The 57671-nt window shown below is 39.6% G+C and carries 51 protein-coding genes and 3 pseudogenes (1 of these 54 running past the window's edge); 23 read left to right on the forward strand and 31 right to left on the reverse strand.

Features of this window, described 5'->3' with window-relative positions; genetic code table 11:
* Nucleotides 1–1846: outer membrane protein (locus IC572_RS01110; protein WP_187854782.1), on the forward strand; the 1846-nt coding region annotated here is incomplete at its 5' end.
* Between the two features lie 213 nt (nucleotides 1847–2059).
* A complete protein-coding gene (locus tag IC572_RS01115) occupies nucleotides 2060–2893 on the forward strand; it encodes a sulfite exporter TauE/SafE family protein (RefSeq protein ID WP_187854783.1) in 834 nt (277 codons plus the stop codon).
* A gap of 306 nt (nucleotides 2894–3199) precedes the next feature.
* Here IC572_RS01115 and msrB read toward each other — a convergent pair whose 3' ends face one another.
* From msrB to IC572_RS01145, 6 genes are all read right to left on the reverse strand, one after another.
* Nucleotides 3200–4279 (reverse strand): peptide-methionine (R)-S-oxide reductase MsrB, encoded by a 1080-nt coding sequence (msrB, locus tag IC572_RS01120; protein ID WP_187854784.1) that lies wholly within the window; start codon nucleotides 4277–4279, stop codon nucleotides 3200–3202.
* Nucleotides 4280–4402: 123 nt separating this feature from the next.
* The gene (gene radA, locus IC572_RS01125; RefSeq protein ID WP_187854785.1) at nucleotides 4403–5749 is read right to left on the reverse strand and encodes a DNA repair protein RadA; all 1347 of its coding nucleotides are present in this window, start codon (nucleotides 5747–5749) and stop codon (nucleotides 4403–4405) included.
* A gap of 111 nt (nucleotides 5750–5860) precedes the next feature.
* Nucleotides 5861–6094 (reverse strand): ribbon-helix-helix domain-containing protein, encoded by a 234-nt coding sequence (locus IC572_RS01130; protein WP_000415824.1) that lies wholly within the window; start codon nucleotides 6092–6094, stop codon nucleotides 5861–5863.
* 160 nt (nucleotides 6095–6254) lie between these two features.
* On the reverse strand, nucleotides 6255–7235 hold the full coding sequence (locus IC572_RS01135) for an iron-sulfur cluster assembly scaffold protein (RefSeq protein WP_108264277.1): 981 nt from the start codon (nucleotides 7233–7235) through the stop codon (nucleotides 6255–6257).
* 21 nt (nucleotides 7236–7256) lie between these two features.
* The gene (locus IC572_RS01140; protein ID WP_000941671.1) at nucleotides 7257–8420 is read right to left on the reverse strand and encodes a NifS family cysteine desulfurase; all 1164 of its coding nucleotides are present in this window, start codon (nucleotides 8418–8420) and stop codon (nucleotides 7257–7259) included.
* 170 nt (nucleotides 8421–8590) lie between these two features.
* A complete protein-coding gene (locus IC572_RS01145) occupies nucleotides 8591–9052 on the reverse strand; it encodes a helix-turn-helix domain-containing protein (RefSeq protein ID WP_187854786.1) in 462 nt (153 codons plus the stop codon).
* Between the two features lie 65 nt (nucleotides 9053–9117).
* Here IC572_RS01145 and IC572_RS01150 point away from each other — a divergent pair.
* Nucleotides 9118–9749: pseudogene (locus tag IC572_RS01150) on the forward strand (YbhB/YbcL family Raf kinase inhibitor-like protein).
* Between the two features lie 181 nt (nucleotides 9750–9930).
* Here IC572_RS01150 and dxr read toward each other — a convergent pair.
* The 3 genes from dxr to IC572_RS01165 are packed head-to-tail and all read right to left on the reverse strand — an operon-like array spanning nucleotide 9931 to nucleotide 13503.
* Entirely contained in the window at nucleotides 9931–11031 is a 1101-nt protein-coding gene (gene dxr, locus IC572_RS01155; RefSeq protein WP_187854788.1) for a 1-deoxy-D-xylulose-5-phosphate reductoisomerase, read from the reverse strand.
* A complete protein-coding gene (locus tag IC572_RS01160) occupies nucleotides 11032–11832 on the reverse strand; it encodes a phosphatidate cytidylyltransferase (RefSeq protein ID WP_187854789.1) in 801 nt (266 codons plus the stop codon).
* Between the two features lie 12 nt (nucleotides 11833–11844).
* The gene (locus IC572_RS01165; RefSeq protein ID WP_187854790.1) at nucleotides 11845–13503 is read right to left on the reverse strand and encodes an SLC13 family permease; all 1659 of its coding nucleotides are present in this window, start codon (nucleotides 13501–13503) and stop codon (nucleotides 11845–11847) included.
* A gap of 95 nt (nucleotides 13504–13598) precedes the next feature.
* Here IC572_RS01165 and mnmG point away from each other — a divergent pair, with 95 nt between their 5' ends.
* The 3 genes from mnmG (at nucleotide 13599) to hcpA (ending at nucleotide 17852) form a co-directional block, all read left to right on the forward strand.
* Entirely contained in the window at nucleotides 13599–15464 is a 1866-nt protein-coding gene (gene mnmG / locus IC572_RS01170; protein ID WP_187854791.1) for a tRNA uridine-5-carboxymethylaminomethyl(34) synthesis enzyme MnmG, read from the forward strand.
* Nucleotides 15465–15474: 10 nt separating this feature from the next.
* Nucleotides 15475–16641, forward strand: a complete 1167-nt coding sequence (dapE, locus tag IC572_RS01175; RefSeq protein WP_187854792.1) for a succinyl-diaminopimelate desuccinylase — start codon at nucleotides 15475–15477, stop codon at nucleotides 16639–16641.
* 458 nt (nucleotides 16642–17099) lie between these two features.
* A complete protein-coding gene (hcpA, locus tag IC572_RS01180; protein ID WP_187854793.1) occupies nucleotides 17100–17852 on the forward strand; it encodes a Sel1-like repeat protein HcpA in 753 nt (250 codons plus the stop codon).
* A 191-nt stretch (nucleotides 17853–18043) separates the two neighbouring features.
* Here the strand turns inward: hcpA and htpG are convergent, their stop codons facing one another.
* Together htpG and IC572_RS01190 are read right to left on the reverse strand one after the other, a co-directional pair.
* The gene (gene htpG / locus IC572_RS01185) at nucleotides 18044–19909 is read right to left on the reverse strand and encodes a molecular chaperone HtpG (protein WP_187854794.1); all 1866 of its coding nucleotides are present in this window, start codon (nucleotides 19907–19909) and stop codon (nucleotides 18044–18046) included.
* Nucleotides 19910–20012: 103 nt separating this feature from the next.
* Nucleotides 20013–21366, reverse strand: a pseudogene (locus tag IC572_RS01190) (outer membrane family protein).
* 156 nt (nucleotides 21367–21522) lie between these two features.
* On the opposite strand from IC572_RS01190, the gene IC572_RS07705 reads away from it, so the two are divergent.
* Nucleotides 21523–21636 carry a glycosyltransferase family 8 protein gene (locus IC572_RS07705; RefSeq protein WP_232263303.1) on the forward strand — a complete coding sequence of 38 codons (114 nt, stop codon included), beginning with the start codon at nucleotides 21523–21525 and terminating at the stop codon, nucleotides 21634–21636.
* Between the two features lie 26 nt (nucleotides 21637–21662).
* Nucleotides 21663–22748, forward strand: a complete 1086-nt coding sequence (locus tag IC572_RS01195; RefSeq protein ID WP_332246563.1) for a glycosyltransferase family 8 protein — start codon at nucleotides 21663–21665, stop codon at nucleotides 22746–22748.
* Between the two features lie 14 nt (nucleotides 22749–22762).
* On the opposite strand, the gene IC572_RS01200 is transcribed toward IC572_RS01195, so the two are convergent.
* A complete protein-coding gene (locus IC572_RS01200; protein ID WP_187854795.1) occupies nucleotides 22763–24001 on the reverse strand; it encodes an Mrp/NBP35 family ATP-binding protein in 1239 nt (412 codons plus the stop codon).
* Here IC572_RS01200 and IC572_RS01205 point away from each other — a divergent pair.
* Both IC572_RS01205 and IC572_RS01210 read left to right on the forward strand, forming a co-directional pair.
* Nucleotides 23966–27157: pseudogene (locus IC572_RS01205) on the forward strand (AAA family ATPase). The gene IC572_RS01200 and the pseudogene IC572_RS01205 sit on opposite strands and share 36 nt — an antisense overlap.
* Nucleotides 27157–27540 carry a hypothetical protein gene (locus IC572_RS01210; protein ID WP_000473909.1) on the forward strand — a complete coding sequence of 128 codons (384 nt, stop codon included), beginning with the start codon at nucleotides 27157–27159 and terminating at the stop codon, nucleotides 27538–27540. Before IC572_RS01205 ends, IC572_RS01210 begins: the two are co-directional and overlap by 1 nt.
* Nucleotides 27541–27828: 288 nt before the next feature.
* Here the strand turns inward: IC572_RS01210 and IC572_RS01215 are convergent, their stop codons facing one another.
* From IC572_RS01215 to IC572_RS01260, 10 genes are all read right to left on the reverse strand, one after another.
* Nucleotides 27829–28131: a hypothetical protein gene (locus IC572_RS01215; protein WP_128013646.1), complete on the reverse strand. Its 303-nt coding sequence runs from the start codon at nucleotides 28129–28131 to the stop codon at nucleotides 27829–27831.
* A 20-nt stretch (nucleotides 28132–28151) separates the two neighbouring features.
* Complete coding sequence (gene fabH / locus IC572_RS01220) at nucleotides 28152–29144, reverse strand: ketoacyl-ACP synthase III (RefSeq protein WP_100984872.1); 993 nt, start codon at nucleotides 29142–29144, stop codon at nucleotides 28152–28154.
* A gap of 24 nt (nucleotides 29145–29168) precedes the next feature.
* Nucleotides 29169–30188, reverse strand: a complete 1020-nt coding sequence (gene plsX, locus IC572_RS01225; RefSeq protein WP_001874891.1) for a phosphate acyltransferase PlsX — start codon at nucleotides 30186–30188, stop codon at nucleotides 29169–29171.
* A 77-nt stretch (nucleotides 30189–30265) separates the two neighbouring features.
* Entirely contained in the window at nucleotides 30266–30412 is a 147-nt protein-coding gene (gene rpmF / locus IC572_RS01230; RefSeq protein ID WP_000290431.1) for a 50S ribosomal protein L32, read from the reverse strand.
* A 15-nt stretch (nucleotides 30413–30427) separates the two neighbouring features.
* Complete coding sequence (locus IC572_RS01235) at nucleotides 30428–30784, reverse strand: DUF177 domain-containing protein (protein ID WP_187854796.1); 357 nt, start codon at nucleotides 30782–30784, stop codon at nucleotides 30428–30430.
* A gap of 24 nt (nucleotides 30785–30808) precedes the next feature.
* Nucleotides 30809–31222, reverse strand: coding sequence for a nucleoside-diphosphate kinase (gene ndk / locus IC572_RS01240; protein WP_127976938.1), 414 nt, complete (start codon nucleotides 31220–31222; stop codon nucleotides 30809–30811).
* A gap of 66 nt (nucleotides 31223–31288) precedes the next feature.
* Nucleotides 31289–32446, reverse strand: coding sequence for a methionine adenosyltransferase (gene metK / locus IC572_RS01245; RefSeq protein WP_000655158.1), 1158 nt, complete (start codon nucleotides 32444–32446; stop codon nucleotides 31289–31291).
* 64 nt (nucleotides 32447–32510) lie between these two features.
* Nucleotides 32511–33521, reverse strand: a complete 1011-nt coding sequence (gene lpxD / locus IC572_RS01250; protein WP_187854797.1) for a UDP-3-O-(3-hydroxymyristoyl)glucosamine N-acyltransferase — start codon at nucleotides 33519–33521, stop codon at nucleotides 32511–32513.
* Entirely contained in the window at nucleotides 33521–34354 is an 834-nt protein-coding gene (gene fabI, locus IC572_RS01255) for an enoyl-ACP reductase FabI (protein WP_187854798.1), read from the reverse strand. The genes lpxD and fabI overlap by 1 nt, the downstream gene beginning before the upstream one ends.
* Before the next feature lie 9 nt (nucleotides 34355–34363).
* Nucleotides 34364–35068, reverse strand: a complete 705-nt coding sequence (locus IC572_RS01260) for a triose-phosphate isomerase (protein WP_187854799.1) — start codon at nucleotides 35066–35068, stop codon at nucleotides 34364–34366.
* Nucleotides 35069–35283: 215 nt separating this feature from the next.
* Here IC572_RS01260 and IC572_RS01265 point away from each other — a divergent pair, with 215 nt between their 5' ends.
* From IC572_RS01265 to clsC, 4 genes are read left to right on the forward strand one after another with little or no spacing between them, the layout of a single operon-like run.
* Nucleotides 35284–36051: a fumarate reductase cytochrome b subunit gene (locus tag IC572_RS01265; protein ID WP_120930856.1), complete on the forward strand. Its 768-nt coding sequence runs from the start codon at nucleotides 35284–35286 to the stop codon at nucleotides 36049–36051.
* A gap of 9 nt (nucleotides 36052–36060) precedes the next feature.
* Entirely contained in the window at nucleotides 36061–38205 is a 2145-nt protein-coding gene (locus tag IC572_RS01270; protein WP_187854800.1) for a fumarate reductase flavoprotein subunit, read from the forward strand.
* The gene (locus IC572_RS01275) at nucleotides 38198–38935 is read left to right on the forward strand and encodes a fumarate reductase iron-sulfur subunit (protein ID WP_001282428.1); all 738 of its coding nucleotides are present in this window, start codon (nucleotides 38198–38200) and stop codon (nucleotides 38933–38935) included. Before IC572_RS01270 ends, IC572_RS01275 begins: the two co-directional genes overlap by 8 nt.
* Nucleotides 38936–38951: 16 nt before the next feature.
* Entirely contained in the window at nucleotides 38952–40460 is a 1509-nt protein-coding gene (gene clsC, locus IC572_RS01280; RefSeq protein WP_187854801.1) for a cardiolipin synthase ClsC, read from the forward strand.
* Between the two features lie 5 nt (nucleotides 40461–40465).
* Here the strand turns inward: clsC and IC572_RS01285 are convergent, their stop codons facing one another.
* A complete protein-coding gene (locus tag IC572_RS01285) occupies nucleotides 40466–40999 on the reverse strand; it encodes a TIGR00645 family protein (RefSeq protein WP_042633275.1) in 534 nt (177 codons plus the stop codon).
* A gap of 163 nt (nucleotides 41000–41162) precedes the next feature.
* On the opposite strand from IC572_RS01285, the gene IC572_RS01290 reads away from it, so the two are divergent.
* Nucleotides 41163–42860 (forward strand): DUF262 domain-containing protein, encoded by a 1698-nt coding sequence (locus IC572_RS01290; protein WP_187854802.1) that lies wholly within the window; start codon nucleotides 41163–41165, stop codon nucleotides 42858–42860.
* 499 nt (nucleotides 42861–43359) lie between these two features.
* Here the strand turns inward: IC572_RS01290 and IC572_RS01295 are convergent, their stop codons facing one another.
* The 5 genes from IC572_RS01295 to IC572_RS01315 are packed head-to-tail and all read right to left on the reverse strand — an operon-like array spanning nucleotide 43360 to nucleotide 48213.
* Complete coding sequence (locus tag IC572_RS01295; RefSeq protein ID WP_187854803.1) at nucleotides 43360–44163, reverse strand: SPOR domain-containing protein; 804 nt, start codon at nucleotides 44161–44163, stop codon at nucleotides 43360–43362.
* A gap of 21 nt (nucleotides 44164–44184) precedes the next feature.
* A complete protein-coding gene (locus tag IC572_RS01300) occupies nucleotides 44185–44727 on the reverse strand; it encodes a DUF1882 domain-containing protein (RefSeq protein WP_000138104.1) in 543 nt (180 codons plus the stop codon).
* Between the two features lie 10 nt (nucleotides 44728–44737).
* Nucleotides 44738–45988, reverse strand: a complete 1251-nt coding sequence (locus IC572_RS01305; protein ID WP_187854804.1) for a serine hydroxymethyltransferase — start codon at nucleotides 45986–45988, stop codon at nucleotides 44738–44740.
* Nucleotides 45988–47493 carry a lysine--tRNA ligase gene (gene lysS / locus IC572_RS01310; RefSeq protein ID WP_187854805.1) on the reverse strand — a complete coding sequence of 502 codons (1506 nt, stop codon included), beginning with the start codon at nucleotides 47491–47493 and terminating at the stop codon, nucleotides 45988–45990. The genes IC572_RS01305 and lysS overlap by 1 nt, the downstream gene beginning before the upstream one ends.
* A 9-nt stretch (nucleotides 47494–47502) precedes the next feature.
* Nucleotides 47503–48213, reverse strand: coding sequence for a CvpA family protein (locus IC572_RS01315; protein WP_025449870.1), 711 nt, complete (start codon nucleotides 48211–48213; stop codon nucleotides 47503–47505).
* Between the two features lie 230 nt (nucleotides 48214–48443).
* Between IC572_RS01315 and IC572_RS01320 the strand changes: the two genes are divergently transcribed.
* The 3 genes from IC572_RS01320 to pseI are packed head-to-tail and all read left to right on the forward strand — an operon-like array spanning nucleotide 48444 to nucleotide 51390.
* A complete protein-coding gene (locus IC572_RS01320) occupies nucleotides 48444–49715 on the forward strand; it encodes an apolipoprotein N-acyltransferase (protein ID WP_187854806.1) in 1272 nt (423 codons plus the stop codon).
* Nucleotides 49716–49717: 2 nt separating this feature from the next.
* Nucleotides 49718–50359 (forward strand): ABC transporter ATP-binding protein, encoded by a 642-nt coding sequence (locus IC572_RS01325; RefSeq protein ID WP_187854807.1) that lies wholly within the window; start codon nucleotides 49718–49720, stop codon nucleotides 50357–50359.
* A gap of 2 nt (nucleotides 50360–50361) precedes the next feature.
* Nucleotides 50362–51390 carry a pseudaminic acid synthase gene (pseI, locus tag IC572_RS01330; protein ID WP_187854808.1) on the forward strand — a complete coding sequence of 343 codons (1029 nt, stop codon included), beginning with the start codon at nucleotides 50362–50364 and terminating at the stop codon, nucleotides 51388–51390.
* A gap of 529 nt (nucleotides 51391–51919) precedes the next feature.
* Here pseI and efp read toward each other — a convergent pair.
* From efp to cbf2, 3 genes are read right to left on the reverse strand one after another with little or no spacing between them, the layout of a single operon-like run.
* Nucleotides 51920–52483 carry an elongation factor P gene (efp, locus tag IC572_RS01335; RefSeq protein ID WP_000974267.1) on the reverse strand — a complete coding sequence of 188 codons (564 nt, stop codon included), beginning with the start codon at nucleotides 52481–52483 and terminating at the stop codon, nucleotides 51920–51922.
* Between the two features lie 21 nt (nucleotides 52484–52504).
* Nucleotides 52505–53428, reverse strand: a complete 924-nt coding sequence (locus IC572_RS01340) for a class II fructose-bisphosphate aldolase (protein ID WP_000960449.1) — start codon at nucleotides 53426–53428, stop codon at nucleotides 52505–52507.
* 16 nt (nucleotides 53429–53444) lie between these two features.
* A complete protein-coding gene (gene cbf2, locus IC572_RS01345) occupies nucleotides 53445–54344 on the reverse strand; it encodes a peptidylprolyl isomerase CBF2 (protein WP_000739405.1) in 900 nt (299 codons plus the stop codon).
* 147 nt (nucleotides 54345–54491) lie between these two features.
* On the opposite strand from cbf2, the gene IC572_RS07710 reads away from it, so the two are divergent.
* The 5 genes from IC572_RS07710 to prfB all read left to right on the forward strand — a co-directional run.
* Nucleotides 54492–54710 (forward strand): hypothetical protein, encoded by a 219-nt coding sequence (locus IC572_RS07710; RefSeq protein ID WP_001978235.1) that lies wholly within the window; start codon nucleotides 54492–54494, stop codon nucleotides 54708–54710.
* Nucleotides 54711–54812: 102 nt separating this feature from the next.
* A complete protein-coding gene (locus IC572_RS01350; protein ID WP_187854809.1) occupies nucleotides 54813–55541 on the forward strand; it encodes an EI24 domain-containing protein in 729 nt (242 codons plus the stop codon).
* On the forward strand, nucleotides 55535–56302 hold the full coding sequence (gene fliR, locus IC572_RS01355) for a flagellar biosynthetic protein FliR (protein ID WP_187854810.1): 768 nt from the start codon (nucleotides 55535–55537) through the stop codon (nucleotides 56300–56302). Before IC572_RS01350 ends, fliR begins: the two co-directional genes overlap by 7 nt.
* A gap of 9 nt (nucleotides 56303–56311) precedes the next feature.
* Nucleotides 56312–57487: a molybdopterin molybdotransferase MoeA gene (locus IC572_RS01360; protein WP_187854811.1), complete on the forward strand. Its 1176-nt coding sequence runs from the start codon at nucleotides 56312–56314 to the stop codon at nucleotides 57485–57487.
* Nucleotides 57488–57547: 60 nt separating this feature from the next.
* Nucleotides 57548–57671, forward strand: the 5' portion of a protein-coding gene (prfB, locus tag IC572_RS01365; RefSeq protein WP_187854812.1) for a peptide chain release factor 2. Its footprint extends 968 nt past the window's final position; only the first 124 of its 1092 coding nucleotides appear in the window; the start codon lies at nucleotides 57548–57550; its stop codon lies beyond the right edge, outside the window.

Below are 57671 nucleotides of genomic sequence, written 5' to 3' on the forward strand. Positions count from 1 at the left end.
CACGGGTGCGATTGACAATCTAAGCTCAAGCGCCATTAACCTCACTAGCGCTACCACCACTTCCCCCGCCTATCAAGCTGTGGCTTTAGCACTCAATGCCGCTGTGGGCATGTGGCAAGTCATAGCCCTTTTTATTGGCTGTGGCCCTGGCCCTACCAATAATCAAAGCTATCAATCGTTTGGTAACACACCAGCCCTTAATGGGACAACCACCACTTGCAATCAAGCGTATGGGACAGGCCCTAATGGCATTCTATCCATTGACGAATACCAAAAACTCAACCAAGCTTATCAAATTATCCAAACCGCTTTAAACCAAAACCAAGGAGGCGGAATGCCTGCCTTGAATGACACCACCAAAACAGGGGTAGTCAACATACAACAAACCAATTATAGAACCACTGCACAAAACAATATCATAGAGCATTATTATACAGAGAATGGGAAAGAGATCCCAACCTCTTATTCAGGCGGAGCATCATTCTCGCCTACAATACAATTGAAATACAACAATAACGCTGAATACCTTTTGCAACAAGCCGCCACTATCATGCAAGTCCTTATCACTCAAAACCCCCATGTGCAAACGAGCAATGGCGGTAAAGCGTGGGGGTTGAGTTCTACGCCTGGGAATGTAGTGGATATTTTTGGCCCTTCTTTTAACGCTATTAACGAAATGATCAAAAACGCTCAAACAGCCCTAGCAAAAACCCAACAGCTTAACGCTAATGAAAACGCCCAAATCACGCAACCCAACAATTTCAACCCCTACACTTCTAAAAATAAGCAATTCGCTCAAGAAATGCTCAATAGAGCTGAAGCTCAAGCAGAGATTTTAAATTTAGCCCAACAAGTTGCTAATAATTTCCACAGCATTCAAGGGCCTATTCAAGGAGATTTGGAACAATGTAAAGCAGGATCGGCTGGCGTGATCACTAATAACACTTGGGGTTCAGGTTGCGCGTTTGTGAAAGAAACTCTCAATTCTTTAGAGCAACACACCGCTTATTACGGCAACCAAGTCAATCAAGATAGGGCTTTAGCTCAAACCATTTTGAATTTTAAAGAAGCCCTTAGCACTTTAGGGAACGATTCAAAAGCGATCAATACTGGTATCTCTCACTTGCCTAACGCTAAGTCTCTTCAAAACATGACGCATTCCACTCAAAACCCTAATTCCCCAGAAGGTTTGCTCACTTATTCTTTGGATACCAACAAATACAACCAACTCCAAACCATCACGCAAGAATTAGGCAAAAACCCCTTTAGGCGCATCGGCGTGATTGACTATCAAAACAATAACGGTGCGATGAACGGGATCGGCGTGCAAGTGGGCTATAAGCAATTCTTTGGCAAAAAAAGGAATTGGGGGTTAAGGTATTATGGTTTCTTTGATTATAACCATGCGTTCATCAAATCCAACTTTTTCAACTCCGCTTCTGATGTGTGGACTTATGGGGTGGGAATGGATGCGCTTTATAACTTCATCAACGATAAAAACACCAACTTTTTAGGCAAAAATAACAAGCTTTCTGTGGGGCTTTTTGGTGGCTTTGCATTAGCTGGGACTTCATGGCTTAATTCCCAACAAGTGAATTTGACCATGATGAATGGCATTTATAACGCTAATGTCAGCGCTTCTAACTTCCAATTTTTGTTTGATTTAGGCTTGAGAATGAACCTCGCTAGGCCTAAGAAAAAAGACAGCGATCATGCCGCTCAGCATGGCATTGAACTAGGCTTTAAAATCCCTACGATCAACACCAACTATTATTCTTTCATGGGTGCAAAACTAGAATACAGAAGGCTCTATAGCGTGTATCTCAATTATGTGTTTGCGTATTGAAAACCCTCTTTAAAAAGGGGGCTTGTTTAAAAACGCTTGAAGGCCTTTTTAAAATTAATCAAGTAAAGAGAGCTTGGATAATCTCTTACAACCGCTCTCAAGCGATAAAATTAAAGCAATCAAAACCCTATTTTTGCAATCATTAAAGAAAAATTTTTAAAGATTATCACTCTTTTTTGATAAAGTAATAATTTAGAATTTAGGGAGTTTTTTATGGAAGAATCAACAGCGTTTATTTTGGCTCTTGTGGGGCTATTCACCGGCATCACCGCCGGGTTTTTTGGTATTGGTGGGGGGGAGATTGTCGTCCCTAGCGCGATTTTTGCCCATTTTAGTTATAGCCATGCGGTGGGTATTTCGCTCATGCAAATGCTTTTTTCTTCAGTGGTCGGCTCTATCATCAATTACAAAAAGGGCTTATTGGATTTGAGAGAAGGCTCATTTGCCGCACTTGGAGGTCTAATGGGGGCGATTTTAGGGAGCTTTATCTTAAAGATCATTAACGATAAAATTTTAATGAGCGTGTTTGTGGTGGTGGTGTGCTACACCTTTATCAAATACGCTTTTTCTAGCAACAAGAAACCCGAGCATTTTGAAGAAATGCATTTTGATTTGCATGCGAATAACAAAACGCCCGAAAAAAAGCGCCCAATCCCTTTTGTGTCTATGGACAGAACGCATGGGGTTTTGATGCTCGCCGGTTTTGTTACCGGCATCTTTTCTATCCCGCTAGGCATGGGCGGGGGGATTTTAATGGTGCCGTTTTTGGGCTATTTTTTGAAATACGATTCTAAAAAAATCGTGCCTTTGGGGCTATTTTTTGTAGTGTTCGCTTCTTTATCTGGAGTCGTCTCTCTTTATAACGGAAAGGTTCTTGATGATATAAGCGTTCAAGCCGGGGTGATTACTGGTATTGGAGCGTTTTTAGGGGTGGGCATTGGCATCAAGCTCATTGCTTTGGCTAATGAAAAGGTGCATAAAATCTTATTGCTCCTCATTTATGCTTTAAGCATTTTAGCGACTTTACACAAGCTCATTATGGGGTAAATCTAAAAACGCTCAAGGGCATTTTTAAAGATGAAACAGCAAAGGAGCTTGATTTAATCAAAGGATAGCTTTTTAAAAAAGTTTTAATTATCCCTATTTAATGAAAACAGAGCCAAAAAATACATTTTTTAAATCATTTCTTTTAAGAAATAAAAGCCATTTTATAGGGGTTGTTTTTTGAATAAGAATAGTTAAAAAACAATCAGTTAGGGCTGATTTTAGCGTTTTTTAAAATAACCCATAAGACAACCCAAACCGCTTAAACCCCCTATTTTAACCCCCCTTAGGGGGCTTAGTCATTACCTCTTAATGCGTTTTTTTATCTTGGATGTATTTTTTCAATTCACCCTTTTTGATATAAGGGATAAACTCGCCATAGCCCTCTTTTTCCATGTCTTTTAAGGGGATAAACCTTAAAGCCGCGCTATTGATACAATACCTTAAGCCCCCTAATTCTTTGGGCCCATCGTTAAACACATGCCCTAAATGCGCCTTACCAATACGGCTCAATACTTCAATGCGTTTCCTATTAAGGCTCTCATCGTCTTCGTATTTCACCACATCTTTATTGATGGGCTTAGAAAAGCTTGGCCACCCGCAACCAGAGTCGTATTTATCCGCTGAAGAAAATAACGGCTCGCCTGTGGTAATATCCACATAAATGCCCTCTTCTTCTTTGTTGTAATACTCGTTTTCAAAGGGTTTCTCAGTGTGTTTGTTTTGAGTCACCTCATACTGGAGTTTGGTGAGTTTTTTCTTTAAAACTTCATCGCTTGGTTTGGTGTATTTATCGTCATCCACAATCACTTCATCCGCCTTTTTCAAATCAATATGGCAATAACCACCAGGGTGTTTTTTCAAATAATCTTGGTGGTATTCTTCAGCCCTCACATAATTTTTTAACGGCTCTACCTCAATGGCGATTTTGCCTTTCACTTCTTTCTGTAACGCTTTTAAGGCGTGATCTATCACTTCTTTATCCTCGCTATTGACATAATAAATCCCTGTGCGATACTGCCTGCCCACATCATTACCCTGCTTGTTCACGCTCACCGGATCAATCACCTTAAAATAATAGCGTAGCAACTTGTCCAAACTGATCTTTTTAGGATCATAGATCACCTTAACGCTTTCAGCATGATCGCTTTCATGCAATTTTTCATAATTCGTGCTTGAAGTCTTGCCGTTAGCGTAACCAGAGCTTGCGTCTATGACGCCATAAATCCTCTCCATATACGCCTCTAACCCCCAAAAGCACCCCCCAGCCAAGTAAATCACTCTTTCATCGGTTTTAGGGTGTTTAGCCCCCATGTTTTCATTCGCTTGCATGATCGCTCCTATTAGTATAAAAAGATAAAAAATTTTCAAGTAAGATAATACCTTCATTAAATAACCTTTGTTTTAATTTTAATGGTGTCCGCCATTATAACTAAAAAAGATGGTAATTGTTCTTTAAATTGAGTTTAAATTTCAATAAGGCGTTGTTCTATTAGGTAACAAAAGTTAAAATCACATCCATTCAACAATCTTGCCTACCGCATTGGCTTCATAGCATTTGATAGAGGTTTTTTGACTGGGTTTTTTGGGCAAAATGGCTTTTAAAAAGCCGTAATTTTCCATTTCTTTCAATCTGGCGTTCAAATTAGGGGCTTCTAAAATCCTGCCATTCAAACTCACTTCGCCCAAAAACGCCGTTTTATTGTCAATTTTTCTGTTTTTAAAGCTTGAAAGGATACTGGCAATGACCGCTAAATCGCAAGCCGGCTCGCTAATTTTGATGCCTCCGCTCACATTAATGAACACATCATGGCGGTTTAAAGGGATTTCTAGCTTTTTTTCTAATAAAGCGATGAGCATGTTAAGGCGGTTAGTGTCAAACCCGTTTGCTAATCGTTTGGGTGTTCCAAAACTGCACTCGCTCACCAACGCCTGAATCTCTAAAATCAACGCTCTTGAGCCTTCTAAAGTGATGGTAATCGCACTCCCTTCCATAGGCTCTTCTTTAGAAAAAAACAAGCTTGAAGCTTCTTTAGCGCTCACCAAACCCTGCTCTTTCATTTCAAACAAGCCGATTTCACTCGTAGGGCCAAAGCGGTTTTTAAAACTCCTTAAAATCCTTAATTCCCTACTGGGATCGCCCTCAAAATACAGCACGCTATCCACCATATGCTCTAGCACTCTAGGCCCTGCGATGCTCCCTTCTTTAGTGATATGACCGATGATAAAAATAGCAATATCTCTTGTTTTGGCCAAACGCATGAGCTCAAAAGTGATCTCTCGCACTTGCGAAATAGAGCCGGGCGCTGAAGAAATCTCTGGCGAATAAAGCGTTTGAATGGAATCAATCACGCAAGCAAAATAATTTTCGCTTTCTATATTCGCCTTAATCACAGGCCAATTGATTTCATTGAGCAAATACAATTCTTTTTCTATGCAATCCAACCTAGTGGCGCGCATTTTAATCTGGCTCAAGCTCTCTTCCCCGCTCACATACAAAACCTTTTGCTGGTTTTTGGCTAAGCCAGAAGCCACTTTTAAAAGCAGAGTGGATTTCCCCACCCCAGGACTCCCCCCCACCAAATACAGCCCCCCTTTAGCGATCCCCCCACCTAAAACAATATCCAATTCGCTTTGAGTGGAAGAAAACTTAATCACTTCTTCATGCTCAATTGCAGCGATAGAAACGCTTTTTTGTGCTTGTGGGATCGGTTTTTTAAGCGCGTTTAAAACTTCCTTTTGAGCTTGGTTCAATTCTATAAAACTCTCCCATGCGTTGCATTGAACGCACTTGCCTAGCCACTTAGGGCTTGTAAAACCGCAATGCTGACACTCAAATAAAGAAGTTTTTTTAGCCAAAATACCACTCTTTTTTAAAATCACACAGCTAAAGACCAGATAAAAACGGGGTTTTGGTTTTGTTCTATAGCAAAACTCGTAAAGCTACACTAAAAACAAGTTAAAAAGTTATCAAGCGCCATTTTGCTCTATTTTTCTTAAAGCCTTCAAAATGTAGCGTTTGATATAAGATCCCACGCTTTCTTCTTCTTCGTTAGCCATTTTCTCTAGTTTTTGGTATTGCTCATCAGAAAAATACAAGCTCACAGCGCGAGTTTTTTTATTAGCGTCTGCTTTTGGTTTGCGTCCTAGTTTATTTTTAGTTCCCCTTAAGTGAGTTTCATCTGTGTTTTCTGTCTTTTCCATCAAGTTCCTTCAATCATCATCGCAAATCGCTTCAAAATAGCATATTAGCATAAAAGTAGCGTATAATGAATAATGTCGCAAGCGCTAATCATTCCTCATTTTGAGTTTATTAGTGCTTCGCTCAAAAAAGGCTTTCACCCCCTAAAAATATCAAAACAAATCAAATCGGTAACACCCTGATACTGCGATCCAATAATTCCTGCAAAGCGTTTTCAATGGCAAATAAAGTCCCGGTAGTCGCGCTCATGCACCCATCGCATGCCCCCATGTAGCGGATATACACATCAATGTAATCATCGCTTTCTTTAATGTCTAAAATCTCTAAATCCCCCCCATCCATCATAAGCATAGCACGGATATTTTCATCAATGACTTTATCCACGGCTTTAATCTTTTGAACCATAGTCATTTCCCTGAAAGCCAATTCCCCATTTTGGGATTTGTTAGCGGTGGCTTTAAGTTTTTCAGCTTCCATTTCTTCGCGCACTTCTTTAAGAATATCCACCAGGTAATAATCCCTTTTTTCATGCCCACCCGGTCTCACACAGCTTTTACAAAAAGCACCGGCTTTGGTGTAATTAGTGATTTCTTCAACGCTTTTTAAATCATTGAGCTTAATCACTTCTTTAATCGTGCCTAAACTCACCCTAGCGCACTCGCACACAATAATTTCTTCTTCAAAATCTTCAGCGTTTTTCCCCAAATACATGCCGGCAGCTTTTTTGATCACATCATACGCCATCACCGAGCAGTGCATTTTTTGCCCAGGGACAGCCGGCGTGTCCGGATCGTCTCTTAAGCCTCTTTCCACGTCTAAATTCGTGATTTTTACCGCATCTTGGACTCTTTTATTCAAACACAACTCTACCATCATGTCTGAGCTTGCGATCGCTGTCCCGCAACCAAAACTTTTAAATTTCGCGTCAACAATCGTATCCGTGCCTTCATCTACAAGCCAATACAACCTCACCGCATCACCGCATGCCTCTGCGCCATAATCCGCCACAATGAGCTTAGCGTTTTTGGCTTTAGCCTGCTCTTCGGTGATGACCCCTAAATGCGTGGGGTTATCCATGCGCCTTTGAACTTCTTTAGAATACGCATCCCAGAGAACCGAACCCACTAAATCATGTTTTGCCATTTTGATTCCTTTATATTCTTTTTAATAAGAGCTTGAAATATTTCTCAATCTTACAGCCGCTTGAGAGAAAACTTCAATCGTTTTATCAATTTCAGCTTCCGTGTTAAAACGGCTCAATGAAAGCCTGATAGCGGTATGAGCTAATTCCTTGCTCGCTCCAATCGCTACCATCACCGGATTAGCCTCTAAATCCTCACTCGCGCACGCGCTCCCTGTGGAAGCGGCGATATTAGAGCGGTTTAAATCCCACAGCATGGCCTCTCCTTCAATCCCTCTCACGCTGACTAAAGTCGTGTTAGGCACACGATGGATTCGATCCCCCACCACCATCACATCAGGGATTTTCAAAAGCGCTTCTTCTAATTTGTCGCGCAATTTCCCTACCACTTCTTTTTCATAGTCTAAATGCTCTACGGCTAATCTCATCGCTTCGCCCATGCCCACAATATAAGGCACATTCAAAGTCCCGCTGCGCCTGCCATTCATATGCTCCCCGCCATGAAAAAGAGGGGTCAATCCCACCCCACTTCTAATATACAACCCCCCAATGCCTTTAGGCCCATGAAACTTGTGTGCGCTAAAAGAAAGGAAATCCGCATTCGCTTTCAACACATCTACAGGGATTTTACCAATCGCTTGCACGGCATCGGTATGGAACAACACGCCCTTTTCTTTACAGATAGCCCCAATTTCTTCAATAGGGAAAATGAGACCGGTTTCATTATTCGCCCACATCACGCTCACTAGAGCGGTTTTTTCTGTGATCGCTTCTTTGACTTGCTCTGCGGTGATACTCCCATGCTCATTAATAGGCAAGTAAGTAACCTCCACCCCCAAGCTTTCTAAAAAATTACAAGTGGATCGCACCGCCGGATGCTCTGCAACCGTGGTTATAATATGGTTTTTGCCTTTTTTCAAGCATTCATCAAAATACACGCCCTTTAAAACCCAATTATTGCTTTCTGTTGCGCAAGAAGTGATGATCACATCGTCTATATCCCTAGCGTTAATGCCTTTATAGAGCTTATCTAGCGCTTCTGCAATGGCTGGGTGGGTTTCTGTGCCAAACTGGTGTAACGAGCTAGGGTTCCCGTAATGATCCCTTAAAAAAGGATCCATGATTTCTTTGACTTTAGGGTCAATCCTAGTCGTAGCGTTATTGTCTAAATAAATTCGTTGTAACAAAGTCAATATTCTCCTCAAAAATTTTACATAGATTTCTTATCTAAGTCTAAATTATGATTAAATACAAGATATTTTCTTAATTTTAACTTAAAATAAGATGAATTTTTGAAAACATTTTGAGAAATGCGAACACCCTCATTAAAAACTAAAAATAGCACTCATAAACCCGCTTAAGGTTTTTTAAGGGGTCTCCCACGCCTGTCTTTTAAAGCGTCTATCCCCCCTTGTTGGTAACGCTTCTCCCACACATAGAGTTTTTGCAATTGTTTCGCTACTTCTTTTTTAGTGGGCTTAATGCCCCTAAGGTTATAAAGAGCGGTAATGATAATGGGCTTTGGGACATTAAACCTTTGGATAAATTCCAAACAATCTTTTTTGAGCTGGGAGTCTTGCTTGTTTTTGGTAATATCCACATGGCTTAAATATTGCAACACATAAAGGCGTTTTTCTTCATCTTCTTGTGCGATTTCTGGGGCTAACTCCATCCCTTGACTAACGCCTTTAAAAAACTTATTTGAAGCCTCTTGGGCGGGATAAACGCTCAAATAAGTTTCTAACAACGAAATCACTTTTTTTTGCTGTTCCAATAGTGCGTCTATTTTGGCGCTCAAACGATTTATTCTACTTTCCATGCGTTCAATGGTAACTAGTAAAAATAAATAACTATTTAATCATTAAAAATGATTATTCTAATACCATGCTCCAAATTAAGATGTATTTTTATGATCATGCTACAATAAGAAAACGCAAAACGATTTCAAAGAAAAAGGGCTTAAAATGAAAACTTTTGAAGTAATGATTCAAACCGATTCAGAAGGGTATTTGGACGCTAAATTTGGCGGTAACGCTCCTAAAGCGTTTCTCAATTCAAACGGCTTACCCACTTATTCGCCTAAAATCTCATGGCAAAAAGTAGAAGGCGCTCAAAGCTATGCGTTAGAACTCATCGATCATGACGCTCAAAAAGTGTGCGGCATGCCGTTTGTCCATTGGGTCGTGGGCAATATTGCTCATAATGTTTTAGAAGAAAACGCCTCCATGATGGATAAAAGGATTACTCAAGGGGTCAATTCGCTCACTCAAGGCTTTATCCGTTCTCCTCTTAATGAAAGCGAAAAACAACGCTCCAATCTCAATAACAGCGTCTATATCGGCCCCATGCCCCCTAATGGCGATCACCATTACTTAATTCAAGTGTATGCCCTAGACATTCCTAAACTCGCCTTAAAAGCCCCTTTTTTCTTAGGCGATTTGCATGATAAAATGCGCAACCATATCATCGCCATAGGGAGAAAGGAATTTTTATACAAGCAGTTTGTAAGGAAATAGGCTATAAGCTTGTAGGTTTAGTTCAATGAACTTGTTTAACCTTAATATTCTTTCATTTTTTTAAAAAGTGGGGTTTTATGCAACCCTAACGAGATGGATTATAACGCTAAAAATTAGAGCTAAAAGCACCAAAAGCTGATTTAAACACGCATCAGCTCCTTATCAAACCATTCATTCAACACTACCTATAATTTTTAAAACGATCCCTAACTTCTTTGTCTAATTCTAGCACTTCATCTAAATTAGAGAGCTTGAAAGATTTTTTAGCATACAATTCTAAGGCTTGAGAAATGATTTGAATAAAGCCACCAAAAGCGATTTCTTGATTCAAAAACTTCTCCATCGCCACTTCATTGCTCGCGTTCAGCACCACGCCAAGCTCGGGATTTTCCAACAACAAGTCTTTATAACGCCACAAAGTGTAGCGCTCCACGCTAATGGGTTCGAATTTAATCGCGCTTAAAGCGTATAAATCTAAGGGCTTGATGGAAGCGTTCAACGAAGCGAATTTGGGGTTAATAGCATAGCTTATGGGTAGTTTCATGTCCGCGCTCGCTAAATGCGCGATGACAGAGTTGTCTTCAAACTCCACCAAAGCATGCACGATAGAACTTCTTTCAATCAGCGCATCAATCTTTAAAGACGCGCCAAAAAGCCAGTAGGTTTCTAAAATTTCAAAAAGCTTATTGACCATGCTCGCTGAATCAATGGTGATTTTAGATCCCATGCTCCAATTAGGGTGCTTGAGCGCGTTTTGCGCGTTTTGAGTAGCGATAAGTTCTAAAGGCGTGTCCCTAAAAGCCCCCCCACTCGCGCTAATGATTAAAGATTTAGGCTTTAAAGTCTTGTTTTGCAACAACGCCCACAAACCAAAATGCTCGCTATCAATAGGCGTGATTTGTGAAATGTCTAATAAATGCCCCGCGCTCACTAAGCTCTCTTTATTCGCTAGGGCTAGTTTTTTGTTCCTTTGTAAGCTTTTAAAGCTCGCTTTCAATCCTGCCACGCCCACAATGGCGTTAAGGACTAAATTGGAAACGCACTCTTCTATCATCGCATCAATGCCCTCTAGCCCTACAAACACTTCCGCACCCAAAGGCTCTAAATCATTCAAATCGTTAGGATCTAAGATCGCCACTTTCTTGGGTTTAAAAATTTGGATCTGCTCATTGATTAAAGCGATATTTTTCCCACAGCTTAAGGCCTCTATTTCTACCTTGAATTTTTTTGCGATTTTTAGGGCGTTTTTCCCAATAGAGCCGGTGCTTCCTAAAACAACCATTCAATCCCCTAAAAACACCGCCGTTTCTTTCCAAACTTCTAAAAAATACAACAACGCATGCAAGCTTAAAGCCCCAAAAAGCATGGAATCCAACCGGTCTAAAACGCCCCCATGCCCGGGTAAAATCTTACCGCTATCTTTGATCCCGGCCTTTCTTTTCAAATAGCTTTCATACAAATCCCCAAACACCGCCATAAGCGCGATTAAGAAACTGAATAAAAGCGCCATAAGAAAGCCTCCGCTCAATTTCCCCATGCCCACAAACGATCCCAAAACGCTCGCCAAAACAACGCCAATCAACGCGCCCTCTAAGGTTTTATTCGGTGAAGTGGCTGTGAAAGGGGTTTTGCCTAAAAGCTTGCCTCCAAAAAACGCCCCCACATCGCTTGCGACCACCACCACTAAAAGCCAAATGATCGCCACTGCGCCAAAATCCTTATAAATCCCAAAAAGCGCAAAAAACCCAACGCCCGGGTATAAAAAGGGTAAAATGGCTTCGCTATGGTGCGCTTTTTGATAAGCGATGACGCTAGCCATGACCATCGCGCTGATAAGAGCGCATTCTACAGGATGCCCGTTAAAATACGCCGCTACCCATGACAACACTAAAATAAGATACAAGCTAAAGCTCGCTTTGACCTGGAACAACCTTAACGCTTCAGAAAATCCTACCGCATAAATCCCCCCCAAAACCGCCCAAAACAACAACAAATTGTCCGCATACAAAATCAAGCCCGCCACAATGATTAAAACAAACCCTGTAATGTAACGAGACTTTTCTTTAAATAACTCTTCTTTCACTTTTTTCCTTAATCAATTAAATATTAACGAAACCAAAAAATAGCTAAACGCGCTAATCAAAACAACTCCTACCAGATTAAGCCACAAACCAGCTTTAATCATATCCGTTATTTTAACATACCCAGAGCCATAAGCTATTGCATTGGGTGGGGTGGCCACAGGGAGCATGAACGCGCAAGTCGCGCTCAAGGCTACAGGAATGGTCAATAACAAGCTCTGATGGTTTTCATAACCCATGCCCATCGCAACCCCTCCAATCACCGGTAAAAACGCGGCAGCGGTGGCGGTGTTAGAAGTGATTTCGGTTAAGAAAATGACCATTAAAGTGACCATGACAATGATGAATAAAATCGGTAAATGCGAAAAGCCAGAAACCAAATGCCCGATCCACAAACTCAACCCGGTTTTAGAAAATTGCGCGCTCAAAGCTAACCCACCGCCAAATAAAAGCAGCACGTCCCAAGGGAGTTTTTTAGCAACACCCCAATCAATGAGCCTATCGCCCTGATTGTTAGCGGGCAAAATGAATAAAAGCGCAGAAACCCCCATAGCAATCACGGAATCAATCTTATCTATCTTAATGCCCCAAGATTTTAAAATCGTATCTAAAAAAATCCACCCTAAAGACGCTAAGATAAAAATAACCCCCACCGAGATTTCCGCCTGACTCAAACGACCTAGTTTGTTTAATTCAAGCTTAACGACTTCCTTACCACCCGGGATTTCTTTAATCTTTAAAGGGAAAATCACATAAGTGAGCAAGAGCCACGATAAAATGAGCATGATAAAGGCTAATGGTGTTCCAAACACCATCCACTGAGCGAAATCAATTTCAATATTGAAAGCGGTTTTCATATAGCCGGCTAATAAAGCGTTAGGCGGCGTGCCAATCAGAGTGCCTAAAGAGCCAATAGAAGCCGCATAAGCGATGCCAAGCATCAAGCAAATGCTGAAATTCGTGCGATAAATGGTGGTCTTTTCTTGAATCACTTGAGCGATGTCCTTACCCTTATGCACGATATTGCCCATAATACCCCCATGCGCTTTAGTGATTTCTTCTTTTTGATAGAATGCATGAGAGGCGTTTTCTTTACCCACCAGTTTAGCGACTAATTGCAACACGCTCATGCCAACAGGAAACATCATCACCGCCGTTGCAGTATTGCTCACCCACATAGACAAAAAGCCTGTAGCTATCATGAAACCTAAAATCAACCTCCTAGGGCTTGTGCCTACCAATAAAATAATGCTTAAAGCGATGCGCGTGTGCAAGTTCCATTTTTGCATGCTTAAAGCTAAAATAAACCCTCCCATAAAAAGAAAGATAATGGGCGATGCGTAAGAAGCGCTAACGCTAGAGAATTGATCCACGCTAAAGACGCTAAAAAGCACTAAAGGTAAAAGCGCGGTTGCGGGCAAGTCAATGGCTTCAGTCATCCACCATATCCCCATTAAAATAGCCACCCCAGCCACAACAGGCATCGCCTTATAATTTAAGGAACTGAGCTTGGGGATTTCTTCTACAATATGAGGCATTTGAGCGTTTAAAGCGTAATAGACAATGAGCGCGATTAACGCCCCCCCTATGAGACCCAACAAGCGCACGATCTTAGTGCTTTTGTCATCAGTGTTCGTATCGGTATGCGTATTGGCATGCGAATGATTTTCCATTTTATTTTACCCTTTAAAATTACTAACCTACATGCTACAATAAAACTTTTTTAAAACTAGGGTTTTAGAAAAATAAAATCAAAACAGGAAAAAGAGTGGTAAAAGAAAGTGATATTTTAGTGGTTGGTGGGGGGCATGCGGGCATTGAAGCGAGCTTGATTGCGGCTAAAATGGGGGCTAGAGTGCATTTAATCACCATGCTCATAGACACGATCGGTTTGGCGAGCTGTAACCCGGCGATTGGGGGCTTGGGTAAAGGGCATTTGACTAAAGAAGTGGATGTTTTAGGGGGGGCTATGGGGATTATTACGGATCATAGCGGTTTGCAATATCGTGTGTTAAACGCTTCTAAAGGGCCGGCAGTTAGAGGGACTAGGGCGCAAATTGATATGGACACTTACCGCATTTTTGCAAGAAATCTTGTTTTAAGCACCCCCAATTTGAGCGTCTCTCAAGAAATGACCGAAAGTTTAATCCTTGAAAATGGTGAGGTAGTGGGTGTAACCACAAACATTAACAACACTTATAAAGCTAAAAAAGTGATCATCACCACAGGCACTTTTTTAAAAGGGGTGGTGCATATTGGCGAGCACCAAAACCAAAACGGGCGCTTTGGGGAAAACGCCTCTAATTCTTTAGCCTTGAATTTAAGGGAGCTTGGCTTTAAGGTGGAAAGGTTAAAAACCGGCACTTGCCCAAGAGTGGCGGGCAATAGCATTGATTTTGAAGGCTTAGAAGAGCATTTTGGGGACACAAACCCTCCCTATTTCAGCTATAAAACCAAAGATTTTAACCCCACCCAACTCTCATGTTTTATCACTTACACTAACCCCACTACCCACCAAATCATTAGGGATAATTTCCACCGAGCCCCCCTTTTTAGCGGCCAAATTGAAGGCATAGGCCCAAGGTATTGCCCTAGCATTGAAGATAAAATCAACCGCTTTAGCGAAAAAGAACGCCACCAGCTGTTTTTAGAGCCTCAAACCATTCATAAAAGCGAATATTATATCAACGGCTTAAGCACCTCTTTACCCCTAGATGTGCAAGAAAAGGTCATCCATTCTATCAAAGGCTTAGAAAGCGCCCTCATCACGCGCTATGGCTATGCGATAGAGTATGATTTCATCCAGCCCACAGAATTGAACCACACTTTAGAAACCAAAAAAATCAAAGGGCTTTATTTAGCCGGGCAAATCAATGGGACTACCGGCTATGAAGAAGCGGCGGCTCAAGGGCTTATGGCTGGGATTAATGCGGTATTAGCCTTAAAGAATCAAGCCCCCTTTATTTTAAAGCGCAATGAAGCCTATATCGGCGTTTTGATTGATGATTTGGTCACTAAAGGCACGAATGAGCCTTACAGAATGTTTACCAGCCGGGCCGAATACCGCTTGCTTTTAAGAGAAGACAACACGCTTTTTAGGTTAGGCGAACATGCCTATCGTTTAGGGCTTATGGAACAGGATTTTTATGAGGAATTAAAAAAAGACAAACAAGCAATACAAGAAAACTTGAAACGCCTTAAAGAATGCATCCTTACCCCTAGTAAAGAAGTGTTAAAACGCTTGAACGAATTAGACGAGAACCCTATCAATGACAAGGTTGATGGCGTTAGTTTGTTAGCGCGCGATAGTTTTAATGCAGAAAAAATGCGCTCCTTTTTTAGCTTTTTAGCCCCCTTGAACGAGCGGGTTTTAGAGCAGATTAAAATTGAATGCAAGTATAATATTTATATTGAAAAGCAACACGAAAATATCGCTAAAATGGACAGCATGCTCAAAGTTTCTATCCCTAAAGATTTTGTGTTTAAAGGCATTCCAGGCCTTAGCTTAGAAGCGGTAGAAAAATTAGAAAAATTCCGCCCCAAAAGCCTTTTTGAAGCCTCAGAAATCAGCGGGATCACCCCGGCGAATTTAGACGTTTTGCATTTATACATCCATTTGCGAAAAAACTCTTAAAGGATTTTTAATGAACGCTTTAGAAATCACCCAAAAACTCATCAGCTACCCCACCATTACGCCCAAAGAATGCGGTATTTTTGAATACATTAAATCGCTTTTTCCCACTTTTAAAACCCTAGAATGTGAGGAAAATGGCGTGAAAAACCTTTTTTTATACCGCATTTTTAACCCCCCCAAAGAGCATGCAGAAAAAGAACATGCAAAAGAAAAGCATGCAAAAGAAAATGTTAAGCCCTTGCATTTTTCTTTTGCAGGGCATATTGATGTCGTGCCTCCTGGAGATAATTGGCAAAGCGATCCCTTTAAACCCATTATTAAAGAGGGGTTTTTATACGGCCGTGGGGCACAAGACATGAAAGGGGGCGTGGGGGCGTTTTTGAGCGCGAGTTTAAATTTTAACCCTAAAACCCCTTTTTTGCTTTCTATTTTACTCACGAGCGATGAAGAAGGGCCAGGGATTTTTGGTACCAAACTCATGCTAGAAAAACTCAAAGAAAAAGATTTACTGCCCCATATGGCGATTGTGGCTGAACCCACTTGCGAAAAAATCTTAGGCGATAGCATCAAAATTGGCCGAAGAGGCTCTATTAATGGCAAACTCATTTTAAAAGGCGTTCAAGGGCATGTGGCTTACCCGCAAAAATGCCAAAACCCCATTGATGCGCTCGCTTCGGTTTTGCCCTTGATTTCAGGAGTTCATTTAGACAATGGCGATGAATATTTTGACCCTTCAAAATTGGTTATCACCAACTTGCATGCAGGGTTAGGAGCTAATAATGTTACCCCAGCAAGCGTAGAAATGATCTTTAATGCACGCCATTCTTTAAAAACCACCAAAGAAAGTTTGAAAGAATATTTAGAAAAAGTTTTGAAAGATTTGCCTCACACTTTAGAATTAGAATCAAGCAGTTCGCCTTTCATCACGGCTTCTTATTCAAAGCTTACCAGCGTTTTAAAAGAAAATATTTTAAAAACATGCCGCACCACCCCCCTTTTAAACACTAAAGGCGGCACGAGCGATGCGCGATTTTTTAGCGCTTATGGTATAGAAGTGGTGGAATTTGGCGTTATTAATGACAGGATCCATGCCGTTGATGAAAGGGTGAGCTTGAAGGAATTAGAGCTTTTAGAAAAGGTGTTTTTGGGGGTTTTAGAGGATTTGAGCGAGAAATGAATGGGGAGTTTTGGCGTAAGGGTTTTATTTTTAATACCAACGCCTTTTTCGCTAGCAAAAACCACCAAACCAACTCAAGCTTTAGTGCGCTTGCAATCCATTATTGTAGCCTTTATAAGAGTGGGGTCATGCTTGACAAAGTAACCAAAGCTTGCTATAGTCTTTTTGCCCCTTTTTGTTCCATTTGTAATAAAGAAACCTTTCCAAAAATTAAATTCTTAAGGGCTTTTACCAAGCCACTCTTAAAGGGGTGGCTCAATCAACTTTTTAAAACAAACTCTTTTAAGCCCTATCTTTAGAAGTATCCCTTTTAGCATAGCAATTAGGCTCAAACAACACGCAGTTAAAAGAAAAATAATTTTTTTCTTCATCTCATCAATAAAGGTTCAATAAGGCTTTAGTCATCAATATTTGGTTACAATCATAAAGGATTACATTTTTTTAATAGGAAATATATCATGCTAGGAAGCGTTCAAAAAACCCTTTTTGGGGTCTTGTGTTTGGGCGCGTTGTGTTTGAGAGGGTTAATGGCAGAGCCAGACGCTAAAGAGCTTGTTAATTTAGGCATAGAGAGCACGAAGAAGCAAGATTTCGCTCAAGCTAAAACGCATTTTGAAAAAGCGTGTGAGTTACAAGAAGGTTTTGCGTGTGTTTTTTTAGGGGCGTTCTATGAAGAAGGGAAAGGAGTGGGAAAAGACTTGAAAAAAGCCATTCAATTTTACACTAAAGGTTGTGAATTAAATGATGGTTATGGGTGTCGCCTACTAGGAAATTTATACTATAACGGACAAGGCGTTTCTAAAGACGCCAAAAAAGCTTCACAATATTACTCTAAATCTTGTGAATTGAACCATGCTGAAGGGTGCACGGTATTAGGAAGCCTACACCATTATGGCGTAGGCACGCCTAAGGATTTAAGAAAGGCTCTTGATTTGTATGAAAAAGCTTGCGATTTAAAAGACAGCCCCGGGTGTATTAATGCAGGATACATGTATGGTGTAGCAAAGAATTTTAAGGAGGCTATCGTTCGTTATTCTAAAGCATGCGAATTAAAAGATGGTAGGGGGTGTTATAATTTAGGGGTTATGCAATACAACGCCCAAGGCACAGCAAAGGACGAAAAGCAAGCGGTAGAAAACTTTAAAAAAGGCTGCAAATCAAGCGTTAAAGAAGCATGCGACGCTCTTAAGGAATTAAAAATAGAGCTTTAGTTTCAATGAAGTTAAGCTAAACATGGCGTTTAGCTGGCTTTTACGCTTTTTAATGTTTTAATGAAAAACACGAACCCCATGAACTAATCTTTTAACCATAACAAAGCTTTTATCGCACCCATTCATTGCCGTTTTTAGATTGGTGTTTGAAAGATTTAAGCAGTTTTCAAACCCTTAAAAAGGGTTTTTTCCTACAACGCCTTTAATAGCACGCTATTTAAACGCTCATTAAAGCTTTTAGCGTCTTTTAAAGCCCCTTTTTCTAAAAGCTTCGCCCCATCATAAAGCAACCAGATAAAAGCGCTCAACTGCTCTTTATCTTCGCATTTTAAGAGTTTTTGCAAAATCGCATGGTTAGGGTTTAATTCTAAAGTTTTCTTGCTTTCAGGCACGCTTTGCCCCATTTGACGCATCCAATTAGCCATCATCGCATTTGGTTCATCGCCTATTAAAGCCACCGCTGAAGTCAAATGGCTAGAAAGCTCTACGCCCTTAATCTCATCTTTAAGATTTTCTTCAAACGCTTTGATTAAATCTTTAAACTGATCTTTTACCTCATCATGGATTTCTGCCAAACCAAGCTCTTTCAAGCTCTCGCTATGGCTAGCGTCTCTAAAGGGCGTTTTATCGTATTCATTCACGCCTGGCATCACAAACGCATCAATTTCATCGCTCAATAACAAAACATCATAGCCTTTTTGAGCGTATTTTTCTAAAAGGGGGGACGCTTTTAGTAAGTCTAAATTTTCGCCTAAAAGGTAGTAAATGCTTTTTTGGTTTTCTTTTAAATTTTCTTTGTATTCTTTTAAAGAAATCCATTTTCCTTGGTCTTTAGAATAGAATCTCAACAATTCTAAAAGCTTTTCTTTGTTTTCAAAATCCCCATACAAGCCTTCTTTTAACACTTTCCCGAAAGGCTCATAGAATTTATGGTAATTCTTATTATCCTTGCTCAGCCTTTCAATCTCGCTTAAAATCTTTTTCACTGAAGCCGAACGGATATTGGCTAAAATCTTATTCTGCTGTAAGATTTCACGGCTCACGTTCAAGGGCAAATCTTCGCTGTCAATCACGCCTTTAACAAACCTCAAATAAGAGGGCAGTAATTCTTTGTCATCATCAGTGATAAACACCCGTTTAACATAGAGTTTGACCCCACTTTTATAATCCACCCTAAACAAATCAAAGGGCGCTTTGCTAGGGATGTAAAAAAGCGTCGTGTATTCTAAAGAGCCTTCCACTTTATTATGGATATAGCTCAAAGGCTCGCTGTTGTCATGCACAAACGATTGGTAAAAGTCTTTGTAATCCTTTTCTTTCAATTCGCTCTTATTCATTTTCCATAAAGCGCTCGCTTGATTGATTTGCTCGCATTTTTCTTCTTTAACTTCTTTTTTATTATCCCCTTCGCCTTCAAATTTCGTATCGGTGTAAGTTAAAAAAATAGGGAAAGGGATATGCTCAGAATACTTTTTAACAATGTTATCAATCTCCCAACGGCTCGCAAAATGAGAATCTTCTTCTTTTAAAAAGAGGGTGATTTCCGTGCCTTGCTCCTCTTTGACGCATTCGCTGATTTCAAACTTGCCCTTACCATCGCTCACCCATGCATAAGCTTGATGATTAGTAACTTTCTTGGTTTGAACGACAATCTTACTCGCTACCATGAACGCCGAATAAAAGCCCACGCCAAATTGGCCAATCAGCGCGCTATCCTTTTTCTTATCCCCACTCAAAGCGCTTAAAAAACTCTTTGTGCCGGATTTAGCGATCGTGCCTAAATGCTCGATGAGATCATTTTTATCCATGCCTATACCATTGTCTTTAATCGTTAAGGTCTTTTTCTGGTTATCAAAACTCAAATGGATGCTAGGCGTGGTATTGAGCCCTTTTAATTTCTCATCGGTTAGCATCAAATAATTCAGCTTATCCAAAGCGTCGCTCGCGTTAGAAATCAACTCCCTTAAAAAAATCTCTTTATTAGAATACAAAGAATGGATCATCAAATCCAAAAGCTGGTTGATTTCAGTTTGGAAGGTGTATTCTTGGTTAGACATTGAACTTTTTCCTTTAATAAAATTTTTAAGATTATACAATAAAAGCGCGCTTTAAAGGGGGATGCTATGGCTTAAAAAATCACATGAAAGAACGTTTAATTCCTTAAAAATGATAACTCATATAGCTCATCAAATAGCTCCTATTTTGAATGGTTTGAGCGAAATCAGGGTTATAACCGCTTGTAAAAAACCCCACCTTATAACCCTTATGCATCGTGATTTGATAGCCATTAACCATCAGCATGAAATAGATATGTTTTTTAATATTATATTTGAGAGTAACCCCTAAGCTTTGCGAATCAGCCCTTGGGGAATAAGTCAATTTCCCATACAATTGCACCAAAAGATTTTTAATGCTCTTCCCTACAAAAGCGTTAATCGTTATGGAATTAGCGTTGTAAAAATTGGAGTAAGCGTCTTCATAAGGGGTGTCATCTTTCGTGTCGTAAAAAGGATCAATGGGTGAGCCATTCCAGCCTAATTGAACGCTCGCGTTCCCAAAATTCTTATACACGCTCCAGCCAAAACGATAAGAGCGGAAATTCACTCTTTGAAACACAAACAAAGCCGCGCTTTTTTTTACCCACTAAAGCGGCCCTATAATAATCTTTAGACAGATAATCGCTATAGAGAGGAAACCATGCGTAAAAAGTCGTTTGGATGTGCCAAAGAGATTTCCAATAAGACTTTGTGTCATGGGTGATTTCAAATCCAGGAGCGTTAAAATTCTTAGGGTAAAACCAAATAAAAGGCGCGACCCTAATGTATTTATTTTCGTAAATGAGGTTGAAATTGTGCATGCCGTAGTTGGTTTTTTGCTTGTAATTGACAGGGGCGTAAAAATCCCTAATGTATTGCTCATTGGCTAAAGCCCTTCCAAAGGTGCTAAACCACTCTACCCTAAACTTTTTCCACCGGTAAAAAAGCTCAAACCCTTGATTAAACCCGCTCAAAAACAAAGCCTTAGAGGGGTAACGCCCTAATTTAATCCCAAAAATATCCTTATATTGATAATCTAAATACAAATTGTATAACACATAAGGCCTGGCGTTTTGAGCCTTTTGCTCTCTGGTCCAATTTTGGCTGTGTTGCATCAAATAGCCCTCCCATCGCCCCATGTAATACCAGTTCGCTGGCTGAAACCCTGCCTTAGGGTTGGCTTCATCAATCAAAAACTTCGTGGAATCATAAGCTAACGCTCCTATTTCGCCCCCTACCCCAAAACCCAATTTGTGGTTTTCAATCCCTTTAGGGAGCAAACTAGAATCAACTTGTAAAGCCCCAGTAGTGGTTACATAACTCCCTGTAGGGTAAATCCCTTTTTTGGAATTGATAACCGATTGATTCAAAGCGATGCGCGAAAACGATCCCACTCTAGCGCTCACTTGATACTCAAAAGCGCTGAGAAAAACCCCATGCAAAGCTAAAAACCCTAGCCAAACTTTTTGATTAAGCACCCTTTTATCAAACACCTTTTTTATTGAAGTCTGATATTATGCCATAAACAAACTCGCAAACCGCTTGCTGATTGTTGTTTTGAAAAAAAAAAAAACGATAAGATTACAAATCATCCCCTTTTTAGCGGGTTCAACTTCAAGATTTAAGGACTATGCATGCAAGAGATTATCCCTGTTGTGGTGGCTTTTGATAATAATTATTGTATCCCTGCTGGCGTGAGCTTATTTTCCATGCTAGCGAACGCTAAACGAGAGAGAGAGAGAGAGTAAAACTCTTTTATCAAATCCATTGTTTGGTGGAGGATTTAAGCGCTGAAAATATAGCCAAATTAGAAGAAACGATCGCTCCTTTTAGCGCTTTTTCCAGCATAGAGTTTTTGGATATATTACCGAATAAAGAATTAGAACCACGCCATAATTACCGCAAGCTTGATCCTTTAATAGCGAGTGAAATTAAAAAATTGTATTTAAAACTCAATGCTTTTTCGCAAAAACGCTTTTCTAAAATGATCATGTGCCGTTTCTTTTTTGCCTCCCTTTTCCCCCAATACGATAAGATAATCATGTTTGATGTGGACACTTTGTTTGTGAATGATATGAGCGAGAGCTTTTTTATCCCCCTTGAAGCGCATTATTTTGGGGCTGTGAGGGAAAAAGATTTGATCGCTATAAACAGGAATTCGGCTAAGGATTTATACGAATTACGCCAAATGCGCGCAAAAACTATCGGCGTTGCCAACGCTTTCCCTAATTTAGAAGAAGCGCAAATCCTTTTTGACAACTACTTTAACGCCGGGTTTTTAGCCTTAAATTTAAAATTGTGGCGTGAAGAAAATCTGCAAAACCAATTGATTGGATTTTTCCTTTTGAAAAATGAAAAGCTTTTATTTAACGATCAAGATGCTTTGTGTTTTGTGTGCCGTGGTAGGATTTTAGAATTGCCTTACTCCTACAATGCCCACCCTAGTTTCCTTGATACGCCCCTATTCCCTAGCATTAAAGAAGCGCGCATGCTGCATTTTTGGGGCGATAAACCTTGGAAACTCTTCAGCGTCATTGGCGCGAAAAAATGGCATGAAGCGTTGATCCAAACGCCTTTTAAAGACGCCTATTTCAACGCTTCTTTTTTAGATCACCTCTTTGAATCCCTCCAAAACAAGGATAATGAGATCAAAAGAAGAGATGAAAGGATCATTGAAGAAGTTCAAGTGCTTCAAGCAAGGGATAAAGAAATCCACGCTCTTAATAAAATCCTGTCTTTTTCAGACAAGCGACATTCTTTTGAATTTCTTCTGCCTAGGCTTTCTTCTAAACTCCTTATAGAATTTTTGCTTTTTAAAGCCAAACAAAAAGTGAAACGGTTAATTAAAAGGGTTTTTTAAAACCCTTTTTAAAATTAATGCGAGCAAGCATGCGTTTGTATGGGCTGGATGTCCTTGTTATCGGCTAATTTCTCTTTTTCCACTTTGTCTAAAAAAGTGCTCAAATCTTGTGCCATTTTTTCAAAAATCTTAGCGCTCACGCTATCAGGGTGAGAGATCACAATCGGTTCACCCTTATCCCCCCCTAAACGCACTTTAGGCTCTAAAGGGAGCTTGGCTAAAATTTGCGTGTGATAAGCCTCTAATAATCCACTCATGGAATTTGAGCCAAAAATCTCGCTCTCTTTCTTGCAATGCTCGCACACAAAACTCCCCATATTTTCTACAATGCCTGCAATAGGAATGTGTAGTTTCTTAAACATGTCCAAACTCCGTTTAGCGTCATCTAAACTCACTATTTGGGGCGTCGTAACGGTGATTCCTGCGCTCAAAGGCACAGCTTGGGCTAGCGTGAGCTGCGCATCGCCTGTTCCTGGGGGCATATCCACCACTAACACATCTAAATCCCCCCAAATAATATCGCTTAGCATCTGCTCAATCGCTCGCATGAGCATGGGCCCTCTCCAAATGAGACTCTGCCCTTCATCATACAAAAGCCCCATGCTCATCACAGAAACGCCAAAAGCTTTTAAAGGAATGAGTTTTTTACCGCTAGGATCCATGATCACATCAGCGTTTTGCAAGCCCATCATTCTAGGGATATTAGGGCCATACACATCAGCGTCCAACAACCCCACTTTTTGGTTTAAATTCGCTAAAGCGATGCTTAAATTCACGCTGGTGGTGCTTTTACCCACACCGCCCTTACCCGAGCTTATCATCACTACATGCTTGATGTTTTTAGCCAGATTTTTAGTGGTGGGCTTTGGGGCTTGCGGTTTAGGTGGGGTTTTAATATCCAAATTCAAAGCTTTCACGCCTTTTTCTTGCATCGCTTTGGAGATATTTTCCCTTAAAATCGCGCTCGTTTCTTCAGAGCTTGAGGGGATTTCTATTAAAAGCCCTAATTGGTTGTCATGCAAGGTGATGTTTTTAACAAAACCAAAGCTGACAATATCCTTTTCAAAATTAGGGTAGATGATCGTTTTTAACGCGTTCAAGACATCTTCTTGGGTGAGCATTTTAATCCTTAAAATGATAGTATTTGAATTTTCTTTATAGCATGTTTTGTTTAATTTTGCATTATAAATTAAATTTGCGTTTTTAAAGGGTAGGGCATGGAATTTTATAAGCGTGTTTTGAAATTGCACCATTTTAGGAATTTGGGTAGAAAATCGCCTGCCAAATTGCTTTTAAATTCAAGTTTTGAAAACAAACATGGAGGGTTGGTGGTTTTAGTGGGGGAAAATAATGTCGGTAAAAGCAATGTTTTAGAAGCTTTGATAATCTTTAATGATGCGGATGTTAAACTTTGTAATGAAGAAGATTATTTCAAACCCCATGAAAAAGATTCCCTTTTAAGCTTGGAAGAAGAAACAATCCTTGATAACAAAATCACAAATTTTTCTTGCGTGGATTTGAAGATCCAAACTAAAGGAGTTAGCGAAGAATTAAAAGAATTATCAAAAATATTAATCAGCTACCCTTTTGAAAAACATGCAGAAGCTTTAAGTGAACAATGCAGCAACAGCGTTTATATTCCCACTAACAATAACGACTATTCAAAGATTTGCACTCTTGTGAGTAATTTTATAAATCTTATAACTTCTTACAATTCATTAGGATTATTTTTACATTTTTACAAAGAAAAATTAAAATTGAGCGAGTTTGTAACTGAATATGCCAACGCAACCAACAATCTGTTTTTCAAAGAATTAATCAAACATGTAAGCGGTAATAGCGAATGGATTAAAAATTTTTGTCAGTGTATAAGAGAGATTATAAAATACAACGCTCCTAATAAAGAATACAAACCCAATCAATTTTTTATAATGGGGAAAGGCAAACAAAATTAATTGGAAAAAATTTATTCTTGTTTTGAAAAACCTAGTAAAAATGAAATCAAACCAAAAGATGTGGAATATATCTTAAAAAAAGCTAAAGGAATTAGATAAAATTTTTAAGACTACTGACTTTACAAAATTCACACCAGAAACTGAAGTGAAAGACATTATTAAAGAAATAGATGAAAAATACCCTATCAATGAAAATTTTAAACAGCAATTTAGAACATTCCGGTTAAATATAGGCAACCTTAAAAAGAAAATTAAAAATTCTTTAAAATACCTTGAAAAAACACGAGAGGATTTTGAGCGAAAAAAAGAGCGATTGATCCGAGAAATTGAAAATGACTGCAAAAATCAAAAAGTGCTAAAGTTTAATTATGATGTTTTGTTGGATAATATCCAACAAATATGCAAAAATTATATAGCAAGTCATGCTGTTAATGATGTATCTAAAGATATTAAATCCATGATGTGTCAGCTTTATTTGAAACAGATAGATTTACTATTCAATTCAGAAATTGTGCGATACAGATACAGCAATCTTTTTGAATCAACAAGAAAATCTCTTTGGGAGAATATAAAAACTTTAGACAATGAAAGCGGCATTCATTTGTTCCCTAAAAATATTGGTGAAATCAAAGATAAATTTGAAGCAAACAAGGAAAAAGTCAAACAAAGCAAAAACTATTTTGAGTTCGCAGAATATTGCCGAGAGTGTAACCCTTATACAGCGTTTCAAGGTTTAAGAAATAAAGTTCAATTACCTTTAAGCGGTGGTTCATCTCATCAATTTGATGAACTCGTGCCGACCATGAAAGAATACAAAGAGCCAAAAATCACAGATAACGACTTTAAGGCTGTATTATTTACTTGCATTGATTATTCTTCCCCTTCTGAATTTGACCAATGGGATTGGTTCTTTAGAAATTCATTGTTTAGGAAAATAGGCTTTCACCCCAATACAATTTGGAATACTTTTGGGAACATTTTAAAAGATGGTCAAGCGTTACAAATAATAATGTTTGATAAAAATAATGATTTAGTAATCTATGATTCTGAAAAATCGTTCAATATCCCTGAAAAATACTTGCAAGAAATAGACCAAGAATCACTAAAAGAGATCAGACAATCAAAACATCTTTTTCCAATTGAAGTAAAACGCAAATACAATAATAATGTATGTCAATTTGAATTTTTTAAAAAAGACACAAGCCATCTTTTATTTAAGGTAAATTTTACAGAAATATTAGAAAATCTTGCAGAAATCTTGGAATACAACATGCAATTAAAAATAGATTCTTTGATTACAAAAGAATTTAACAGGCTTTTAGCGATCGCTGAAGATAGTTCTCAAAATAGTTACCAATTAAAAATTCGTGTCCGACACAACAATAAATTTTATGATTATTCAAAGAAATCTACGGCATATGAAATAAAACTTGAAATTCATGATTGCAGAAAATCTGATAATCAAAATGAGCCAATTATCTTAAGCCAGCAAAGCACCGGCTTCCAATGGGCGTTTAATTTCATGTTTGATTTTCTCTACAATGTGGGATCAGATTTTAGTTTTAACAAGAATATTATCTATGTCATGGACGAGCCAGCCACTCATTTGAGCGTGCCAGCCAGAAAGGAGTTTAGGAAATTTTTAAAAGAATACGCTCATAAAAATCATGTTACTTTTGTTTTAGCCACCCATGACCCCTTTTTAGTGGATACGGATCATTTAGATGAAATAAGGATTGTGGAAAAAGAAACAGAAGGCTCTGTGATTAAGAATAGTTTTAACTACCCCCTAAATAATGCGGGCAAAGACTCCGATGCCTTGTATCAAATCAAGCGTTCTTTAGGGGTGGGTCAGCATGTTTTTCACAACCCCCAAAAACACCGAATCATCTTTGTAGAAGGCATCACGGATTATTGTTATTTGAGCGCTTTTAAATTGTATTTGTGTTACAAAGAATACAAAGACAACCCCATTCCTTTCACTTTCTTACCCATTTCAGGGCTTAAAAACAATCCAAACGATATGGAAGAAGCCATTAAAAAACTTTGCGAGTTAGACAATCACCCTATTGTTTTGACAGATGATGACAGAAAATGCGATTCTGACCAAAACGCAACGAGCGAACGATTTAAAAGGGCTAATGAAGATTTGGGTAATCCCATCACCATCTTACAACTCTCAGACTGCGATAGGCATTTCAAACAAATTGAAGATTGTTTCAGCGCAAACGATAGAAACAAATACGCTAAAAATAAGCAAATGGAATTGGCCATGGCGTTCAAAACAAGGCTTTTGTATGGCGAAAAAGACGATGTAATGAGCGAAGAAACAAAAAAGAATTTTCTATGCTTATTTGAATGGATAAAGAAAAGAGTGTAATAACCCAACGATTAAAAAAGGGTATATCAAATTTGATTATAATACCCCACAAATTATTATTGAAAGGATTTTGATGTTTAAAAAAATGTGTTTGAGCTTGCTAATGATAAGCGGTGTTTGTGTGGGGGCAAAGGATTTGGATTTCAAACTGGATTATCGCGCGACTGGGGGGAAACTCATGGGGAAGATGACGGATTCTAGTCTTTTAAGCATCACTTCTATGAACGATGAACCGGTGGTGATTAAAAATCTTATTGTCAATAGGGGAAATTCATGCGAAGCGACTAAAAAAGTAGAACCCAAATTTGGCGATAAGTTTAAAAAAGAAAAACTCTTTGATCATGAATTAAAGTATTCGCAACAGATATTTTACCGCTTGGATTGCAAGCCTAACCAATTGTTAGAAGTTAAAATCATCACAGACAAGGGCGAGTATTACCATAAATTTTCCAAATAAAACCGCCCTTTCCTCAAACAAGGGGCTTTCTAGCTAGATCACTTCGTGAGAGTACCCCTTTCTAAAGAAAGGAGCTTCCTAACTAAAACATTCCATTGAATGCTAACACGAAAGGCTTTGTTCTTTAAAGTCTGCATGGATATTTCCTACCCTAAAAAGACTAGTGGTATTTTAACCTCTTTTAGCCTAACGGCTATGTGCTTACATCTTGCACCCTAAAGGACAGAGTTTTTCGTGCTAGTGGGATAAAATTTAAAAAGAATTTTGCCACAAAGCGACTAAAACCTCTCATGGAGCCTTTTGTTGGGCTTGCTCCAAAGCCATTTGTGCATGCTTGCAATCCTTTTTAAAAGACTTCGTGATAAAATTAACCTTAAGCGTCGAATCAAAGGCTTCATGGCATTTTTTAAGCTTGTGATCGCGCTCTTGCGGGTCTTGCAAGTAATATTTCACTGAATGCACAAAACTGAAATGAAACCCCATAGGAGGGATACGGCTATCTGGAGTGCCTTCACAAAAATCGCTGCAATAACTGCTTTGCGACTTTAACCCCCCCAACACCACTAAAAATAAAAAAACCATCTTTTTCATCAATACTCCTTCAATCCTTTTTATCCGCCAAAATACACCAACGCTGACCCCCAAGTCAATCCCCCACCAAAAGCGTCTAAAAGCATTAAATCGCCCTTTTTCAAGCGCCCCTCTTCATAAGCTTCACACATGGCCATAGGGATACTGGCTGCTGAAGTGTTGCCGTATTTATGCACGGTTAAAACCACTTGCTCATCTTTAAAATCCAAATGCTCTCGCACCGCTTGAATGATCCTAAAATTAGCTTGATGCGGGATAAACAGACGCACATCTTCAGGTTTGAGAGCGTTTTTTTCTAAGATCATTTCCACATCTTTTAAAAGCGTTTTTACCGCTAGTTTGAACACTTCATTGCCTTTCATGCACAAAAAAGGCTCTAAAGCTTCTTCTTTAGCGTTAAAGGGCGTGGGTTTTAGAGTCCTTGGCGTATAGAGATAATTAGAAAAATTCCCGTTCGCTGAAATCTGCACGTCTAAAATGCTTTCTTTTAAACGCTTGGTTCTGCCTATCACGCACGCCCCAGCCCCATCGCCAAATAAAATACAAGTCCCCCTATCTTTAAAATCTAACACGCTGCTCGTTTTTTCTGCCCCCACAATCAGCACATTTTCGCACATCCCGCTCTCAACATAAGCCTTAGCCACCGATAATAAATAAATAAAACCCGTGCAAGCGGCTGAAATATCAAACGCCGGTTTGTTTTCAATACCTAATTTCGCGCTCAATACGCAAGCGGTTGAAGGCATGGCCAAAAAATCAGGGCTTAAAGTCGCTACAACCACCAAATCAATGTCTTGTGGGGTTAAATGCGCTCTCTCTATGGCTTGTTTAGCCGCTATTACCCCTAAATCGCTGCTTTTTTCTTCATCGTTAGCGAAACGGCGTTCTTTGATACCAGTCCTTTTTTCTATCCATTCATCGCTGGTATCCAAAAATTGCTGGAACTCTGCATTTTTCACACGCTCGCTTGGAACATGCATTGCAATGGATTTAAGAGAGGCGTAAAATTCCATTCAATCCCCTTAACATAGTTATTTTTAAGCGTCTTGCTGATCACTTTGATGCGCAGAAACGCTAGGCTTTAAGCTCTCAAACGCTTGGGTAATCCTCAAACAAACCTGACTTTCAACAGCACTAATAGCCTGATAAATCGCGCATTCAACCGCTCTAGCGTTGCTCTTGCCATGGCTAATGATCACGCTTTTATTCACGCCTAAAAGCGGCGCTCCCCCATATTCAGCGTAATCGGTTTTTTGTTTTAAAATACCAAACGCATTCTTAAGCATCAAAGCCCCCATTTTAGATTTAAAAGAGCTTTTAATTTCATCTTTAAAAATAGAGCCTATTGCGCTAGCGACCCCTTCTGTTGTCTTTAAGACCACATTCCCCATAAAGCCATCGCAAACCACCACATCCACAACCCCTTTGAAAATATCGCTCCCCTCCACATTGCCATAAAAGAAGTCATAAGCTTTCAGCATTTTATGCGTTTCTTTAACGAGCATGTTCCCTTTAATATCTTCTTCGCCATTACTCAAAAGACCCACCTTAGGGCTATCATAATGCAACACGCTTTTAGCGTATTCATACCCCATAAGAGCAAAATCAATCAAATATTCAGGCTTGCAATCGGTGTTCGCTCCCGCATCTAATAGCACGCTAGGGCGTTTGCCAACGCTAGGCATTAAAGTGCAAATAGCAGGCCTTTCAACCCCCTTGATACGCCCTAAACGCAAGGTGGCTAATCCCATAGTCGCCCCACTATGCCCCGCTGAAATCAAAGCGTCAGCCCCATTTTTTAGAATATCCATGCCCAAGTAAATGGAAGATTCCTTACGCTTGATCGCCTCGGTGGCGGCTTCTTCCATCTTGATGTAATCTTGCGTGTGGATCATTTCCACTTTGCTGGCTAACTCTTTAGAAATAAAAGGGGTCGCTTTGTCTTTATCCCCCACTAAAACCGCACTAAAACTCTTATTCTCTAAAGCCCTTGAGACTCCCTCAATAATGGGTAAAACCCCATGGTCAGCCCCCATTAAGTCTATTACAATTTTCATCATGCGTCCTTAAAAGGCTTGTTGCAATCCGTTGCAATCCTTTAAAATACTTTCTATCACTAAAGATAGCTTTTATATTAGTATTCTTTAGTAAATTTGTTAATATGGTGGGGAAGCTTCCAAGTGCCATCTTTAGCTTTCACAGGTTTAGCCAACTTAACGCTATAATGCGTGCGCCTTTTTGCCGCTCTTGTCTTACTCACTCTTCTATCAGGTACTGCCATAAATTCTCCTTCATTTCAATCTGCATAATGGTAGTCTAATTTAATAGACTCCACTTCAGAGCGTAAAATTTCGCTCAAATCAATAAAACCATTGAAAGATTCAATAACATCTAAATTATCAAAATCCAAACTTTGGCTTTGCGTATCCCACAACCCGTCTGAAATATGCAAAACCAACGACTCATCAAGGTTTTTTTTAAACTCTTTACCGCTTGTATCGCAAATAAGCATCAATTCACCCTTAAGGCGCGCTTCCAAACGAAACAATTTCGCCCCCACCCGCACAACTTCGCCCTCTAAAGCCACTCCCTCATGCTCTAAAGAAAACGCTTTAGGCGCATTAAAAGCGATTTTACGCATTTCAAATTGCATGCTTATTTAAAACGCCCTTAAACCTTAAAGATCCCTAGCGGCAAAAAAGAAAGCGATTTCATTGTGTGCGTTTTCCAAACTATCGCTCCCATGCACCGCATTAGCGTCAATGCTTTCAGCAAAATCCGCTCTGATAGTGCCTTTTTGGGCGAGTTTGGGATCAGTCGCTCCCATAAGATCTCTGTTTTTAGCCACCGCATCTTTGCCCTCTAAAACCATAACCACCACCGGACCACTGACCATAAATTCTATTAAATCTTTAAAAAAGGGTCTCTCTCTATGGATCGCATAAAAGTTTTCAGCGTCTTTAACGCTTAAATGCAAGCGTTTCATAGCAATCACTTCCAAGCCGTTATTCTCAAAGCGATCAATGATTTTGCCTACCACTTTTTTCTTAAGTGCATCCGGTTTAATAATAGACAGCGTTCTTTGTTTCAATTTAAACTCCTTGTGAATTGTTGATTATACAAAAATTTTTTAAAATATTACCCTTAAAATATTTTTTTAACGCTTAAAGAACGCTTTAATCTCTTCAGCCTTGTTGGTTTTTTCCCAAGTGAATTCCTCTAATTCGCGCCCAAAATGCCCATAAGCTGAAGTGAGCGAATAAATGGGTCTTAATAAATCCAAGCTTTCAATAATGCCTTTTGGCGTGAGTTTGAAAACCGATTTCACGCATTTTTCCAACTCCGCGCTTGAATACTTGCTCGTGTTATGCGTGTTCACATAAATAGACACTGGCTCTATCACCCCAATCGCATAAGCAAGCTGCACGGTCGCTTTATCGCAAACCCCACTCGCTACCAAATTTTTAGCCACATAGCGGGCCGCATAAGCCGCGCTCCTATCCACTTTGCTAGGGTCTTTCCCGCTAAACGCTCCCCCGCCATGCGGGCAACTCCCCCCATAAGTATCCACGATGATTTTTCTGCCCGTCAAACCCGCATCGCCTTGCGGCCCACCGATAACGAATTTTCCTGTAGGATTGACAAAAAACTTGATATTGTCATGCAAATATTCTTTGGGTAAAACCTTATACACGATCTCTTCAATCACGGCTTCTTTTAAATGTTTTTGCGAAACTTCTGGGGAATGTTGGGTGGAAATAACAATCGTATCAATGCTTACAGGCTTGTTGTTTTCATAACGCACGCTCACTTGAGACTTGCCATCAGGCCTTAAAAAAGGCAGAGTGTTGTCTTTTCTTTTTTGAGCCAGAGCGAAAGTGAGCTGGTGCGCTAAATGAATGGGTAAGGGCATGAGCGTCTCAGTCTCCTTGCACGCATAACCAAACATAAGCCCTTGATCCCCTGCCCCAATCTCGCCATCTTCTCTATCCACGCCTTGATTAATATCAGGGCTTTGCTCGCCAACGCCATTCAAAACCGCCGCGCTTCTATAGTCAAAGCCATAAAGAGCGTCTGTATAGCCAATCTTTTTAACCACTTCTCTTGCAATCTCTTGCATAGGGGCATAAACAGAAGTTTTTAACTCGCCAGTGATCATGCAAAAACCATTAGAAACTAAAGTCTCGCATGCGACTTTGGCTTTTTGATCCCGCTCAATAATGTAATCTAAAACCGCATCGCTGATTTGATCAGCCATTTTGTCAGGATGCCCCTCGGTTACTGATTCAGAAGTGAAAAGAAAACTATCTTTCATTGATTGTCCTTATTAAAATAATCATTCGTATTCAAAATGGGCTTATTATAGCTTATTTCATTCTTTAAGACTTAAAAAACCCTTTAGCTTTTTGCAACAAACTCGTTTTTTGCTGTTTCCTGAAATTCGTTCTTAAATGGGCTAAGAAATGGTGCCACTCATGGATTTCCATAGCAGGGATCGCTCCGGCAAAATTGGTATTAGGGGGCAAGTCTTTGCCCACCGCGCTTTTACCCCCAATTTGAGTGAATTCACCCACATGCAAATGCCCTCCAATGCCCACTTGACCGCCAAAAACCACATTACGACCTGTGGTTGTAGATCCGCTCAAGCCCACTTGAGAAACGACGATGCTGTGTTCGCCTAAAACGCAATTATGCCCGATTTGAACCAGATTATCAATCTTAACGCCCTCTTTAATCAAAGTCTCGCCAAACACCGCCCTATCAATCGCTGTATTAGCCCCAATTTCCACATTTTTTTGAATCCTAACAATCCCCACATGCTCAATTTTGACATGCTCTCCTAAAGCGGTGTGCGCATAACCAAAGCCATCGCCTCCGATCACACTGCCCGCATGGATGATGACATTGTCTTCTAAAATCGTGTTTTGATACAAGATTACACGAGGATACAAAATGCAATTTTTACCGATTTTCACCCCATCAGCGATCACCACGCCCGGATAAATCAAAGAATTTTCGCCAATTTCTACGCCCTCTCCAATCACAACATTAGGCATGATCGTTACTTTTTCAAAATGTTTAGGCTCGCTAACGCTTTGTGGGTTTTTAAAAAAAGGGATTTTAAAGGCATGTGAAACTTTGGCAAAGGCTAAATGCGGGTTATCCACGACTAAAGCTTGCATGCTTTTAGGCACTTTAGAAGATTCTTTTTTACGGATAAACACCGCCCCAGCTTTTGAATCTTTTAAAAGTTTGAGGTAACGTGCTTGGTCAATATAGCTAATATCATTAGGCGTGGCCTTATCCAATTCCGCTAAAGCATGCACTTCAAAATCGTTTGAAAATTCCGTTTCAATAGAATAGGCGCTCAACAATTCGCTTAATTTCATCAATACCCCTTATTGTTCTGCAAATCCCACAATAGCGTAGCTTTATTATCTTTTTCTTCCACAGCCCCCATGCCCATGACATGATAGCCAGCATCCACAAAATGCACTTCCCCACTCACCCCACTAGACAAACTAGAGAGCAAATACATCCCGGCATTGCCCACTTCCTCTAAACTCACATTTTTTCTTAAAGGGGCGTTGATTTCATTCCATTTTAAAATCATTCTAAAATCAGCGATCCCACTAGAAGCGAGCGTCCTGATAGGCCCAGCTGATAGGGCATTCACCCTTATGTTATGCTTGCCTAAATCCACCGCTAAATAACGCACCGCGCTCTCTAGGGCCGCTTTAGCCAACCCCATCACGTTGTAATGCGCCATGTATTTGGTGCTGCCCAAATAGCTTAAAGTCAAAACAGACGCCCCGTTATTCAATAAGGGTTTTAGGGTGCTTGTCAGCTCTATTAAAGAATAAACAGAAATTTCCATAGCGGTGTTAAATGCGCTTTTAGAAGTTTCTAACAAGCTCCCCTCTAAAGCCTCTTTAGGGGCAAAGGCCACGCTATGAACGATAAAGTCCAATGAGCCTAAATCCTGCTTAATATTATTGTATAGCGACTTGAAATGCTCTTCTTTGCTCACATCCAATTCATACACATAGGGGCTATTCAATTCCTGCACGATAGGCCTCACGCGCTTTTCTAAGCTCTCATTCAAATAAGTGAAAGCCAAAGTAGCCCCTTGATTGAAACAAGATTGAGCGATCCCATAAGCGATGGATTTATTGTTTGCCACCCCTACAATAAGCCCTTTTTTACCTTTTAAAAATCCCATGATTTTCCTTTATAAAAATGAAATGACTGTTTTAAAATTTTCTAATTCCAAAGACGCGCTCCCGATCAATAAGCCATCCACGCTATCAATCCCTAAAATTTCTTTAGCGTTTTGCACATTCACGCTCCCCCCATACAACAAGGGCGTTTTTTGATTTAAAATTTGCTTTAAAAAACCATGCGTGAGGTAAATATCTTCTAAAGAAGCGCTTTTTTTGGTGCCAATCGCCCAAATAGGCTCATACGCCACAATTAAATTGGAATAATTAAGATCAATATTTTCTAATTGCTCGCTTAAAAATTCCTTTACAGCCACTAAACCCTTTTCTCTGGTCGTTAAATCTTCACCAATACAATAGACAATTTTAAAATTTTTATCTTTAAAAAAATCAAACTTTTCTTTCAAAAAGCTAGGGCTTTCTTTTAAAAACGCTCGCCTCTCGCTATGCCCTATTAAAAGCGTGTGGATTTTCAATTCTTCTAAATGCTTGGAAGTGATTTCACCGGTAAAAGCCCCACAATCTCTAGGGTAAGCGTTTTGCGCTCCTAAAGTGAAATGCAAAAACGAATTAGGCAATAACCCCAAAAAATCAGGGAATACAAACACCCTATCAAAATGCTGCGGCTTTAAAGTTTTTTCTAATTCTTTTAAATACGCATGGCTTTTAAAAACAGGCATAGCGGATTTAAAATTAGCCATGGCAATTTTTGTCATTGAATGATCCTTATTTTATAGATGGTAACTATCCCTTATTATACCTAATAGCGTTTAAAAAATGTAAATTTTAAACAATAGCCCCCTTGAATTGAATTTTTTTCCCAATTTAAGATCGGTTTATTAAGAAAAATTATTTCAAATGTAGTAAAATTAAGGCAGTGTTTTTGCGTCAAGCGATTCAGGTTAAATTTGAGTTTTTAGGAGCAGTTTTTATGCAACAAGAAGAGATTATAGAGGGTTATTATGGCGCTAGTAAAGGGCTTAAAAAGAGCGGTATTTACGCTAAGCTAGACTTTTTGCAGAGCGCTACAGGCTTGATTTTAGCGCTCTTTATGATAGCGCACATGTTTTTGGTCTCTAGTATCTTAATTAGCGATGAAGCCATGTATAAAGTGGCGAAATTTTTTGAAGGGAGCCTGTTTTTGAAAGCGGGCGAGCCGGCTATTGTGAGCGTGGTTGCAGCAGGGGTTATTCTTATTTTGGTCGCGCATGCTTTTTTGGCGTTGAGAAAATTCCCTATCAATTATAGGCAATACAAGGTTTTTAAAACCCATAAGCATTTGATGAAGCATGGCGATACGAGTTTGTGGTTTATCCAAGCCTTAACCGGGTTTGCGATGTTTTTCTTAGCGAGTATCCACCTATTTGTCATGCTCACAGAGCCTGAAAGCATCGGGCCTCATGGCTCAAGCTATCGTTTTGTAACGCAAAACTTTTGGCTTTTGTATATTTTCTTATTGTTTGCCGTAGAATTGCATGGCTCTATTGGGTTGTATCGCTTAGCGATCAAATGGGGGTGGTTTAAGAATGTGAGCATTCAAGGTTTAAGAAAAGTCAAATGGGCGATGAGCGTGTTTTTCATTGTTTTAGGGCTTTGCACCTATGGGGCTTACATTAAAAAAGGTTTAGAAAATAAGAACAATGGCATTAAAACCATGCAAGAAGCCATAGAAGCTGATGGGAAATTCCACAAAGAATAAAGGTAGAAAATGAAAATAACATATTGTGATGCGTTGATTATTGGAGGCGGATTGGCCGGATTAAGGGCTAGTATCGCATGCAAACAAAAGGGTTTAAACACCATCGTTTTAAGCCTAGTGCCTGTCAGGCGTTCGCACTCTGCAGCCGCTCAAGGGGGCATGCAAGCGAGCCTTGCGAACGCTAAAAAAAGCGAGGGCGATAATGAAGATTTGCACTTTTTAGACACGGTTAAGGGGAGCGATTGGGGGTGCGATCAGCAAGTGGCCAGGATGTTTGTAACCACTGCCCCTAAAGCCATTAGGGAATTGGCCAGTTGGGGGGTGCCTTGGACTAGGATTAAAAAGGGCGATAGGCCTGCGGTCGTCAATGGTGAGCATGTTACGATTACCGAAAGAGACGACAGGCATGGTTATATCTTAAGCCGTGATTTTGGCGGCACTAAAAAATGGCGCACATGCTTTACGGCTGATGCCACAGGGCATACCATGCTTTATGCGGTCGCTAATGAAGCCTTACACCACAAAGTGGATATTCAAGACAGAAAGGACATGCTCGCTTTCATTCATCATGATAATAAATGCTATGGGGCGGTGGTAAGGGATTTGATCACGGGCGAAATTTCAGCGTATGTTTCTAAAGGCACGCTTTTAGCTACCGGAGGTTATGGGCGCGTGTATAAGCATACCACTAACGCCGTGATTTGCGACGGAGCCGGAGCGGCGAGCGCGTTAGAAACCGGCGTGGCTAAATTAGGCAACATGGAAGCGGTGCAATTCCACCCTACCGCTTTAGTGCCAAGCGGGATTTTAATGACTGAAGGTTGTAGGGGCGATGGCGGCGTTTTAAGAGACAAGTTTGGCAGACGCTTCATGCCCGCTTATGAGCCGGAGAAAAAAGAGCTTGCAAGCAGAGATGTGGTCTCAAGGCGGATTTTAGAGCATATCCAAAAAGGCTATGGAGCCAAATCGCCCTATGGGGATCATGTGTGGCTGGATATTGCTATTTTAGGGCGTAACCATGTGGAAAAAAATTTGAGAGATGTGCGCGATATTGCCATGACTTTTGCGGGCATTGATCCGGCTGATAGCGAAGAGCAAACCAAAGACAACATGCAAGGAATGCCCACTAATGAGCCTGAATACGGCCAAGCGATGGCTAAGCAAAAAGGCTGGATCCCCATAAAACCCATGCAACACTATTCTATGGGGGGGGTTAGGACAAACCCTAAAGGCGAAACCCATTTAAAAGGCTTGTTTTGCGCCGGTGAAGCGGCATGTTGGGATTTGCATGGGTTTAACCGCTTGGGGGGTAATTCCGTGAGTGAAGCGGTGGTCGCTGGCATGATCATTGGGGATTATTTTGCCTCGCATTGTTTAGAAGCGCAAATTGAAATCAACACGCAAAAAGTTGAAGCCTTCATTAAAGAAAGCCAGGATTACATGCATTTCTTGTTGCATAATGAAGGCAAGGAAGACGTGTATGAAATCAGAGAACGCATGAAAGAAGTCATGGATGAAAAAGTGGGCGTTTTTAGAGAGGGCAAAAAATTAGAAGAAGCCCTTAAAGAATTGCAAGAGCTTTATGCACGCTCCAAAAACATTTGCGTGAAAAACAAGGTTTTGCACAATAACCCTGAATTAGAAGACGCTTACCGCACCAAAAAAATGCTCAAACTCGCGCTTTGCATCACTCAAGGAGCGTTACTGCGCATTGAAAGCAGAGGGGCTCACACAAGGATTGATTACCCTAAAAGAGACGATGAAAAATGGCTTAATCGGACTTTAGCGAGCTGGCCTAGTGCTGAGCAAGACATGCCCACGATTGAATACGAAGAATTAGATGTGATGAAAATGGAAATCAGCCCTGATTTTAGGGGCTATGGCAAAAAGGGTAATTTCATCCCCCACCCCAAAAAAGAAGAGCGCGACGCTGAGATTTTAAAAACGATTTTGGAATTAGAAAAGCTTGGAAAAGACAGGATAGAAGTCCAACACGCACTCATGCCTTTTGAATTGCAAGAAAAATACAAAGCCAGGAACATGCGTTTAGAAGATGAGGAAGTCAGGGCTAGGGGGGAACATTTGTATTCTTTCAATGTCCATGATTTATTAGACCAACACAACGCTAACCTAAAAGGAGAACACCATGAGTGATAATGAACGAACGATTGTAGTCAGAGTGCTAAAATTTGACCCTCAAAGCGCGGTGAGTAAGCCGCATTTTAAAGAGTATCAACTGAAAGAAACGCCATCCATGACGCTCTTTATCGCTTTAAACCTCATTAGAGAGCATCAAGATCCGGATTTGAGCTTTGATTTTGTGTGCCGCGCTGGGATTTGCGGCTCTTGCGCGATGATGGTTAATGGGAGACCGAGATTGGCTTGTAAAACCCTAACTTCTAGTTTTGAAAGCGGGGTGATTACGCTCATGCCCATGCCCAGTTTTACGCTCATTAAAGATTTGAGCGTAAATACCGGCGATTGGTTTGGCGATATGACTAAAAGGGTGGAGAGCTGGGCGCATTCTAAAGAAGAAGTGGATATTACTAAGCCGGAAAAAAGGGTTGAGCCTGATGAAGCTCAAGAAGTCTTTGAACTAGACAGGTGTATTGAATGCGGGTGCTGTATCGCTTCTTGTGGGACTAAACTCATGCGCCCTAATTTCATTGGAGCTGCTGGCATGAACAGAGCCATGCGTTTCATGATTGACAGCCATGATGAAAGAAGCGATGACGATTTTTATGAATTAGTCGGCGATGATGATGGCGTTTTTGGGTGCATGAGCTTGATCGCTTGCCATGACACTTGCCCTAAAGAATTACCCTTGCAAAGCAGTATCGCTACTTTGCGCAACCGAATGTTGAAAGTGGGTAAAAGCCGCTAATTTCTTTGGGTCGTTTTTGAAAATCTTTTTAGTTTTTTTAAGCGTCTTTTTTTTTAATGGGTGTTTTGGGTTAGTCTATAAGACTCCCATTTCAAGCCCCCCTATCTCTTATGATCCCTACACTACCACCATTGGGAGCTTGTATGCTAAAAATTTGAAAGAAAACCCCAACCATAGCGTGGCCATTCTTTTAGAAGATGGCTTTGACGCCTTGTTGCACAGAGTGGGTCTTATCAGGATGAGCCAAAAAAGCATTGACATGCAAACTTATATCTATAAGAACGATCTTTCTTCTCAAGTGATCGCTAAAGAACTTTTAAATGCGGCCAATCGTGGGGTAAAAGTACGCATCCTTTTAGATGATAACGGGTTGGATTCAGATTTTTCAGATATTATGCTTTTAAATTTCCATAAAAACATTGAAGTGAAAATTTTTAACCCCTACTATATCCGCAATAAAGGCTTGCGCTATTTTGAAATGCTTGCGGATTATGAGCGCATTAAAAAACGCATGCACAACAAGCTTTTCATCGTGGATAATTTCGCTGTCATTATAGGAGGTCGTAATATTGGGGACAATTATTTTGATAACGATTTAGACACGAATTTTTTAGATTTAGACGCTTTATTTTTTGGGGGGGTTGCTTCAAAGGCCAAAGAAAGTTTTGAACGCTATTGGAGGTTCCACCGCTCTATCCCTGTTTCATTACTAAGAACCCATAAAAGACTCAAAAACAACGCTAAAGAAATCGCTAAACTCCATGAAAAAATCCCTATCAGTGCTGAAGACAAAAACCAGTTTGAAAAAAAAGTCAATGATTTTATAGATCGTTTCCAAAAATACCAATACCCCATTTATTATGGGAATGCCATTTTTTTAGCCGATTCACCCAAAAAAATTGACACGCCCTTGTATTCACCTATCAAAATCGCTTTTGAGAAAGCCCTTAAAAACGCTAAAGACTCCGTTTTTATCGCTTCATCGTATTTTATTCCAGGCAAAAAGATGATGAAAATCTTTAAAAATCAAATTTCTAAGGGGATTGAATTGAACATCCTTACCAATTCCCTTTCATCTACTGATGCGATAGTGGTCTATGGGGCGTGGGAAAGGTATCGCAACCAATTAGTGCGAATGGGCGCGAATGTTTATGAAATACGAAACGATTTTTTCAACCGCCAGATTAAAGGGCGCTTTAGCACCAAACATTCCTTACACGGCAAAACGATTGTTTTTGATGACAATTTAACGCTTCTAGGGAGTTTTAATATTGATCCGCGCTCTGCATACATCAACACTGAAAGCGCGGTTTTGTTTGACAACCCGTCTTTTGCTAAAAGGGTGCGTTTGTCGCTTAAAGATCATGCCCAACAATCATGGCATTTGGTGGTGTATCGGCATAGAGTGATTTGGGAAGCTACAGAAGAAGGAATTTTAATCCATGAAAAAACTTCGCCTGATACTTCCTTCTTTTTACGCTTGATTAAAGAATGGTCTAAAGTCCTTCCTGAAAGAGAGCTTTAAAACTTTTAATGCGCTTTATTTTGCGAAAAAGCGATGTTATTGGTAACGGCGGCTAACAGCGCTGAACACACAAACACCAAATGGATCACCACTTGCCAAAAAATGGGGTTATGCGATAGGGGCGTGTCCTTAGGGATACTGGATAAAACGTCTTCTAAACTCATGTAGCGTTTGAGCAAGAAAATCGCCGAAATCGCTACAATGGAGAGCGAAACCTTTAATTTTAAAGCGTTAAAATCCGTGTGCTTTAGCCAGGTGATTTCACTGGTATCTACCTTGTCTAATTTGGAAACAAAACTTTCATAACTGGCGAGCAACACCATTAAAACAAGCCCGGCCATAAACAACAAATCCACTAATCCTAAGGCTGATAAAACCAAATCCGTTTCGCTGATCGTGTTTAAATGGCTTAGCATGTGCCACAACTCTTTCATGAACGCATAGCCTAAAACCACCAGCACTAACGACATGGCAATGCATAAAGGGGCTAGCAACCAACGAGTGGCAAACAACACTCTTTCAATCAACTTTTCTAGCATGTTCAAACTCTTTTTTAGGATTATGTTTTTTTTAAAGCCTTAATTATAGCTAATAAAACGCCCCGAGTGACTAACAGAACGCCTTGATGGAGTGAAACCTCAGATCATTCTTATGGTATTTATGGTATAAATTTGACTACTGCATGCAACAAAGGAGAACTGAGTGAAAACCACTATAAAAGAGATCTTTTTAGAGGAAGGATACAGCATCCCTAATTATCAAAGGGATTACGCTTGGAAAGAAAAGAATTTTAAAGATTTATGGGAAGATCTAGAAGAAGCGATAGAATACAACAAAAAGGGTCAGGGGCATTTTATAGGCACCATGGTTGTCGCTAATAATGAAGACAACAAAAAATTGTATGACATCATTGATGGCCAGCAGCGAACGACCACCATCTTCATGCTCTTGCATGTCTTGGCGAACAAACAAAATGAGAAAGACAAGCAAGAGACAAGAAAATATCTATACCAAAAGGGGGAATTAAAATTAGAAGTCGCCCCTCAAAACCAAAGCTTCTTCAAAACGCTCTTGGAAGCGGCAGAAAAGGAGAATATCAGCCATTGCGAAAAAGATGCAGACACCGAGGGCAAGCAAAATCTTTTTGAAGTTTTGAAGGCCATCTTGGATAAGGTCAGCAAGTTGAGTGAAGAAGGAGTGAATGAGCGTTTGGAAGCGCTGTTGAAAATGGTTTTGATGCGGCTTGAAGAGCCCGATCCTGGAAGGGCCATCAGAACCTTTCAAAGCGTGAATGACAGAGGCGTGCCTCTCCTCTTGCTAGACAAACTAAAATCCCTTCTCATCTACTACTCCAACACTTTTTGCGATGGGAAAAGGGGGCTAGATCAGTTCATCAACGATCATTTTGGGGAGATCTTTAAGATCTTTGCCAAGATCAAAAAGAGCGACCATATCTCCAGCGTTGGAGGCTTTGATGAAGGCGATATCTTCCGTTACCACGCAGGGAGCCAAAGATTTGATGGAATCGAGTTTTTAGGGCACTACGCAACAAGCACAGAAGACACATACGAGAAACTCAAAGATGAACTAAAAGAAATCAAAAAAAGCAAATTGAAAAGTTTCATCCAATCCTATGTCAGCGATTTGAAAAATTTCTATCAGGCTTTCCTTGATCTATTGAGCGAGATTGACACTAGCCCAACCACCCTTAAAGCCATGCTCATCAACACGATCAACCCGCTTTTTTTCAATTCGCTCATCCGCCTGAAAATCAACAACGAACTAGACGATGAAACGCTGAAACTCTTTGCCAAAACCGATATTGTGTTTTTCAAATCTAGTAAAAAGATGAGAACAACGGCCTACAACCTGATTGATGAGTATCTTGAAAAGGGCAAAGAGGAATTGAAGAGCAAGATGATCGATCAATGCAGAAATTATATAGAGCTGGCTTCTCGGGAGTTTGTAAACAACGCATCCAACTCATCATGCTTCCACTATGTCTTCTTTGAAAAGAACTGCCAGGAGATGGGTCTTGCCGATCTCAAAAAGTTGATCCCTGGGAAGCAATTCTCCCAACAAAAAGAGCACATCATCCCCATCAATTTATTAGAACAAAGATCCAACAATAAGATCAGAGATCTTGGTTTTGAAGGCAAGAAAGATCTCGAAGATTATATTGACACATACGGCAACTTCATTTCCTTAGAAAAATCGCTCAATCTTAAAGCAAGCGATAAGGATCTGTATGGAAAAGATGCGATCTATAAGGAGAGTAGAATCCCTTTCAACAGACGCTTTAATGTAAAAGGTTTCAACAAAAAGGTCTTAATAAAAAGGAATGATGAAATGCGAGAATGGCTGATCAACACTTTCTTTAAGGATTTCGCCACCCACTAAAGAGAGTGAGATTAAAAGAGAGTGATCGCGCTCACTCTCTTGCTTCTAGCCCCACCATCGCACCCATAAAGCTAGTTCCAAACCGCTCTCTTCTTTGGAGGGTTAGGGGTTATCAAACAACAAACAATAATTTCATAAGATTTAAACGCTCCGTAGTTTTCAAACAACAAACAAATACTTTTAACGAATGAATGCTCTTTAAGGCTGAATTCAAACGCAAGAATTATCTGAATTTCTCAAAGACCAAATAGGTATGAGGTGCTACTATTTATTGGAAAAATTGGGTTCAAAAAGAAACTCAAGAAGTGGTTAAAGTTATAAAATCAGTTATTATATGATTGATATCCTTAATATAATAAATTGATCAAAAAAATCTGTTTATCTTCATTCTCTGTTAAAATTATCCGAACCGATGGAGTAAGCTAACCCATCGTTTTAGAGCTTGGGCGATCCGTTAAAAAACGCCCAAGAAAGAAATAAGAATTTTTAGCCAAAACCCCTACCGTGCTTCTATGACAACCGGTTTAGTCATCTTTTTGCTGACTTCATCGGCATGCATTAAGGCTTCTTGTTTACTCTTATACGGGCCTATGAGATAGCGCTTCGTCGCTCCCCTATCTTCAATCTTATGGGGGAATTGGTTAAACGCTTGCAAAAAGGCTTTATTGGGCGTGTGCGCAAAAACCCCCACTTGCAAATAATGCCCTTTAGTAAGAGTGGTTTTAGAATTGGCTTTTTTAGGAACTTCTTTATGAGCTTCTTTTTTGACTTTTAGCTCTTTAACCGCATGCTTATCTTTATCTTTATGAGCTTCCTTATCTTTAGGGGTTGCTTTAGGCTTTTTATGGGGGGTTTCTTTTTTAACCACAGCTTGAGATTCTTTTGGAGCGCTAGTGTGTTCAACAACTTTTAATTCTTTTTGAGCTTCTTTGGTTTCTTCTGCTGTTTTCATTTCCGTTTGAGTTTGATCGGTTTGAACGGGCATGTTAAACGCATCATTTTCTTGTTTTTTAACATTATCCGCCACTTTGTCTAACTTGTCTTCTTGCTTGGAAGGATCCAAATTCAAGTTTTCAAACTCATCGTCTTTTTTCTCATCTTTAGTGTTGCCTATTTTTTGCATCCCACTATCGGTTTGTAAAAAAGTCTCTTTAGGAGCGACTCTCGTGCTTTTCCAAAACACCATTAAAAGCACCGCTAAAATGATAATGGCTATAGCCACGATCAAAAACACCTTTTTAGTGCCACCCCCATTATTTTCTTCTTCTAAGATCACTTCATTCAGTCTTTCTTTTTCTGACATCAAAAATCCTTTCAAAAATGGTTATAAATGCTTCGCCCAAGAGCTCCCGCGCTCTTTTGCAAACACTTCATAAGGTAAGGCTAAAATATTAAATTCCTTAGGCCATTCATTGCTAGGGAAAACCCTCCATTCTTTAGGCAACCCTTGCGCTAATTTCATGGACAAAGTCTTAACCAGCCTTTCACCCTCGCCTAATTCCGTATGCCCCTTATGCACATACAAATGCAAATGTCCTGGCGTTTTGGTGTTATAAGCGGTAAAATTCATAAAACCTTCCTCACGAAGCAATAACTGCGCCTTATGGTAAAAACGCTCCGGGTTCCTCCCGTTATAATCAAACACAATGTTTTCCACCTTATCGTTACGCAAGATGAGATTGTGCGCGATTTCTATCTCCCTTTTCAAATGCTTTTGAATGAGCGAGCTTGTGAGCATGGCATTCACTCTCTGGAATTTATTATAGTAGCAACGCCCCGCATAATCCACCCTCTCCCCCAATCCTGGTTTTTTTTCAAAATAATGGCTTGTGTCTATCTTAATGAGCTTTAATTCCATTTCTGTCATCTTGACTCCCTTAAAAAATGGGTTGGTGGTACACAGGGAATTGATTAGCCATCGCCTTCAATTCTTCTTTCACATGCAATTGCAAACTAACATTATTAATATCATTCAAAATATCTGATATTTTATTCCCTATGATTTCAAATTCCTTAGCTCCCATGCCCCTTGCGCTCAATGCCGCTGAGCCAATCCTTATCCCGCTCGTTACAAAAGGGCTGCGCGTTTCGCCAGGAATGGTGTTTTTATTCACGGTGATCCCGGCATTCCCTAATGCAATATCAGCGTCTTTCCCGCTATAAGGCTTATCTAAGAAATCCATTAAAAGCAAATGGTTAGAAGTGCCACCGCTCACTAATTTATGGTTTTTTTCTTTTAACGCTTTAGCGAGAACTTGCATGTTAGATTTCACTAATTTTGCGTAAGCTTTAAACTCTGGTTTTAGATTCTCTTTAAACCCCACCGCTTTAGCAGCAATCACATGCATCAAAGGCCCGCCTTGAGTCCCTGGAAAGATCGCTTTATCAATCTTAGCCGCTATCTCTTCATCATTAGTTAAAATAAGCCCCCCTCTAGGTCCTCTTAAGGTCTTGTGAGTGGTGCTTGAAACCACATGGCAATGCGGGAAAGGATGGGCATGCTCACCGGTTACAACAAGCCCCGCCACATGGGCTATATCGCCTAGTAGTAACGCTCCCACTGCATCAGCGATTTCTCTAAATTTCTTAAAATCAATCTCCCTTGGATAGGCTGAAAACCCACACACAATGATTTCTGGCTTAACGCTCTGAGCGATTTTTAGCGTCTCTTCATAATCAATATAACCATCTAAATTCACGCCATAAGAAAAGCTCTGATAATGCTTACCGGTTAAGCTCACTTTAGCGCCATGCGTTAAATGCCCTCCACAGCTTAAATCCATGCCTAAAATCTTGTCATAAGGCTTTAAAAGAGCGTGATAGACAGCGTTATTGGCTTGTGAGCCTGAATGCGCTTGCACATTAGCGAACTGGCAATTAAAAAGCTTTTTAGCCCTTTCTATAGCCAAGCTTTCTATTTTATCCACCACTTCACAGCCTCCATAGTAGCGCTTGTTAGGATAGCCCTCAGCGTATTTATTCGTTAAAATGCTTCCCATAGCTTCCATAACACTAGGAAAAGTGTAATTCTCGCTCGCTATCATTTCTAAATGCTCATTTTGCCGCTTGTATTCTTCAAAGATCAATTCAAAAATTTCACTATCCGTTTGTTCTAAAAAATACGCCATTATTCTCCACTCTCAATATTAAAATCGTTTTTAACAGGACGCATCGCTGGGAATAAAATCACATCTTTAATGTTTTTAGCTCCAGTGAGTAACATCACTAATCGGTCAATGCCTATGCCTTGCCCTGCAGTGGGGGGCATTCCATGGGCTAGGGCCCACACGTAATCTTCATCCATGTATTGGGCTTCTTCATCGCCTTTTTCTTTCTCAGCCACTTGATTTTTAAAGCGTTCTAATTGATCTAAAGGGTCGTTCAACTCGCTAAAGCCATTAGCGATTTCTTTCCCTGCAATGAACAATTCAAACCTGTCAGCAATATTAGGGTTACTATCATTGCGTCTGGCTAAAGGGCTAATCTCAATAGGGTATTGGGTTACAAAAGTGGGGTTAATGAGTTGGTGCTCTACAAAATGATCAAACGCTTCAGCGAGTAACTTGCCATAAGTGAGATTGGGCTCTACTTTGATGCCTTGCTCTAACAAATAAGCCAAAAGCCTGTCTTCTTTTTCCAAAATATCCTTACTAATGCCCCCTATCGTTTCTAAAGCGTCCAAATAGGAAATCACGCTCGTTTGGTTGAAATCCACTTCCATATCGTTATAAATGATTTTTGAAGGTAAGTTCAAAGTCTTTAGCAAGTAGTCAAATAGCCTCTTACTGAGTTCAATCAAATCTTCATAAGTGTGATACGCCCAATAAAATTCAATCATCGTGAATTCGGGGTTATGGCTGTGATCCATGCCCTCATTCCTGAAATTACGATTGATTTCAAACACCGCCTCAAAACCCCCCACAATCAAGCGTTTAAGGTATAATTCTGGAGCGATTCTCAAATACCTTTCAACTTCTAAAGCGTTGTGATAAGTGATAAAAGGCCTTGCGTTCGCCCCGCCAGGAATGGGGTGCATCATAGGGGTTTCCACTTCTAAAAACCCTTCCATTTCAAAGAATTTCCGCACGCTAGAGACAATCAAACTGCGCTTTTTAAACACATCTTTAACGCTAGGATTGACGATCAAATCCAAGTAGCGCTGGCGGTAACGCAATTCTATATCGCTTAATCCGTGAAACTTTTCAGGTAAAGGCACAATGGTTTTGCTTAAAATATGAAATTCTAGGGCATGAATGCTTAATTCACCGGTTTTGGTAGCAAAAGGGAAACCTTTCACCAACACAATATCGCCCACTTCCAAATGCTTTTTCAAGCTTTTAAACTCATCGTTCAATTCATTTTGCGAAACATAAGCTTGCAAAATCGCGCTTTCATCTTCAATTTTAATAAAGCATGCCTTACCCATTAAACGCAAGAGCTTGACCCTCCCTACAACGCTCTCGCATTTTTCTTTGTCTTTAGGCTCTTCTAAACCCTTAACATAAGCGTATTTTTCTAAAAAAGCGGCGTTGGTGAGGCTTCGTTTCAAGCCATTTTTATAAGGGTTTTTCCCTTCTTCTCTCAAGCTATTGGCTTTATGGATGCGTTGTTGGATGTATTGGTTAGAAAACATGTGATGCCTTTATAGGGGTTCTTTATTAGATGGGGTTGGGATTGGTGGGGTTTGGTTGGGTTTATTGTGTTTTGGCTCTAGCATGTTTTTAGGCAAATCTTTAGCCTTTTCTTTTAAAACTTCTACGCCCTTATCCGTAGCCTTATCAAAAGATTCTTTGGCGTTATCAATAGATTCTTTATTTTTAACTTCATCGCTCATTTCTTCAAGATTGTCTTTAAGGTTTTTCTCCACATGTTTGACGCCATCAAGGCGCATGATCTTACTGGCGATGCTTTTCATGGTAGAAAAAAAAGCGCTCTTTTCTTGCAAATAGGCGTTAGCGTCTTTCATTAAATCCATTTTAGAGAGCGCATAAAGGATGAAAGAAAGCACTAAAAAAGTCTTCAAACATGAAAAAATAAACCCTAACGCCTTGTCTATAATGCCTAGACCGCTAAAGACTAACACCTTGCCTAGCAACACTCCAAAAGCTAAAAAAAACACCCAAATGGACGCTAACACCAGTAAAAAACCAATGAGATTGGTCATGGTCTCGTTTCTTAAATCATACAAATGCTCTGAAAATAAATTCCCAACAGCCACAGAATAGCGAGACGCCAAATACACGCCAAGCACAATCCCCAAAGTCCCTGCTATTTCACTCACGAAGCCATGATAAAACCCCCTAATCCCAAAGGCTACCACCACCACAAGTAACGCCAAATCAATATAGTTCAAACCCTAAACCCAAACCTTTCTCTCATATATCTCGCATAAAGATAGTCATAGCGTCTTAAAACAAACACCCATTACTCTTAAATCATGCCAATTCACACTCTTTAGACTTGAAATTTGAAAATAATAACACAACTTAAAAAAAACTACCCTTAAAAAAATCAATCTAAAATTCTTAAATTAAAATATAGCTATAATACACTAAAACAATCTCAAGGTTTCAAAATTTAGCCATGCGTCTTCTTCTATTCAATCAAAACGCTTTTTTATTAGCGTGCATGTTTGTTTCAAGCGTGTATGTGAACGCTGTTTTGGACGCTTATGCGATTGAAAACCCCTATATTCCTATCACACTCACAAGCCTATTAGCCCCTTTAAGCATGCTGGCGTTTTTAAAAACCCCTAGAAACAGCGCTTTTGCTTTGGGGTTTTTCGTGGGAGCGTTATTGTTTTACTGGTGTGCTTTAAGCTTTCGCTACTCGGATTTCACTTATTTATTGCCCTTAATCATTATTTTAATAGCGTTAGTTTATGGGGTTTTATTTTATTTGTTGCTCTATTTTGAAAACCCCTATTTCAGGCTTTTGAGTTTTTTAGGCTCTAGTTTTATCCACCCTTTTGGATTTGATTGGCTAGTCCCGGATAGCTTTTTTTCTTATAGCGTGTTTAGAGTGGATAAGTTATCGCTAGGGCTTGTTTTTTTGGCTTGCATTTTTTTGAGCGCTAAACCCTTTAAAAAATACAGGATCATAGGGGTTTTATTGTTACTTGGTGCGTTGGATTTTAATGGTTTCAAAACAAGCGATTTAAAAAAGGTTGGAAATATTGAATTAGTCTCTACAAAAACGCCCCAAGATGTGAAATTTGACTCAAATTACCTTAATAATATTGAAAACAACATTCTTAAAGAAATCAAGCTCGCTCAAAACAAGCAAAAAACCTTGATTGTTTTTCCAGAAACCGCCTACCCCATCGCTTTAGAAAACTCCCCCTTTAAAGCGAAGCTAGAAGATTTAAGCGATAATATTGCTATTTTAATAGGGACATTACGCACCCAAGGCTATAGCCTTTATAACAGCTCGTTTTTATTTTCTAAAGAGGGCGTTCAGATCGCTGATAAAGTGATTTTAGCCCCCTTTGGCGAGATAATGCCTTTACCCAAGTTTCTTCAAAAACCCCTTGAAAAGCTCTTTTTTGGCGAGAGCGCTTATTTATACCGCAACGCTCCTCATTTCAGCGATTTCACATTAGACGATTTTACTTTTCGCCCTCTGATTTGCTATGAAGGCACTTCCAAAGCCGCTTATTCAAACAGCCCTTCAAAAATTTTTATCGTGATGAGCAATAACGCATGGTTTAGCCCAAGCATTGAACCCACCTTACAAAGAACGCTTTTAAAATACTACGCAAGGCGTTATGATAAGATCATCTTGCACAGTGCGAATTTTTCAACTTCTTACATTTTAAGCCCTAGCTTATTGGGCGATATTTTTTTTAGGAAATGATCATGATTAAAGCGATTAATATTTCTCATGCTTTTGAAAAGCCTCTTTATAATGGCGTGGATTTGCACATCAAGCCCAAAGAAAGCCTAGCGATTTTAGGCGTGAGCGGGAGCGGTAAAAGCACGCTTTTAAGCCATTTAGCCACCATGCTAAAACCGGATGGTGGGACGATTAGTTTGTTAGAACACCAGGATATTTATGCCTTAAATTCCAAAAAGCTTTTGGAATTACGGCGCTTAAAAGTGGGCATAATCTTTCAATCGCATTACCTTTTTAAGGGTTTTAGCGCTTTAGAAAACTTGCAAGTCGCTTCAATCCTAGCCAAGCAAGAAATAAATCATTCCCTTTTAGAACAATTAGGCATAGCCCACACCCTAAAACAAGGCGTGGGTGAATTGAGCGGTGGCCAGCAACAACGCTTAAGCATCGCTAGAGTGCTTTCTAAAAAACCTAAAATCATTATCGCTGATGAACCCACCGGGAATTTAGACACCACTAGCACTAATCAAGTCATCAGCATGCTGCAAAATTACATTACAGAAAAAGAAGGGGCGTTAGTCTTGGCCACGCATGATGAGCATTTAGCCTTCACTTGCTCTCAAGTCTATCGCCTAGAAAAAGAAGTTTTGATTAAGGAAAAATAAAAATGTTACAACACCCTAAAATTGTCGCTGAATTGAGCGCTAACCATAACCAGGATTTAAGCCTAGCCAAAGAAAGCCTTCATGCCATTAAGGAAAGCGGTGCGGATTTTGTCAAGCTCCAAACCTACACGCCAAGCTGCATGACTTTAGATTCTAAAGAAGATCCTTTCATCATTCAAGGCACTTTATGGGATAAAGAAAATTTGTATGAATTGTATCAAAAGGCTTCTACCCCCCTAGAGTGGCATGCGGAATTGTTTGAGTTGGCTAGAAAGCTTGATTTAGGCATTTTTAGCTCGCCTTTTAGTTCACAAGCTTTAGAGCTTTTAGAGAGCTTGAATTGCCCCATGTATAAAATCGCTAGTTTTGAAATCGTTGATTTGGACTTGATTGAAAAGGCCGCTCGCACACAAAAGCCCATTATCCTTTCTAGCGGTATCGCTACACACACCGAATTGCAAGACGCTATCTCGTTGTGCAAAGGAGTGGGCAATTTTGACATCACCCTTTTAAAATGCGTGAGCGCTTATCCCAGTAAAATAGAAGACGCTAATTTATTAAGCATGGTTAAATTAGGCGAAACCTTTGGCGTTAAATTTGGCTTAAGCGATCACACGATTGGCTCTCTTTGTCCCATTTTAGCCACCACTTTAGGAGCGAGCATGATAGAAAAGCATTTCATTTTAAACAAATCCTTACAAACCCCAGACAGCGCTTTTAGCATGGATTTTAACGAATTTAAAAGCATGGTTGAAGCCATCAAACAAAGCGTTTTAGCCTTAGGCGAAGAAGAGCCTAAAATCAATCCAAAGACTTTAGAAAAGCGAAGATTCTTCGCTCGCTCTTTATTTGTCATTAAGGATATTCAAAAAGGCGAAGCATTGACTAGCGATAATATCAAAGCCTTACGCCCCAACCTTGGCTTACACCCTAAATTTTATAAAGAAATTTTGGGCCAAAAGGCATCAAAATTCTTAAAAGCCAACACCCCTTTAAGTGCTGATGATATAGAACGCTCATTGCAGGTTTGATTAAAAAATGGGGTTTTTAATTTTGTTTTATGGTTTTAGGCTTGATTTTAAACTCATTTTCTTTATTTTAAACTCTTAAGGGGATAGGGAATATCACTCTCATCACATATTGCAACTAGAGCCTTATTTAAATTCCAATTAACTTCAATTTTTTAATAAAAACAAGATTACTTTGTTGCTATCATTTTAAACTTTATAATAAAACCCATTTTTTAGGGAAATATTTTGTGCTTAATACCCCATAACCCCCAATCAAATTCCCTAACCCCTAAAGACAGCTTTTTAAGAGATTATTTGCTTGGTTAAATCAATCTCTTTTTAGATTGCAAAAAAATACTAAAGCATTTTTTATATTTTATAATAATCAATTCCAAACGAGAACAGAGAAAAGAAATTCTAAATAATTTTTAATCACAGATTCCACACACGCTTTAAATAAAGCTCATTAAACAAAGCCCAAAAAGGGGCTGAAACACCCCTTATGACAAAAAGGCTGTGTCTAAAGCACTAGTTTAATAAAAAGATAATCTCATTTCACCTTTTCAAGATACTCTTCTGTTTCCGTATTGACTTTAATCACTTCACCCTCTAAAACATGGAAAGGCACTTGCACGACCGCACCGGTTTCTAAAGTCGCTGGCTTTTTGCTCGCGCTTGAAGTATCGCCCTTAAAATTAGGGGCCGTTTCCACAATCTTTAAAGCCACAACTTGCGGCACATCCACTGAAATCGCCTTGTCATTATGCAATAAAACCTGCACTTGCATGCCGTCTAGCATCCATTTAGAAGCCTCACCCACTTGAGAGTCGTTTAAAGCGATTTGCTCATAGCTCTCTATATCCATGAATTGGTATGTATCGCCATCATGATAAAGGTATTGCATCGTTTTTTCAACCAAGTTAGGTTCTTCGCACTTATCCCCCGCATGGAAAGTCTTTTCAATCACCTTGCCATCCAAAAACGATTTGATTTTCGCGCGCACGAAAGCCGCACCCTTACCGGGCTTGACATGCTGGTATTCCACAATCCTATAAGGCACACCACCCAATTCAATTTTCAAGCCCTTTTTGAGCTCGCTCATCCCAATTGCCATGTTACACTCTTTCCTTGTTGATTAAATTTTATTAGCACTACCCAAAAGTTTCATGCGCTCTTTGACCACATTTTTAAGCGCTAATTGGGCCGGAGAAAAAAACTTCCTCAAATCAAATTGGCTCTTATCTTCGTTAGCCACCTTGCGCACTTCTGCGATGAAAGCGATCCTTAAATCCGTGTCGGTATTGACCTTATTGATCCCTCCCTTAATGGATTCTTGTAAAAATTCAAAAGGCACGCCCTTAGAGCCTTTCAAATCGCCTCCAGCGTCCAAATAAGATTTCCTCACATTATCTGGTATCGCGCTCGCTCCATGCAAAACTAAAGGGATATTAGTGAGCCTTTTGACTTCTTGCAAGCGTTCAAAATCCAATTTGGGCTCGCCCTTAAATTTAAACGCTCCGTGGCTTGTCCCAATAGCTGGGGCTAAATAATCCACTTGAGATTCTTTGACAAACTGCTCCGCTTCTTTAGGATTCACTAACACCGCGTCTTTTTCATCTACTGAAATATTGTCTTCAATCCCCATTAAACGCCCCAACTCCGCTTCCACGCTCACTCCAGCGTTATGCGCCATTTTGACCACTTTAGAAGTCAATTCCAAATTTTCTTCAAAAGCATGATGAGACGCATCAATCATCACAGAAGTGAAACCCGCTTTCACGGCTTTTTCACAGCTTTCAAAAGTCGTGCCATGATCTAGATGTAAGGCTACAGGAATGTGCGGGTAGCGTTCGCACATGATTTTCACCATGCCCACCGCCATATCAATCCCCATGTATTTGATCGCCCCTTCACTCGCTTGAATGAAAAGCGGGGAATTTTCTTCGTTTCCTGCTTCAAAAATAGCGTTTAGCATTTCAAAATTCACGAAATTAAACGCCCCCACCCCATAACCTTCTTTATGGGCTTTCAATAAGATTTCATTACCTTTAACTAACATGATAACACCTCATCCATTACTTGTTGATAACAATTTTAGCGTGCTTCCTTAGTTCCTCAATCCGTTGATTCATGCGTTCTTGGAAAAGCTTTTCTTGTAACATCCCCTTAATGGTGGGTTTGGCTTGCTCATAAGTATAAGTTACGGGGCTATCTTTAGAAATCAAATAAATAATATGATAACCAAACTCTGTTTTAACAGGGGTTTTAGTGTAATTCCCAGGAGTTAAAGCGAAAGCGGCTTTAGAAAAATCCGGAGCCATTTGGTTTTTTTGGAATTTCCCTAAATCACCGCCATTTTGCGCGTTCTTGCTGTTAGGATCAATCGTATCACGATTGGCTAACTCAATGAATTTGGCTTCTTTTTTAGTCTTTGGCTGTTTGTCAATCTCAGAAATAATCCTTTTGGCTTCATCTTCGGTTTTCACTAAAATATGCCTAGCATGGGCTTCTTGCTTGACAAAAAGCTGATCTTTATTGGCGTTGTAAAAATCTTGCATTTCCTTTTCGGGGATTTGGATTTTTTTCACTTCTTCAGCCTGTTTTTTAGCCCAAAATTCCACTAAAGCCTGTTTTTTAACCGCTTCCATCATCGCTTTAAATTCTGGAGTCTGATTAAGCTTTTCTGCCTTAGCCTCATTTTCTACAAGCGCGGTGCGGATAGCTTGCTCAATCAAGGCTTCTTTTTCTTTCTCTTTAAGCTTGTCAAAATCAAAATTAGGATTTCGTTGCTTAATCATATCAAAATCGCTTTTGGTGATAGGCCTGCCATCCACTGTCGCTAACACGCCTGCTGAAGCATCAGTCGTTTCTTTCGTGTTATGCGTAGCGTTATTCGCGTTATGAGCCGGCTTAGCCATCAAAAACGACGCGCTCAACGCGCCCACTAACGCTAAATTTAAGATATTTTTTTTCATTGTGTGTTCTCCACTCTAAACTAATTTTCATCATTAAATTCACATTATAGCAAATTTAAAACAAAATCAGCTATCATGATTATAGAAAACTCACATTGAGGGGTAAGAAATGCTTAAAGTTATTCATTCCATTCAAAGTGGGTAAAAATGTTCGCCTCAGATGTTGTAATAATATTGATTATCTTTTTTGGTGTTAGTTTTATTCTTTTTGGAAAGGAAAAGAATGTTAAAAAGGATTCAAAAATTCTCGATGCAATTATGAATATTATATTCGTAATTATTGTTGTATGTATTCTCTTTCCTTGGTTACCAGGGTTATCATTCTATGTATTTGGTTTTTTAGCATTGCATGTTATTCCATATTAAATAACTTCTATTTTAGTCAATCTCATGTTTATAAGCTTACTATATAAGATTAAGGGACTTTGCGCTTAAATACCCCTTAAAAAGTGAGTTTAAAAAAGGCTTATGGTTTTGTTTCTATCCATTTTTAAAAAAAGTTTTAATGATTTTTTAAGCGCCAGAATGCTTTTAATCAATCTTGGCCCTATCCTTTTGAGTTTGGCGTTTTTTGGATCTGTTTTTCATTACAATGGCGAAAACGTTGTGAATTATTGCCAAGCTTTATTGCCGCAATCTTTGAATGATTACTCTCATTCTCAAGGCTTTTTCGCTGGCGTGTTCGCATGGGTTTTTAAAGCGTTAGTGTATTTTCTTATTTTTTGGATTGCGATTCTTTTGAGTTTAATCATCAATGTTTTTGCGTCTATTTTTTACACCCCTTTAGTGGTCTCTTATTTGCACCAAAAATATTATCCCTATGTCGTTTTAGAAGAATTTGGCTCTATCCTTTTTTCTATTAAATATTTTTTAAAAGCGCTCCTTTTTATGCTTGTATTGTTAGCGCTTTTAACGCCCTTTTATTTCATTCCCTTTATAGGGGTCTTTGGGGTCTTTTTTTCCATAATCCCGCATTTCCTTTTTTTCAAAAACACCATGAGTTTGGATATAGCCAGCGCGATTTTTAATCATCAAAGCTATCAAAACCTACTCAAACAACACCGGTTAAAGCATTATCGTTTCTCGTTTTTTTGCTATCTTTTTTCCTTAATCCCTTTTTTTAATTTTTTTGCCACCTTGTTGCAAACCCTAATGCTAGCGCACTACTTTTTTATCCTTAAAGAAAAAGAATGTTAGATTTTCTCCAAGAGCTTAGCACCCCCCATGTCAGGGATTTTTTCTTGTTGTTTTTAAGGGTTAGCGGGGTGTTATCTTTTTTCCCTTTTTTTGAAAACCATTTAGTGCCTTTGTCGGTGCGTGGGGCTTTGAGCTTGTATGTGAGCGCGATTTTTTACCCCACTTTAGAATTTTCAAACGCTGCTTACACGCCAGAGGGTTTTATTATCGCTTGTTTATGCGAGCTGTTTTTAGGGGTGTGCGCGTCTATTTTTTTACAAATCGTTTTTGCGAGCTTAGTGTTTGCCACTGACAGCATTAGCTTTTCTATGGGGCTTACGATGGCGAGCGCGTATGATCCCATTTCAGGATCGCAAAAACCCATTGTGGGGCAAGCCCTTTTATTGTTAGCGATTTTAATTTTATTGGATTTATCGTTCCACCATCAAATCATTTTGTTTGTGGATCACAGCTTAAGAGCCATCCCTTTAGGGCAATTTGTCTTTGAGCCAGCGTTGGCTAAAAACATTGTCAAAGCCTTTTCGCACTTGTTTGTCATAGGGTTTTCTATGGCGTTCCCTATTTTATGCTTGGTGTTATTGAGCGATATTATTTTTGGCATGATCATGAAAACCCACCCTCAGTTCAACCTGCTCGCTATTGGGTTTCCGGTTAAAATTGCGATCGGGTTTGTGGGCATTATTTTAATCGCTTCGGCTATCATGGGGCGTTTTAAAGAAGAAATCAGCCTGGCCTTTAGCGCCATTAGCAAAATTTTTTAAAGGATCAATATGATTAGTTTTAAAGAAGCTCTAAAAATCCATTCTAGCATTCCCCTAAAACCCTTAGAAATAGAGGTTGTCTCTTTGTTTGAAAGTATAGATCGCATTCTGGCAGAAGATATTATTTGCATTCACGCTTTGCCTAAATTCAATCAAAGCGCAATGGATGGCTATGGGTTTAAAATGCAGGATTTAGGCCAAAAAACTCAAGTTATCCAACACATCTTTGCCGGGGATGATGTGAGCGCTTTAGAAGTTAGAGAAAATGAATGCGTTAAAATCATGACTGGAGCGATGGTGCCAAAGGGAATAGAAACGATTGTCCCTATAGAATGCATGCTAGAAAGCCATGAAAATTTTGCCCTAGCTCCCAAAGATTTTAAAATAAACGCCAATATCCGTCAAAAGGGCGAAAACGCTTCTTTAAACAGCGTGTTAGTCCCTAAAAATACCCGTTTGAATTATGGGCATATCGCGCTCATTGCCTCTCAAGGGTTCAAAGAAATCAAAGCGTTTAGAAAATTAAAAATCGCTCTCTTTAGCAGCGGCGATGAATTAGTGCCTTTAGGGCAAAACGCCCTAGAATGCCAGGTTTATGATATTAATTCAGTGGGTGTTTTTAACATGCTTAAAAACTACAACACGCATTTTCTAGGGGTTTTAAAAGACGATAAAGATTTACAGATTAAAATACTTGAATTACAAAATTATGATGTCATCCTTTCAAGCGCGGGGGTGAGTGTGGGGGATAAAGACTTTTTTAAAGACGCCTTGAAAGAAAAAAACGCCCTTTTTTATTACGAAAAAGTCAATCTCAAACCGGGAAAACCGGTAACTTTAGCCCGACTCAATCAAAGTGTTATTATAGGCTTGCCGGGCAATCCTTTAAGTTGCTTAGTTGTTTTACGGGTTTTGATTCTACCCTTATTGGAGCGCTTATCTTTAAATAAAGATTTTAAATTAAAACCCTTTAAGGCTCAAATCAATGCCCCCTTAAAGCTTAAAGACAAACGCGCGCATTTAATCTTAGGCAACTATTCAAACCACCAATTCATTCCTTACAACAACAACCGCTATGAATCAGGAGCGATTCAAGCCCTTGCGCGAGTGGATTCTATCGCTTTAATTGATGAAGGAGTGGGATTGGTTCAGGGCGAAATTGAAATTTTAAGGTTTGAAAATTAAAATGGCTTTTAACAATGCTATAATGACAAGTTCAAAACCCCACTCATAAAGGTTCTGTTTGTGGATAACTACACCTATAGCGAATTGTTAAAAAGCTTGCAAAACAAATGCGATAATATCGCTTTAATCATCAAGCCTGAAAAGATCAAACAAGAATTAGAACGCATTGAAAAAGAGCAAGAAG

The sequence above is a fragment of the Helicobacter pylori genome (genome assembly GCF_014496485.1).
GTDB classification, from domain to species: Bacteria; Campylobacterota; Campylobacteria; order Campylobacterales; family Helicobacteraceae; genus Helicobacter; species Helicobacter pylori_DD.

What these genes read in the sequence shown, in the direction of transcription:
- IC572_RS01115 (WP_187854783.1), top strand. Translation starts at nt 2,060, where the DNA reads ATGGAAGAATCAACAGCGTTTATTTTGGCTCTTGTGGGGCTATTCACC.
- msrB (WP_187854784.1), bottom strand. Translation starts at nt 4,279, where the DNA reads ATGAAGGTATTATCTTACTTGAAAATTTTTTATCTTTTTATACTAATA.
- IC572_RS01130 (WP_000415824.1), bottom strand. Translation starts at nt 6,094, where the DNA reads ATGGAAAAGACAGAAAACACAGATGAAACTCACTTAAGGGGAACTAAA.
- IC572_RS01135 (WP_108264277.1), bottom strand. Translation starts at nt 7,235, where the DNA reads ATGGCAAAACATGATTTAGTGGGTTCGGTTCTCTGGGATGCGTATTCT.
- IC572_RS01145 (WP_187854786.1), bottom strand. Translation starts at nt 9,052, where the DNA reads ATGGAAAGTAGAATAAATCGTTTGAGCGCCAAAATAGACGCACTATTG.
- dxr (WP_187854788.1), bottom strand. Translation starts at nt 11,031, where the DNA reads ATGGTTGTTTTAGGAAGCACCGGCTCTATTGGGAAAAACGCCCTAAAA.
- IC572_RS01165 (WP_187854790.1), bottom strand. Translation starts at nt 13,503, where the DNA reads ATGGAAAATCATTCGCATGCCAATACGCATACCGATACGAACACTGAT.
- dapE (WP_187854792.1), top strand. Translation starts at nt 15,475, where the DNA reads ATGAACGCTTTAGAAATCACCCAAAAACTCATCAGCTACCCCACCATT.
- hcpA (WP_187854793.1), top strand. Translation starts at nt 17,100, where the DNA reads ATGCTAGGAAGCGTTCAAAAAACCCTTTTTGGGGTCTTGTGTTTGGGC.
- htpG (WP_187854794.1), bottom strand. Translation starts at nt 19,909, where the DNA reads ATGTCTAACCAAGAATACACCTTCCAAACTGAAATCAACCAGCTTTTG.
- IC572_RS07705 (WP_232263303.1), top strand. Translation starts at nt 21,523, where the DNA reads ATGCAAGAGATTATCCCTGTTGTGGTGGCTTTTGATAATAATTATTGT.
- IC572_RS01200 (WP_187854795.1), bottom strand. Translation starts at nt 24,001, where the DNA reads ATGGTGCAATTTCAAAACACGCTTATAAAATTCCATGCCCTACCCTTT.
- IC572_RS01210 (WP_000473909.1), top strand. Translation starts at nt 27,157, where the DNA reads ATGTTTAAAAAAATGTGTTTGAGCTTGCTAATGATAAGCGGTGTTTGT.
- IC572_RS01215 (WP_128013646.1), bottom strand. Translation starts at nt 28,131, where the DNA reads ATGAAAAAGATGGTTTTTTTATTTTTAGTGGTGTTGGGGGGGTTAAAG.
- fabH (WP_100984872.1), bottom strand. Translation starts at nt 29,144, where the DNA reads ATGGAATTTTACGCCTCTCTTAAATCCATTGCAATGCATGTTCCAAGC.
- plsX (WP_001874891.1), bottom strand. Translation starts at nt 30,188, where the DNA reads ATGAAAATTGTAATAGACTTAATGGGGGCTGACCATGGGGTTTTACCC.
- rpmF (WP_000290431.1), bottom strand. Translation starts at nt 30,412, where the DNA reads ATGGCAGTACCTGATAGAAGAGTGAGTAAGACAAGAGCGGCAAAAAGG.
- IC572_RS01235 (WP_187854796.1), bottom strand. Translation starts at nt 30,784, where the DNA reads ATGCAATTTGAAATGCGTAAAATCGCTTTTAATGCGCCTAAAGCGTTT.
- metK (WP_000655158.1), bottom strand. Translation starts at nt 32,446, where the DNA reads ATGAAAGATAGTTTTCTTTTCACTTCTGAATCAGTAACCGAGGGGCAT.
- lpxD (WP_187854797.1), bottom strand. Translation starts at nt 33,521, where the DNA reads ATGAAATTAAGCGAATTGTTGAGCGCCTATTCTATTGAAACGGAATTT.
- fabI (WP_187854798.1), bottom strand. Translation starts at nt 34,354, where the DNA reads ATGGGATTTTTAAAAGGTAAAAAAGGGCTTATTGTAGGGGTGGCAAAC.
- IC572_RS01260 (WP_187854799.1), bottom strand. Translation starts at nt 35,068, where the DNA reads ATGACAAAAATTGCCATGGCTAATTTTAAATCCGCTATGCCTGTTTTT.
- IC572_RS01265 (WP_120930856.1), top strand. Translation starts at nt 35,284, where the DNA reads ATGCAACAAGAAGAGATTATAGAGGGTTATTATGGCGCTAGTAAAGGG.
- IC572_RS01270 (WP_187854800.1), top strand. Translation starts at nt 36,061, where the DNA reads ATGAAAATAACATATTGTGATGCGTTGATTATTGGAGGCGGATTGGCC.
- IC572_RS01275 (WP_001282428.1), top strand. Translation starts at nt 38,198, where the DNA reads ATGAGTGATAATGAACGAACGATTGTAGTCAGAGTGCTAAAATTTGAC.
- IC572_RS01285 (WP_042633275.1), bottom strand. Translation starts at nt 40,999, where the DNA reads ATGCTAGAAAAGTTGATTGAAAGAGTGTTGTTTGCCACTCGTTGGTTG.
- IC572_RS01295 (WP_187854803.1), bottom strand. Translation starts at nt 44,163, where the DNA reads ATGTCAGAAAAAGAAAGACTGAATGAAGTGATCTTAGAAGAAGAAAAT.
- IC572_RS01300 (WP_000138104.1), bottom strand. Translation starts at nt 44,727, where the DNA reads ATGACAGAAATGGAATTAAAGCTCATTAAGATAGACACAAGCCATTAT.
- IC572_RS01305 (WP_187854804.1), bottom strand. Translation starts at nt 45,988, where the DNA reads ATGGCGTATTTTTTAGAACAAACGGATAGTGAAATTTTTGAATTGATC.
- lysS (WP_187854805.1), bottom strand. Translation starts at nt 47,493, where the DNA reads ATGTTTTCTAACCAATACATCCAACAACGCATCCATAAAGCCAATAGC.
- IC572_RS01320 (WP_187854806.1), top strand. Translation starts at nt 48,444, where the DNA reads ATGCGTCTTCTTCTATTCAATCAAAACGCTTTTTTATTAGCGTGCATG.
- IC572_RS01325 (WP_187854807.1), top strand. Translation starts at nt 49,718, where the DNA reads ATGATTAAAGCGATTAATATTTCTCATGCTTTTGAAAAGCCTCTTTAT.
- pseI (WP_187854808.1), top strand. Translation starts at nt 50,362, where the DNA reads ATGTTACAACACCCTAAAATTGTCGCTGAATTGAGCGCTAACCATAAC.
- efp (WP_000974267.1), bottom strand. Translation starts at nt 52,483, where the DNA reads ATGGCAATTGGGATGAGCGAGCTCAAAAAGGGCTTGAAAATTGAATTG.
- IC572_RS01340 (WP_000960449.1), bottom strand. Translation starts at nt 53,428, where the DNA reads ATGTTAGTTAAAGGTAATGAAATCTTATTGAAAGCCCATAAAGAAGGT.
- cbf2 (WP_000739405.1), bottom strand. Translation starts at nt 54,344, where the DNA reads ATGAAAAAAAATATCTTAAATTTAGCGTTAGTGGGCGCGTTGAGCGCG.
- IC572_RS07710 (WP_001978235.1), top strand. Translation starts at nt 54,492, where the DNA reads ATGTTCGCCTCAGATGTTGTAATAATATTGATTATCTTTTTTGGTGTT.
- IC572_RS01350 (WP_187854809.1), top strand. Translation starts at nt 54,813, where the DNA reads ATGGTTTTGTTTCTATCCATTTTTAAAAAAAGTTTTAATGATTTTTTA.
- fliR (WP_187854810.1), top strand. Translation starts at nt 55,535, where the DNA reads ATGTTAGATTTTCTCCAAGAGCTTAGCACCCCCCATGTCAGGGATTTT.
- IC572_RS01360 (WP_187854811.1), top strand. Translation starts at nt 56,312, where the DNA reads ATGATTAGTTTTAAAGAAGCTCTAAAAATCCATTCTAGCATTCCCCTA.